Origin of the sequence: Nitrosospira multiformis (assembly GCF_900111585.1) — a bacterium.
GTDB lineage: Bacteria > Pseudomonadota > Gammaproteobacteria > Burkholderiales > Nitrosomonadaceae > Nitrosospira > Nitrosospira multiformis_B.
Genome location: NZ_FOHI01000003.1, coordinates 345,235 through 402,905, shown reverse-complemented (window position 1 = coordinate 402,905; position 57,671 = coordinate 345,235). Strand labels below are relative to the sequence as shown.

The window sequence follows — 57,671 nt, the reverse complement described above, 5'->3', positions numbered from 1 at the left end:
GAATGTTCAATGTATTCGCCGTCGCGACGAACATGACATCCGACAGATCATACTCAACCTCGACATAGTGATCGACGAACGAATTATTCTGCTCGGGATCCAGCACTTCCAGGAGTGCGGATGACGGATCACCCCGAAAATCCATGCCCATCTTGTCCACCTCGTCGAGCAGGAACAAGGGATTCTTCACACCTACTTTCGCCATGTTCTGCAGAATCTTGCCCGGCATGGAACCGATATAGGTGCGGCGATGACCACGTGCCTCCGCTTCGTCCCTAACACCGCCGAGCGACATGCGGACGAACTTCCGGTTGGTGGCCCGGGCGATCGATTGCCCCAAAGAAGTCTTTCCTACCCCGGGCGGTCCCACCAGACAGAGGATGGGCGCTTTCAACTTATCCACGCGCTGTTGTACCGCCAGATACTCGACAATCCGTTCCTTGACCTTTTCCAGGCCGTAGTGATCCTGCTCGAGCACAGCTTCCGCAACGCTGAGGTCTTTGCTTATCTTGCTTTTTTTCTTCCATGGCAGGGCCACCAGCGCATCAATATAATTACGCACCACAGTGGCTTCAGCCGACATGGGCGACATCAACCGCAGTTTTTTCAACTCCGATTCCGCCTTGGCGCGCGCCTCCTTGGACATCTGGGCGCTTTTGATCTTCTTGTCCATCTCTTCCAGATCAGCGCCTTCCTCGCCTTCACCCAGTTCCTTCTGGATGGCCTTCACCTGCTCATTGAGATAGTAATCCCGTTGGCTTTTTTCCATCTGCCGCTTTACACGGCCACGAATACGCTTTTCCACCTGCAGTATGTCAAGCTCGGTTTCCAGCAGACCAAGCAGGTGTTCCAGGCGCTTCGGCACATCGAAAATTTCCAGCACTTCCTGTTTCTGCTCAAGCTTCAAAGGCAGGTGCGCAGCGATGGTATCAGCCAGACGGCCTGCTTCGTCTATGCCGCTAAGCGAAGTCAGGATCTCCGGAGGAATCTTCTTGTTCAGCTTCACGTACTGATCGAACTGAGCCAGCATGGCGCGGCGCATCGCCTCGACCTCATGATTATCCACGGCATCGGGCGGCAGCAATGCTGCTTCGCCGGCGAAGTACGTACCGTCGTCAACCACTTTCACGATGCGCGCGCGGCGACCGCCTTCCACCAATACTTTCACGGTACCGTCGGGTAGCTTGAGCATTTGCAGCAGGTTTGCGACGCTGCACACCCCGTACAGATCTTCGGGTGCGGGCTCGTCCTTGGCTGCAAATTTCTGCGCCACAAGCAAAATGCTCTTGCCGGATTCCATCGCGATTTCCAGTGCCTTGATGGACTTGGGCCGGCCGACAAACAGGGGAATCACCATGTGCGGAAAAACCACCACATCGCGCAATGGCAACAAAGGTAATGAAATCTGATTTTGATCGTTCATGGGAGAGGACATATCGGCTCACCTATAAGAAACAAACGATAGTTATGGGGGCGCCGTAAAGAAATTCAAGGCAACGACGGCAATGTCGAAACACGAAACCCGGACTAGCAGCTCTTCGCCACTTTCGGTTTGTCCGAATAGATCAGAATGGGTTTGATATCCCCATTGACAGAACTGTGGTCAATCACCACTTTAGCAACATTCTCCAGTGACGGCAGGTCAAACATCGTATCCAGCAACGCAGCCTCAAGAATGGAGCGTAAACCTCGCGCACCGGTCTTTCGCACGAGCGCCTTGCGAGCAATCGCTTTGAGCGCCTGCTCCCGGAATTCGAGATCGATGCCCCCTTCCATATGAAACATTTTCTGATACTGCTTGATGAGCGCATTCTTGGGTTCAGTCAGGATTTGAATCAACGCGGCCTCGTCAAGTTCCTCGAGGGTTGCAACGACAGGTAATCGGCCGACGAATTCCGGAATCAGGCCATACTTCACCAGATCCTCGGGCTCGACCCCTCGCAGTACGGCGCCAAAATCCTTGCGGTTATCCTGGCTTCTTACACTGGCGCTGAAACCTATCCCGCCCTTCTCCGAGCGAGCGCGTATGATCTTCTCCAGGCCATCAAAAGCGCCCCCGCAAATGAAAAGAATATTGGTGGTATCTACCTGCACGAACTCCTGGTTGGGATGCTTTCTCCCCCCCTGCGGCGGCACGGACGCAACCGTGCCTTCGATCAGCTTGAGCAGTGCCTGCTGCACCCCCTCACCCGAGACATCGCGTGTGATGGATGGATTATCCGATTTACGCGAAATCTTGTCGATTTCGTCTATGTAGACAATACCTTGCTGCGCCTTTTCCGCGTCGTAGTTACATTTCTGAAGCAGTTTCTGGATGATGTTCTCAACATCCTCGCCGACATACCCCGCCTCGGTCAGCGTTGTCGCATCCGCCATGACAAAAGGCACATCCAGCAAACGTGCCAGCGTCTGGGCAAGCAGCGTCTTGCCTGAACCCGTGGGGCCAATCAGCAGGATGTTGCTCTTCGCCAGTTCGATCTCATCCGGGTCAGTGGATTTTGCGAGAGTTCTCAGACGCTTGTAGTGATTATAAACCGCTACCGACAGAATTTTCTTCGCCTGCTCCTGGCCGATCACGTATTGATCCAGGATCTGTCGAATTTCATGGGGAACAGGCAGATCCGACTTTGCGAGCTTGGCCGCCTCCACACCCTGTATTTCCTCACGAATGATATCGTTGCACAACTCGATACATTCGTCGCATATGAATACCGAAGGACCGGCGATCAGCTTCTTTACCTCATGCTGACTCTTACCACAAAAGGAACAATAAAGCAGTTTTTCTCCGCCAGTTTTCTCTGACATAGTTTTATCCCGCATTATCCGAGCTGAATAGCTCGTGACTGATTACAAGCTCTCCCGAAGTCAAACTTCAACCGGCACCCTCTCCCCTCGAGGTTAGCACGGCATCCACCAGACCATATTTCACCGAGTCCTCCGCCCCCAGAAAGTTATCCCGGTCGGTATCTCTTTCAATGGTTTCCATACTCTGACCGGTGTGTTTTGACAGTAGCTCATTCAATCGGTTCTTCAGATACAGGATTTCCCGGGCGTGAATCTCGATATCGGATGCCTGCCCCTGGAATCCTCCCAGCGGCTGGTGAATCATCACACGGGAGTTGGGCAGACAAAACCGCTTCCCTTTCGCTCCGGCTGCCAGAAGCAGCGATCCCATGCTGGCCGCCTGCCCTATGCAAAGGGTGCTGACGTCGGGCTTGATAAACTGCATGGTATCGTAGACCGCCATTCCGGCTGAAACCAGGCCACCGGGCGAATTTATGTAAAAATGAATATCCTTGTCCGCATTTTCCGATTCGAGAAACAGGAGTTGCGCGACAATCAGGTTGGCAGATGCTTCGGTAACAGGTCCCACAAGAAATATGACCCGCTCCCGCAGCAACCGGGAATAAATATCGTATGCGCGCTCTCCCCGCCCGCTGGTTTCAATCACCATCGGGATCAAACCCAAACCCTGCGGTTCGGGATTACGCTGCTTCCACTCGAATCGTTGCATGTTTATGATCTTCCCATCAATTCATCCAGCGGCATCGGCTTGCCGGTCACGACCGCCTTCTCCAGCACCCATGTCACCACGTTATCCTCCAGTGCCGCCGATTCAGCTTCCCTCAGCCGCTCCGGCGCGGCATAGTGCCAACTGACTACTTCGGCCGGATTCTCGTAGGCTTGCGCGAGATCTTCCACCACCGCACGCACCTGCTCCGGTTTGGGGTGCAAGCTGTGCATTTTTACCAGTTCCCCCAGAATCAGGCCCAGCTTCACCCGATGTTGCGCCCGCTCCTGGAGCATATCGTGCGGCAGGGAGAAGTTCTTTGTATTCATGCCGCGTGAAGCAAAATCATTGCGCGCATCCTCCATCAGGCGGTCCAACTCCATTTCCACCAGCGCTTTGGGAGGATCAACGTTACTGGTCGTATCGATAAGGATCTGCATTACCTGCTCCTTGAGCCTCGCATTTACGCGTTTGGCCGCTTCGCGTTCAAGATTCGCCCGGATTTCGCTGCGCATCTTTTCAATATCGCCCTCGGCAATCCCGAGTGAAGTAGCGAAATCAGCATTCACTTCCGGCAGTTTTGAAGATTCCACTCCATTGAGCTTCACTTCAAATACGGCCGTTTTTCCTGCGACCTCCTTTCCATGATAGTCTGATGGAAAGGCAACTTCAAATGTTTTACTCTGACCCGGACTCATGCCGAGCAGAGGTTCTTCGAAATCCTTGAGAAGCCTTCCTTCGCCCAGCACCAGACTGAAATTTTCAGCTTTGCCGCCCGCAAACTCGACACCATCGATCAAGCCACGATAGTCGATATTGATTCGATCGCCTGGCTGGGCTGGCCGGTCCACAGGTTCAAACTCAACCCGCTGCTTGCGCAGCATCTCCAGGGTTTTATCCACGTCGGCAGGAGTAACCTCGACTACCGGACGTTCAATATGCGCGCCTCCAAGATCGCCGAGTGCGATATCTGGATAGACCTCGAATGTCGCACTGAATTCAACCTGAGCAGTATCGCTTTCTGCCAGCTTGGGTTCGAAGCGCGGATAGCCCGCTACCCGCAGGTTATTCTCGCGCACGGCCTCGCTGAAATTCTTTTTCAGCACATCTTCCATGACTTCCTGGCGAACCTGCGGACCATATTGCTGTGCGACAATTTTCAAGGGCACCTTGCCCGGCCGAAATCCGTGAAATTTCGCTGTTCGCGCCAGTCGCTTCAAGCGGCTTTCGACTTCCGTTTCGATTTTCTCCTGGGGCACTGAAACGTTAAGGCGGCGCTCGAGCGCACCAAGGTTTTCAACATTTGTCTGCATTAAATTTCCTGAGGATTGACAACATTATTTATCATGAAGGGGCCAGGGAAACCCGATAGCGATCAACACACATCGCTCAGACCTGTTCATATCCCTGGTGCGAAAGGGGGGACTCGAACCCCCACACCTTTCGGCGCCAGAACCTAAATCTGGTGCGTCTACCAATTCCGCCACTTTCGCAGGCTTTTCATTCCGGACTTGACCACAATTATACCCGTTTCTCCCTGCGACAGCAGCCATGCGCCTTCGGGCAAGTTCGGCCGCCGTGAAGGACAGCGCCGCGAGGTGCAGCACCAGCTAGCAGAATATCGTTTTGCCACTGACCGCTTTGCTGTCAGGACCCATGAGATACAAATAGCAGGACATCAGCTCCTGCGGCTGGCGCAAACTCTGCTTGACTTCACCCGGGTGCGTTCTGGTTCGCTGTGGCGTGTGCACAGGCCCCGGAATCAAGGCATTGATACGCAGAGTGGGAAGGATTTCCCACTCCTGCGCCTGGATCTTGACCAGCGCCTCCACTCCTGCCTTGGCTACCGCAAAACCACCCCAGTAGGCGGCGGGAACATGTCCGTGCGCATCGGATGTCATGATGACGCTTGCATCAGGAGAAGCCTTCAGCAGCGGAAGGCAGGCGCGGGTCAAGGCAAACGGCGCAATGAGGTTGACGCGCAGCAGGGCGAGCCATTCTTCCAGCGTCTGGGTCTCCAGCGGTGTCAGGTTGAATAATAACGCCGCATTATGCAGAATGCCATCCAGTCTGCCTAACTGCAATTTAATGGCATGGGCAATAGCGGCAAAATCCTTGTCCCCCGCTTTTTCCAGATCCAGCGGAAAAATTGACGGCTGAGCCCCGCCTCCTGCCTCGATTTCGTCATAGACGCTTTCCAGTTTCTTCACGTTTCGCCCATGCAAGATAACCGTGGCGCCATGGGCAGCATATGTCAGCGCGGCCGTTCGACCGATACCCTGGCCCGCTCCGGTAACCAGAATCACACGATCCTTGAGCAGGTCGTTCGGTGCAATGTAGTTTTTCAAATCGTTCATAAAAGATACTTACGGCTGGAAACAAATTCCGTCAAGAGGTTGCTCCCGGTTTACAGCGATGAAGGCTCCATGGAAATGCCTTTGGGTAGCGCGGAAACAACGCTTCACCCTTTCATCCAGGTTTTCCACGCTATCCAGAGTTTACGCAGCGGCGTCAGGCTTATACGCTGCCGCATCACATGACATCCATCAGCCTTGATCTCCTTCAGCAAGGCCTGATAGATCGCGGCCATGATGATCCCGGAACGCTGGCTTTTGCGATCCTCCTCCGGCAGTGCCGCAAAAGCGCTTGCATAATAACTTTCCGCCCGGTCGATCTGAAATTCGATTAAGCGCCTGAAATTGTCCGTTTCGCGCGACTGGAGTATATCGTCATTGCTCACCCCGAAGCGCGCGAGTTCGTCCTGAGGCAGATAAATACGGTCGCGCCGGGCATCCTCGCCAACGTCGCGTATGATATTGGTAAGTTGGAATGCCAGCCCGAGATCCTGGGCATATTCGAGCGTTTTCGGATTGCGATAGCCGAATATCTCGGCGGAGCACAATCCCACTACGCTTGCCACGTGGTAACAATAGTGCCGAAGCGTATCGAAGTCCGCATAGCGGTTATAATCAAGATCCATTTCCATGCCGTCTATGATCTCGTTCAGGCGGGCTGCGGTCAGATTGAACGTGCTTGCCACGCCGGCCAATGCCTGTGCCACCGGATGGCTCGGCTGGTTCCCCTCTGCATCGAAGATCGCAGCAACTTCCTGTCGCCACCATGCAAGCTTTACTCGCGCTACTGACGCTTCCGTACACTCGTCTACGACATCGTCCACCTCTCGACAAAAAGCGTAGAGTGCAGTAATGGCACGACGCCTCTCAGGAGGCAGATAGAGAAAGCTGTAGTAGAAGCTCGAACCGCTTTGAATAGCTTTTTCCTGGCAATACTGGTCTGGGGTCATGATAAGTTATTAAAAAGGCGATAATTTGTCATCGCTGAACCACCGCTGAACCAAAAAAGCGCATTATCTCATCAATCACACTTGTCGCTGCATTCCTCTGGACAAAACCCGCTCAACCAGCCGACAATCAGCCTTATAGATTGCCCGGATAGATTTCTGCAGCAGGAATATCCATGGATGAATGCTGCCCGACGCACGGCTTCCAATAATAAAAAACCCCGCGGCTGCGGGGTTTTTTATTGCACAGCTTATTGCACAATTGGTGCAGTCGTCGGGCAAACCTTACATGTCCATGCCGCCCATGCCGCCCATTCCACCCATACCGCCCATGCCGCCACCCATACCGCCGCCGGCACCCTCTTCCTTGGGCACTTCCGCTACCAGCGCATCAGTGGTGAGCATCAGACCTGCGATGGAAGCGGCATGCTGCAACGCATAACGCGTCACTTTGGTGGGGTCGAGCACGCCCATCTGAACCATGTCACCATATTCGCTGCTGGCTGCGTTATAACCGAAGTTCTCCGTTCCTTCCAGAACCTTGTTGATGACTACGGAAGGCTCATCACCGCAATTTGCAACGATCTGACGCAGTGGCTCTTCCAGGGCACGCAGAACGATCTTGATTCCGGCATCCTGGTCATGGTTGTCGCCTTTCAGGTTCGACACCGCGGTCCGGGTCCGCAGGAGCGCGACACCGCCGCCAGGAACGATACCTTCTTCCACCGCAGCCCGGGTAGCATGCAACGCATCTTCCACCCGCGCTTTTTTCTCCTTCATCTCGACTTCGGTCGCCGCGCCCACTTTGATCAACGCCACCCCGCCGGCCAGCTTGGCCACGCGCTCCTGCAGTTTCTCCTTATCGTAATCACTGGTCGCTTCTTCGATCTGAGCGCGGATCTGCTTCACACGGCCTTCAATGTTCTGGGTATCCCCGGCGCCGTCGATGATGGTGGTTTCTTCCTTGCCGACTTCCACCCGCTTGGCTTGCCCCAGTTCCGCGAGGGTCGCCTTTTCCAGCGAGAGACCCACTTCTTCGGCAATCACCGTGCCGCCGGTGAGAATTGCGATATCCTCGAGCATGGCTTTGCGGCGGTCCCCAAACCCGGGCGCTTTCACTGCGCAGGTCTTGAGAATGCCGCGGATGTTGTTGACCACCAGCGTGGCAAGCGCCTCACCATCGACATCTTCGGCGATGATCAGCAATGGCTTGCCGGCCTTCGCCACCTGTTCCAGTACTGGCAGCAAGTCGCGGATGTTAGAGATTTTCTTGTCGTGCAGCAGGATGAACGGGCTTTCCAGCAGCGCGATCTGTCTGTCCGCATTGTTGATGAAGTAGGGTGACAGGTAGCCGCGATCGAACTGCATGCCCTCGACCACTTCCAGTTCGTTTTGCAGCCCGGAACCATCCTCCACCGTGATGACACCTTCCTTGCCAACTTTTTCCATTGCATCGGCAATGATCTTGCCGATTTCGGGATCGGAATTGGCGGAAATGCTGCCAACCTGCGCGATTTCCTTGCCGGTGGTACAGGGTTTGGAAAGTTTCTTCAGTTCCTCAACCGTAGCGACGACCGCTTTGTCGATTCCCCGCTTGAGATCCATGGGGTTCATCCCTGCGGCGACGTACTTCATGCCTTCCTTGACAATGGATTGCGCCAGAACGGTAGCCGTGGTCGTTCCGTCACCGGCAACATCGGAAGTCTTGCTGGCGACTTCCTTTACCATCTGCGCGCCCATGTTCTCGAACTTGTCTTTCAGTTCGATTTCCTTCGCTACTGAAACACCATCCTTGGTGATGGTGGGTGAGCCGTAGGAACGCTCCAGTACGACATTACGTCCCTTGGGTCCGAGAGTGACTTTTACCGCATCAGCCAGGATATTGACTCCGTTCACCATCTTGTGGCGAGCTGAATCGCTGAATTTAACCTCTTTCGCTGCCATAATCCGTTTCTCCTAATTTCCAGAAAATATTGTGCAAGACGTCTTGCGAAAATTAACCTTCAACAACGCCCATGATGTCTTCTTCGCGCATCACCAGAAGTTCTTCTCCCGATATCTTCACGGTCTGTCCGGAATATTTGCCGAACAACACTTTATCGCCGACTTTCACTTCCAGCGGACGGACATTGCCGTCATCCCCAACCTTGCCTTTGCCTACGGCGATAATTTCGCCCTGATCCGGCTTCTCCGCAGCACTGTCAGGTATGACAATACCAGATGCGGTCTTGCGCTCTTCTTCCAGCCGCTTGACTATGACGCGGTCGTGTAAGGGACGAATCTGCATGTTTTCTTCTCCTGTGTTTTAAAAAATTAAAACGAATGAAATCCTTCGAGCTTGCCCCGAATATGGCTTCCCGAGCCATTTACCGAAATTATTAGCACTCAACGCTAATGAGTGCTAATAATAGGGCCTGTCACCCGGAATATCAAGTGGATAAGCAAGATAAAAGAAGAACTCCATCTGCTTGACAAGGCGATTACTCGACCTTCCGGGGATTTTCAGCGTCACTTCGCCGGTGAATTCCTGTACTTCAGTACGATAGACAGGGCGCCGGGGACATTCCTAGAATGGGAACATATATTCAGGAGGAATGTGATAGTCCTGCGCCGTCTGCCGTTTGCCAGATGCAGTTTGCCGGGCCGCTTACTGGCTGAACATACGGTCTTTGCCATGGCTCCTCCCCCCTTGAATACACTGAATACATCGAACACATCCAACTCATCACACACAAGGATTTGCTATGTCAGCTCGAATCGACGCTCGCCAAGGGGGTAACGCAGGCAGGAGCGCATTATCAAAAATATTGCACTCCCAACGGTTCCACGTTTACAGCGGTATGCTGCTGGCAACGTTATTCGGATTCTTTGCCTGGGCGCACTTCAACAAGTATCTGGAAACAGGGGAATGGACGCTGTTGCTAGTCATCCTTTCCGAAACCCTGACCACGGGATTCTTTATCTTCCGCAGTTCCCCCCAGACGGTTTCCGTCGCGCCGTCCGACTGGCTGGTCGCGATTGCCGGTACCTTCGCGCCACTGTTGCTCCGACCTGCAACCTGGGGCGTGTTTCCTGCGGCAAGCAGCATCATTGCCCTCGGCATCCTGCTACAGATCGTCAGCCTGCTGTCCCTCAATCGTAGTTTTGCGCTCGTCGCGGCCAAACGTGAAATCAAGACCGCCTGGATGTACGGTATCGTGCGCCATCCGCTCTATGCCTGTTATTTCCTCGTGTTTGCCGGCTATGTACTGGTGCATACGACGCTCGCAAATGTGCTCATCTTTGCGGCGACAATGGGATTTCTCTGGGTGCGGATCCAGCGCGAGGAAAGACATCTTGCGCTGGACCCGGTCTACCGCACTTACATGCTCCGGGTACCTTACCGGCTCGTGCCGTTCGTGTTTTAGCTACCACGATTTTATAGGCTCTATCTACATGGCAAACCCAATCAGTGAACTGCTGGTTCGCGAAGGTCTGATCTCGTCTGCCCAGCTGGCGCAGGCGCTTGCCCGCCAGAGGCAGGACAATGGCCGCCTGGGAGATAGTCTCGCCTCGCTTGGCTTTCTCACGGCAGAGCAGTTTCGCCAGTTCTTCCAGCCTGTCCCGGAGGTCCCGCTGAAAGTGGCGGACGCCGGGCTGAGTGAAGCTTTTCTCACCGACCTGCTGCTCAAGGCCGCCTATCTTGAGGCCGGCACATTCTCCTTGCAGCAGATCTCCGATACGCTCTCTCTCCCGTTCAGTGTCGTCGATGAACTGGCGGAACTGATGAAGGCGGATCAATTGATCGCGATCCGTTCGGCCACCGGCTACAGCCGGGCCTCACATATTCTCGAGCTGACCAAGCGCGGACGGGAAAGAGCGGAAGCCGCCCTCGATACCAGCCGTTATGTGGGCGCGGCACCGGTCCCCTTGCGGGACTACAGCCGCGCCGTGGCACGGCAATGCGTCCGTCAGGTGGAAGTGGACGATAAATGGGTACGGCACTCCCTCAAGCACATGGTCATCGGCGAGAGAATGCTCAACCAGTTGGGCGCGGCATTTGGCTCAGGGCGTTCCATCTTCTTCTATGGCCCGCCGGGAACGGGAAAAACGAGCATTACCGAAATACTGGGCCGCGCACTGCCGGGGCACATCTATATCCCGCAGGCAATAGAGGTGAGCGGCCAAGTGATCCGCCTGTTCGATCCCTCGATTCACTTCAGTGTGGAAGATGAATCTTCGGAAGATCCCGGGCTTGACCTGAGCCGGAGCGTGAAGCATGACCCGCGCTGGAAGAAGTGTCGGCGTCCCGTGGTGATGGTAGGGGGGGAGCTGACCCTGGACATGCTCGACCTGCGTTATGACGCCAGCAGCAGATTCTACGAAGCTCCGATCCAGATGAAAGCCGGAAACGGCGTATTCATCCTTGACGACTTTGGCCGCCAGCAGGTGGAACCACGCCAGCTGCTCAATCGCTGGATCATCCCCCTTGAACGCGGTACCGACTTCCCCACGCTGCATACCGGCCTGAAGTTCGAGATTCCCTTCGACCAGATCACGGTTTTCTGTACCAATCTGCGCCCGGCGGATCTGGTCGACGAGGCGTTCCTGCGCCGTATTCGCCACAAGATACAGGTGCAGTACCAGACCGAAGACGAGTTCAGGGAAATCCTGCGGCGTGTGTGCGAGGGCCAGGGAATCGCTTACGATGCGGAAGCCGCGGAATATCTGCTGGATAATCATTACCGCAAGCCCGGGCGGCCGCTGACAGGCAGCCACCCGCGGGACTTGGTGGAGCATATCGTGGACCACGCGCGCTTCATGCGGCGGCTTCCGGAGTTGACACCCGAGACTGTGGACCTGGCCGCGGCCAGCTATTTCGTGGAGATGTAACGAAGCGGAAGCGCCCGTGGCAGCGCCTCCATGGCGAGGCCCCGGCGCAAAGAGCAATCGCCGCATCTGCGCCCGGCTCAGCCTCCTGCGATGCGCTACGTTCCCGATTCGCCTGCTTCATTGTCGAGCAGAAGATACTATGAATCTCGGCATTCCGGGCCTGACCCGGAATCCAGTAAACCGGAATCCCGCCCAAACCAATAACGGCGTGCCTTGAACGTCACTGAATACCGGCTTCCACCGGCATAACGTTTGTACTGTTCGCTCGCCGACTCAGTAGATTCATCCGCTTTACTCGACGGATTCCACAGTTCCTTGCGCGATCTGCACTCTGCGCGAGCTCTCCAGGTAAGCCACTTGGCTCGCAGCATCCTTGCCCAGAAGCACCCGCACATGAATGTCCCTGCGGAGGTTATAGCTCTCCACCATCGGAACCCCCGCTGGCATCAGGCGGCTGATCTCCTCGGCCACACCGGAGTGACCCGGCCGGTAGTGTATTTCCGTCAGGACCTGCTGATACGGTTGCCGGTCGGTGAGCCGGGCCCTGGCAAACCCATTCTGCTGCAGAAAATCGGACACCTGCCTGGCCATACGAGGCACGCCGTTACCGTTCGAGACCTCGATGCGGATGTCCTGGCCGGAAAACTTGCCGGAATCCTGCGGGAAAGCAGTCCTGCCAATGATTTTACCCGGGGGTATGGCTGCCACCACCTCCGTTTCGGTCATCCGGAACTCGAATACACCGGGTGTAACCTGCACCAGTCGCGCCCCGGTGCTGCACGCCAGCTTCTGCTTCTCTCCCGTTGCGACTGCCGCGGGAGGTGATACGGCAGCAGAAGCAGTACCAGCGGAAGTACCTGCAGGGATTCCAGCGGACTCAGAACGTGCCATGGTCAGCGCGGCAACCTTGTCATGCAATCCCGCCTTTATGTAAATGGCGGCGAGGTTACGGCGTGCCCGCTGGTTTTGAGGCTCAAGCAACAACGCCCGCTCGAACGCGGATGCGGCTTCAGCTTCCTGCCCGTGCACCAGGTGCGCATAACCGAGATTATTGTGCAGATGAGCCGCCAGGGGAGCCATCCCGATCGCTTTCCGGAAATACTGCAGCGCCAGCTCATGCCGATCCTGAAGGCAATGAGTGACGCCCAGGCCGTTGTGCGCCTCGACATGGCCCGGGTCTGCCTCCAGCGCCTTCTCGTAGGCTGCAATGGCTTCCGCATAGTTGACCCTGGCCTGGTAATATCGTCCAAGCTGATACATCCCGTCCGCACTGCGAATCGCATGATTGACTTCCATCACCGGCTTGATGCCGACAGTCTGCCCACCCTTGTTCTGATACCACGGATACAACGTACACCCGCTCAGGAGCGATACGCAGCCCATCGCCCATGCAATCTGCCTGACTCTGAACATGACCTGTTCTCCGCTCGTTACTGGCTTCCGAGAGTGGGAAGCAGCACACGATAGATATTGATGAAAGCCGGCCCCATCAGCACCAGCAGGAGCGACGGGAAGATAAAGAAAATCAGCGGAAAGAGCAGCTTGAGCGCGATTTTTGCCGCGGCTTCTTCCGCCCGCAGCCGGCGGGTGGTGCGCAGCGTCTCGGAATGCACGCGCAGGGAAGCGGCGACGCTGGTGCCGAAACGATCCGCCTGGACCAGCATGGAGACCAGGGCTTCGACTTCTTCAACACCGGTGCGCATGGCAAGGTTGCGCAACGCCTGCTCCCGCGTCCTGCCGGCACGCAGCTCCAGGCTTACCAGGTGAAGCTCGCTTGCCAGCGCCTTGCTCCTCAGGCGCATTTCTTCCGCCACCCGCACCATTGCCGCGTCCAGTCCCAGCCCGGCCTCGACGCACACTGTCATGAGATCGATGGCATCCGGAAAACTCTCGAACAACTCCCGCTTGCGCTGCGAAACCAGACGCGCCAGCACCAGGTTGGGGAGATAATAGCCGAGTGCGGCTAGACTCAGCAGGGCGAACAGGGCGGCATTGACATCCAGTTCCAGGCGGCCGATGCCCACGTAAAGCAGGAAAATCGCCGGTAACGCCAGCGCCAGCCCCGTCTTGGCCGCGAAATATGCCAACGGCACCGAGCGCGCATGATAGCCCGCGTGCATGAAGCGTGTGCGCAGCACGGAGGCTTCCCAGCCCTCGCTCGGCAGGGCCAGCTTGGCCAGCGGACCTGCCAGATTCACCATGGTCCGTTCCCAGCCGTCCCCGGACTTCTGCTGGGAGGTGGAATTTCCCGCGGCCACCTGATCCAGCCGGGTTTTGGTGGGACGCGGTGCCAGCGCCCGCATCACCCCGAACGCAGCCCCCGCCACGATGATGAAAATCACCGCCAGGTAGGCGATCTGCACAGGTGTCATATCTCGGCTATCCTCATTGTTGGCATTGTTAGTAAAGCTGCTTCATACCCTAATCTTGATGATGCGGGACATGACGAAGATACCGGTTACCATCATTCCCAGCGCCGTTCCCACCATCATCAATCCCACGGGGTCGGTCCACAATACACTCAGAAACCCGGGGTTGACGAGATTGATCATCAGAGCTGCGCCAAACGGCAGGCAGGAAAGAATCCAGGCCGACAATCGCCCTTCGGCCGAAAGCACGCGGATTTTTCCCAATAATGTAAGACGCGCGCGGATCAATCCGCTGATCTTGTCGAGCAACTCCGCCAGGTTGCCCCCGCTTTCGCGCTGGATCAGCACGGCGATGACAAAATAGCGCAGGTCTGTGATGGGAACGCGCGTGGCGAGATTCATGAGTGCGTCTTGCACCGAGACGCCGAAATTGATCTCGTCGAACGTCAGGCGGAACTCGTCAGCAGCCGGTTCGGGTCCATCGGTGGAGGCCATCTGCAGCGCGCCGGAAAAGGCATGGCCTGCCTTCAGCGCGCGCCCCATCAGATCGATCACTTCCGGCAGCTGCCGCTCGATTTTCTCCAGGCGCTTGCGTTTTGCGCTGAGCGTGAAAAACAGGGGCAGCGCGCTGCCCGTCACCCCGCACAGCAGGGTGACCGTAAACGGCAGGTCCAGCAATGCGGCGCTCGCCATTCCCCCGAGACCCGTCATAGCCGTGTAGCCCAGGAAATGGGTCACCATCAGGGACATGCCGGATTGCTGCAACAACCGATCGAGACTGTGGATGCGTGGAATCTGCAGCAGGAACCGTTCCAGCGCCGGCGAATTGCTCAGCAGCCGCTGCTTCATCAGCCCTGTCTCGGCGTCTCCCCAGCCCGCGGAAACGGCCTGCAGCCGCTCCTGGATGCGCTTTGCTTCCGGCCCGCGGTGCGCATGCCAGGCCAGGTAGCCCCCTTCCAGCAGCAGCACGACCGCAAGGAAGCAGAATATGAGAAACAGATAATAAAGAATGTCCATCCCCTCTCCTCCCGCTACGTATACCGCCGAGAGGGATCGAACAGCTCCTCGCGCAGCGGTATCCCATATACACGGAGGCGCTCGGCAAACTTGGGGCGGATGCCGGTGGCGCGGAAATGTCCCTGCACTGTTCCGTCCACCGCGATGTCCGTCTGCTCGAAAGTATAGATTTCCTGCATGGTGATGATGTCCCCCTCCATGCCGGTGATCTCCTGTATGCTCGTCACCTTGCGTTTGCCATCGGTCAGGCGCAAAACCTGGATCACCACCCAGATAGCCGAACTGATCTGGTGACGGACCGCCTTGATGGGCAGATTCAGCCCGGCCATGTTCACCATGTTTTCGACCCTGCCCAAGGCATCCCTCGGCGTATTCGCATGGATCGTGGCCATGGAACCTTCGTGACCGGTATTCATGGCCTGCAGCATGTCCAGCGCCTCGGCGCCGCGCACCTCCCCGATGATGACCCGGTCAGGACGCATGCGCAGACTGTTCTTCACCAGCGCCCGTTGCGAGATTTCGCCCTTGCCCTCGACGTTGGGAGGACGCGTCTCCAGTCGCACCACGTGGGGCTGCTGCAACTGCAACTCGGCTGCGTCCTCGATGGTCACGATCCGTTCGGAGGACGGAATGAAGCCGGACATGATATTGAGCAGCGTCGTCTTGCCGCTGCCGGTGCCGCCGGAGATGAGGATGCTGCACTTGCCCTTGACCAGTCCGCTGATGATCTCGCCCATTTCCGGCGTCAGCGACTTGTACGCCATGAGATCATTCATCTTGAGCGGCTTCACGGAAAAGCGCCGGATCGAAAGCATCGAGCCATCGATCGACAGGGGCGGGATGATGGCATTGACGCGTGAACCGTCGGGCAGGCGCGCATCCACCATGGGGCTGGACTCATCCACGCGCCGTCCGACACGCGACACGATCCTGTCAATGATCTTTCTCAAGTGCTTTTCGTTGGCAAAGTGGATATCGGTCAGTTCCAGGCGTCCCCGACGCTCAACGTATACCTGCCGATGGGTATTCACCAGGATATCGGAAATGGTGGGGTCCGCCAGCAAGGGCTCGAGCGGCCCTAGGCCGAGCACTTCGTTCTGGATGTCGCGGATGACGCCTTGGCGCTCCGCCTCGTTGATCGGGACGGATTCCTCGACCAGCAGCCGCTCCACTAGGCTCTTGATCTCCATCAGCAGGCGTTCGGGCGGCAGACTTTCCATGACTGCCAGATCCACCCGATCGAGCAGCTTCTGGTGGACGCGCGCCTTCAATTCCTCATAGGCCGGGATATGGTGCAGGGCCGTGACGGGCACTGGGTTCTGCTCGATCGCCCCTGTTTCTTTCACGCTTTGGAGACGTTCTCGTATCGACATGACTGGCAGTCCATAAAATCGGGTTATCTAGAATGCAAACAATTTCCTGAGCAGGCTTTCCTGGCCGGCGCCGCGGCAGAGTTCATGCGCAATCTCCTGCAGCGACTTCGCCACCGGACTGCGGGGAGCGAGCTTGGTCGCGGGAATCCCCTGATTGACTGAACCAGTGACGACGGCATAATCGTTCGGCACTACCTTGAATATCTTCAGATTCAAGGTACTTTCGATATCTTCGAGCGTAATATCGGCATTTTTCTTGTGGCGGTTCACGATCAGCCGAATCTTTTCATCCGGATAATTCAATGCGGCAAACGCGGTCGACATGCGCCTGGCATCCCGGATGGAGGGCAAGGTCTGCTGCAACACCGGAAAAATCAGATCGGCGCGATCCAGGGCCTGGATCGAAATCGCATCCAGTTCGCGCCCGACATCCAGGATCACGAAGTCATAATGTTTCATCGCGACCTGGAAGAGCGGATTGATGTGCTCCGGTCTTATCTCGGCGGCCTTTTCGGGACTTTCAGGGGCAGCCAGCATGCCGAAATTCGGCAATACCTGGATCATGCTCGAGTTGAGGAACGATCCGTCCAGCCGCTGGATCTGGCGCGCCACATCGGCAATCGAGGTGGTGGGCACGCCATCCTGCACGAACAGCGAGGCATCGCCAAACTGCAGGTTGAAATCGAACAAGGCGACCCGCTTGTTTTCCTGCGCGGCCAGAGCATAGGCGATGTTGGTCGCAAGAAACGTGGCTCCGCTGCCGCCTTTGCAGGGAATGAACGCCAGCACCTTGCACTCATGTATGGGCATTCGCGCCAGCGTCATTCTTTGCTGGAAACGCTCGACCGCGTCGATCACCACATGGCGGGTCAGCGGTGTCGGCAGTACTTCGCGAATGCCGGCGCGCATGACTTCGATGAGCAGCTCGGGAGGCTGGGCCGGGCACAGCATCACCACCCCCACATCCGGGAAACGGGAGGTAACGCGATTGAGCGCCTCCAGTTCCGCAGAGCTGAAGTATTGCCCCTCCAGCATCAGCAAATCAGGCTGTTCCTGCTCCGCCACCGCGGCGACCTGCTGCACTCCGCCGATCAGGCTGATCAGCGGATAGGGTTTGTCGGCTTCGGCCAGAAATCTCTGGATCGTGCTGGGATATTGCGAGTCTTGCGCGATTACGGCGATCTTCAATTTTTTGCCTTCCCTTGTTTTTTCCTGGTTGTTTTTCCTGGTTGTCTTTCCTGGCTGTCTTTCCTGATTTTGCATTCCGCCGGATCAGCTGCAATCCGGATTGGCCTCGCCCCCTGTATCCATGCCCATGCTTTCGCGCGGGAGGGTGGTGGCGAATGGAGGCATGTTCAGATTCAACGGCATAAACGGGATGAATGTTGCAACATTCAGTCCGGTAATGCTGACGGTGACCGATCGGCATGAACTGACGTCGCAGCCGGCCGGGGTATAGGCAATATCGATGGTGCCCGGCGTCAGGATACTGAGCATGTTGCCCATGCGGGTCTTGATGATCGCCGCGTCCTTGCCGCACACCACCGCCAGCCTCGCCCCCAGCCGCGTGGCCTCGGTCGCCGTGTTCCAGTAGAACAGAACCCGGCCCATTTCGATGATACCGAACAGCAGGATGAACAGAAGCGAGGCGATGAGCGCGAATTCGACCGCGGCGGCACCCCGTTGCCGGAACCGGCTCGCGTGCGGCGACAAGCGGCAAGGGCGGCGCGCATTCATCACAGCTGCCTCATGGTGGCGTGGATATCGCTGAACGGAATGGTATCGGCGGCGGCCCCCAGCAACCGGGCCGGATTGAAGACAAAATTGAAGACATACCCTGTGATCCTGACCTCGACCAATGTAACCGTCGTGCCCGCGGCGGTGGTCGTGGCGCTGGACGCAATCGTCACCATCCCGGTCGTCAAACCCGGCGCCAGCGCCGGCCCGCTGCAACTGGTATTGCCATATACCGCCAGGCATCGGGCTTCCTCCAGCACCGGCCCGTAGGAAGCCGGGTCTTCGGGATTGTAGTGCGACAGCAGGCGCGCCGCATCGCGCACCGTTTTGACGAGCGTGTTGTACTGGTACAGCGCGCGACCGTATTCGGCGATGCCGAACGCCAGCAGCATCAACGGGATCAGCAGCAGGGCGAATTCCACGGCGACCGCGCCGCGCATCGACATGAGTTTCGTTCCCTGCTTCGTTCCCCGGCCGGCACGCGGAGATGTCCGCGTGCTGCATGTCCCCTTGTCGTATGCCTGCTTATCCAGAGTAGTCATACCGGTAATCCTCATCGCACCAGCACCGGGACGAGCGGGCCGCCGCTCGCGGGTCCGCCGGGTACGCCGGAGGTCGCGCAGGGACTGCCCTCTTCGTCCGACCGCCCGAGGTATTCGAGATACATGCGGGTTGCGCCGGTTCCGGTGCCTCCCGCGTTGGTATTGATCGGGTGCAGCATCAGTACGCACGCCCATGACTGAACCGGTGCAACCGTCGAGCCACTGGTGAAGCCGCTGCAATCCACCACGGCGGCAGTCGCCAGCCTGCGATCCCCACCGCTTGCCTGGAGAGCGGCGGAGCCGATGACCGTTCCATTTGTGCGCAACCCGGTAGTGGTGTCACCCTGGTAGGGCGCATACACGGCCCGTTTGCTCCTGAAGTCGGCAAACGCATTGAATTTGGAAGGCCAGCTTCCCGCGGCGTCGGTATAGGCGCGACCGGTATAGTCCGGTATCGACTCCCCCTGCTTGACGCTGCCCTGATAGATGCCGAAACGGCTGTTCCAGTGGGCCGCTAGTGAAGACATGACGCCGGCTTCGCCGACCTGCGTGCCTATGGCGGGGAGATTGCACACGCCCGGACCTGTCAGGATGCCCCCCAGTTCGGACGCCCCGCCGCCGGGCGGCGTGTAATCCACCCACATGAAATTACCCGTCAGATTACCGCTTCCGCCCCCCGAGGGAGCGGGGCCTATCACGCTCTGCAGCCACGTGCCGGGCGGCGTCGAGGGCGTGATCGCGCTGCTGCAGACGCCTACCGGGACGGCGCACGAGGTTATCTGAGAGGGGGTGCGGGTGGCGACTGCGGCGGCCGCGACTGCTTGATCGCCGATCGTTACTCCCGGCAGAAGATTGAGCACCTGGATGAACCAGTTGGCAATTCCAGTCCGTCCCACCGTGCAGCGGGCGTACTGCATGAGTACGGCTTCGGTCGGGCCGACAGCGGCCTTGGCCTGGTAGACCCCATTGAGCGTCTGGCTGAATGTCACGCTGTCGTCAATGGCCAAGGCAATCATCTCATCCTGAAAGAGGACATTGTGGCGCATGCCCGCGGTCATTCCCGCCGCTTCGGCCAGAACGAGCTGATTGGTATTGGCTCCGGTAAGTTCCCGCGCTGCCGCCAGTGCGCAGGCATCGGCACTGTTCTGCAGCTCTGACTTGGCGACGTAGAGCTTGCCCAGATCCAGCGCCAGGCCGGCAAAACCCACCAGGACGACCAGCGACAGCGCCACGATGATGGCGACCACGCCCTTTTCCTGCCGCCCCCCCGGATAGTTCCGGTTTCGCCGGTTTTGCCGCAGCCTGCCTGAAACCTGTTTCATGGCCTTGTCCATTGTCTACTGTCGCACTTCCTGACTTCAAACGTGCTCGCCCCCGCGGCTGACATTACCTGCCAAACATTCCGCCACCGCCCCCGCCGCCGCTTCCGGCCCTGCCACTGCCAACGTTCACCACGCTGCCTGACAAGGCCGGGCGCGGATTCACGAACGATTCCCGGTAGCTGTCCACGGCGGCGTCACCTGCCTGCCCGTCGATTCCCCTGACCGGAGCGTTGTCGCGCGAGGCATTGGGATTGGCGATCTGCTGGGTCCGGGCGATATTCACGGCAAGGCCGGACTGCGCATCCAGCCGGGGGGTGGTGGGTATACATCCCGCCAGCGTGAAAGTGGCGCTCACAACGGCTATCAGGACGACTGCCCTGCCTAAATGCAACTTGGCTGGAGTGGGGGTTATCAGGTTTGGGTACATGCTGAATGCGTCCTTATCATCTCTCATTTCATTCTCATTTCATCTCGAAGCCGGCATCATCACGCCCAGTCTGGGGTTGGCCCTGTAGTTGTCCCTGTGATTGACCTTGTAACTGTCCTTGCGGTTGGCCCGGTAATTGCCCGTGCGGCGGATACTGCGGGGGATATTCCGATGCCGGCATGCCCTTGGGCAGCAGGCCCGCCGGCGAACCTTCCATCCTGCCGTCAAACAGGAAGTCCCCCCTGTCAGGCTGGACAAAAGCGTCGGTCGGCAGGGCGTAATCCGGCTGCAGCGGCTTGATCAGGCGCGGCGTCACCACCACCATGAGCTCGGTCTTGTTTTTCTGGAAATCGCTGCTGCGGAACAGGGCGCCGAGTATCGGAAGTTCTCCCAGCACCGGGAAACGGCTGACCGTTTCCTTGATGTTGTCCTGCAGCAGTCCGCCAATGGCAAGCGACTGGCCATCGCGCAGCTGCACTGTGGTGGATACGCGCCGCGTCGTGAAGGTTGGCACGGCCAGTATTCCTCCCAGTCCGGTAGTGGCGACGGTGTCGAATTTGACCAGTTCCGTCACTTCCGGCGATACCACCAGGTTGATACGCCCCTCCTCCAGCACGGTGGGCGTGAACCGCAAGCCCACGCCAAACTGCCGGGACTGGAGGGTAATCACACCGGCGTATTGGGGAATGGGAATCATGACTTCTCCGCCCACCAGGAAGCTCGCTTCCTGGCCGCTGATTGCCACGATGTTGGGTTCGGCCAAGATGTGGAAGAGTTCGTCCTTTTTCTCGGCATCGATCAGGAAAGCGTCACCGACATCCGGCGTGCCCCTGGACTGGAACAGCATGCCAGGCGCCCCGCCGATGATACCGGTCATGATCTGCGTCCAGGCGCTCCCGGCTTTTCTGGCCGCTCTCTGGAAATCGAAGCCGAGCTTTTCCGCGACCTTGCGATTGATTTCCGCCACCTTCACTTCGAGCATCACCTGCTGGTTGCTGCCCACCTGCAACAGATTGACGACCTGGATGCTGCCCAGCCCCTGGCCGGCGCCCTTGGGTTCGTCTCCTCCCCCGCCCTGCCCGCCGCCGCTCTGGCCCCCACCGGACGCCTCGCCGCCCGATTTGCCGCCACGCCCCCCTGCCGCGGCCCGCACATAGGCATCCGCCAGCGCCACCGCCCGGTCCGCCTTCAGCGTATCGGCTACCGTGCCGGAGAGGACCAGCGAATCTCCGGCCGCGGTTACCTTGATATCGGTTTCACCGGGCATGAGTTCCCGCAGCTTGGCTTGCAGCGCCGCCGCATCCAGGATGACCGTGACATTGATGACGGCAGTCTGGCCGCTTCCCGTTTGTCCACTGCGGGTCCACAGAATGACGTTGGTCGTCCCGATCGACTTGCCCAGCACGTAGATTTCGCTGGGGCTGATGAGCGTGACGTCGGCCACGTCCGGATTGCCCACCGATATCCGCGTGACTGGCGCCGGCAGCCTGAGCAGGGCCGATTTGCCATAGGTCACCTCCATATCGGAAGCTGCGAGCAGAACACCCGTTGGCCCTGCCGGCTTCGCTGACGCAACCACCGTCCGCCCCTTCGTCTGACTCGCTGCGGTCTGACTCGCTGCGGTTTGATTCGCGGCGGAAAGCTCGCTAGGCAGTCCCATAACCATCATCATGCCCAGTAGAGCCGGGATCAGCGACGCCTGCAACGGAGGAAGCGTGGAACCGAGGGTTCGACGGAAACCGGCAGCGCCTGATGTAATCATGGGCATCGGGATAAGGGAAAATCTGTTCGGGGAGAATTGCAACTTCATCGGGTTTCCTTTTCCGCCAGTTTTGCTTCAGTTCTTTCCATGCCCCGGATGATTTCCACACCCGGTCTGGGTGTGGCGACCGTAGCACGCCGGACAGGGGCTGGAGCGGGCCCGGAATGCAGCGTCAGCAGATCCTGCGTGCGCACCCCGGCAGTGGTGCCGGGAGTCTTGTCGATCTGGTTGCGCAGCACCAGCGACAGCGTGCCGATGCTGCGCGCGAGATCGAGTTTTTCCGCTTCCTGCGGCGTCACCTCCAGCGTGACGGCAGTGACCGCCTTCGGCTTGGTTTCATCCCGGCCCAGGTCCTGTCCCACCGCCAGCACGAGAATGCGTTCCAGCACGATCTTGGAAATGGGCTTGTCGTTTTCGTCCTTGGCGTTGACCAGGATATCCACGTTGTTGCCGGGCAGCGCAAATCCGGCGAGACCGACGATCTCGTTGACCTTCACCGTGATGGCGCGCTTGCCCTCGGTAATCACGCCCGACAGTCCTCCCGCAGCCCCCTGCGGCGCCAGCTTGGCTTCCAGCAGCGGCTCGCCGCGCACCAGGTTGACCCTGACCACACGCGCATCGAGCAGATTTACGTCCTGGAAGGATCCTTCCGGCACTGTCGCCCGTGGCCAGTCTGACGACTGCAGCAGATCCGGCGTCAGCCGGGTGCCGACGTCGATATCGCGCGAGGCGACGATCACGGTAGCTGCATCCACGCTGGCGCGGTCGATGATCCACTTGCCGGCGACCACTACCGCGGCCAATCCCAGCAGCAGCGAGATCACGATCATCCATATCGCCCTCACGTTCTTCATTCAGTCATTCCTCTTCACTGACATTCCGACTTCTGACAATTGTTTCCGGATCACCCAGGCTGCCTTCCCGTGATCCAGCCGCTCGATTCATTGATTCTGCAATATGGGGCACCGGCGACCGGATAACCCGCGAACTACCCAGAGCGCTTTTATACTTTCGCTCTTGACTTTGGTCTTTGTACTTGCGCTTTTGTACTTACTTTTCCTTACTTTGTACCTGCATTCCCGCATGCCCGTCTGGCATACGCTCTGTCAGTCGAGCCTTTCAGCCCCAGTGGGCCATGACCAGATACACCATGGTGCCGGCGGCGATTGCTACGCCATAGGGCAGTGAACCGGCAGACTCCGCAGCGAATTCCCCGGCATCTCCCGTGACACTTTCACCGGGCTCTCCGCTCACGGGCAGGCCCATCATTGGTCCACCGGCGAGTGCTCCCAGCAGCATGACATTGAGATTGCGCCACAGCAGGCGCAGCTTGCCTTCAAGCAAAGCGGCCACCAGCGCCAGTACGCCGCCCGCTAGCAGGACGCATAACAGGGCGCCGACAGTTTCCTGCGCGCCGAGGTAGGCGCCGGTCATGGCCATGAGCTTCACATCGCCCGCGCCCATGATGCGCAGCAGGTAGAGCGGCAGCAGCAGCACCAGCCCGGTGCCCCACCCAGCCAGGGAGCCGAGGATGCCCAGTGCCCCCATTTCCTGCGGTAGCAGGGCATGCAGCAGCACGCCGGCAACCGCGCCCGGAAAAACCAGAATGTTCGGTATGCGACGGCTACGAATGTCGCTCCAGGCTGCTGCCAGCAACAGCAGCAGCAAAAATCCGAAAATTGATGAATGCATGGGATGATTCACGTTTTATTCAACTGCGGACCGCCCGGCGCAAAGCCGGGCGGTGCTTGAACTCCAACTACGACTGCACAGTAAGGTTTCTTTTAACCTGCCGCCGTAGTAAGTGCGGTAGTAATAGCGGTGAATATGGTGTCTAACCCCCCCTTAAGCAAGTTCAATGATGCAATAATCCCTACCGCAACCAAGGCGGCGATCAGGCCATATTCAATGGCGGTTACACCTTCTTCGTCATTCAGGAACTGTTTCATGCCTTGCGCGATTTTGTTCATAATGTTTCCTCTTGTTCAGATCATCAATAAAATCCGCCGGATGGCGGCGTTTCTTTCTTTGTACTGCGGGTACTATTCTGAAAGCCCGCGGAGGCTGAGTCCATCGTACTGAAGTACACGTGTACCAAGGTACAGGTTGCGTGATAACCGGCACCATTATGACATTACAATAGAGGAGAGCGGTAGCCATGATCCATTGCCCACGCTCTTCTTCGCTCTTCTCCCGCCTTTATTCCTTAGGGCCTCTACCCGCTCGATCTGCTGAACCTGGGCGCCCTTATACGTTCCTAATACGCCCGTGCCCTCCCTCTCCCTTTACGCTGGTGAAATTATCCGGGCGCGGCTTGCCGGCATTGCGGGAAACAGGAGGAAAAAGACGCGTCATCTCAAAATTTGATGAACCGGATTTTGATTAATGAAGCATGGCCCTGAGCAGCACGCGGATCAGCTGCACAGGAGGTGAAATAAACGTCGTGCCGCTGGCCATTGGCAGCAGACCACATGATGTGTTTGTACTGCCTGTTCACCCGCATGTTCACCTGTCAGGTGATGCACGGTATGATGTCGCCTTCGTGTTCCATTGGTTTCACTGCTTTCCATCCCATTGTTTTCCACTATCCTTTTTCCCGATTGTTTTCCCCATGATGCCATCTGCGAATGAACGATGAATTCTTGCGGCAACGCAGCCTGAAGTCGGTCTGGCACCCCTGCACCCAGATGAAGCAGCATGAATCGCTGCCGCTCGTCACCATTTCACGCGCCGAAGGCGTGTGGCTGTACGACGGGGACGGCAAAGGGTATCTCGATGCCATCGGTTCCTGGTGGGTCAACCTGTTCGGCCACGCCAATCCGCGCATCAACTCAGCCATTTGCGAGCAGCTCGACCGTCTGGAGCATGTCATGCTGGCCGGATTCACGCATGAGGCGGTGGTGGAATTGTCCGAGCGTCTGGGCAAACTGGTATCGAACCGGCTTGGGCATTGCTTTTATGCAAGCGATGGCGCCTCCGCCACGGAAATTGCGCTGAAGATGAGTTTTCATTACTGGCACAATCTCGGCCGCTCCGAGAAGAATCGCTTCGTCAGCCTGCAGAACGACTACCACGGCGAAACGCTGGGAGCGCTTGCGGTCACGGATGTGGCGCTTTTCAGGGAAACCTATGCGCCGCTCCTGCGGCCAGGCAGTCATGTCCCCACCCCGGACTGGCGCTATGCCTCCGAAGGCGAGTCGCCCCAGGAGCATGCCCTGCGCGCCGCCGCGGCGCTCGAAACGCACCTTGTGGCGCATCATGCGGAAACTGCCGCACTCATTCTGGAACCGCTGATTCAGGGCGCGGCCGGCATGGGCATGTATCACCCTGATTATCTGAGGTGCGCGCGCGAGCTCTGCGACCGGTATCAGGTGCATTTCATCGCGGATGAAATCGCAGTCGGATTCGGCAGGACTGGGACGCTATTTGCCTGTGAGCAGGCAGGCATCCTGCCGGATTTCCTTTGCATCGGTAAGGGTTTGACGGCAGGTTATCTTCCTCTCTCGGTCGTCATGACTACGGAGGAAATCTACGCTGCCTTCTACGGCGACAACACGGCGCGTGCCTTTCTGCATTCCCATACGCATTCCGGCAATGCGCTGGCCTGCCGGGCTGCGCTCGCGACGCTGGATATTTTCGAGCAGGACAAGATCATCGAGGCGAACCGCCTCAAAGCGTACTACCTCAACGAGGTGTCAGCGCCCATCGCAAGGCATCCACTGGTGCGGAACTTCCGCAATTGCGGAATGATCTGGGCGTTCGAAGTCGAAACTTCCGATCCGTCGTTTTCGGGAAAATTTTTCCAGGCTGCGCTCAGGCAGGAACTGTCCCTGCGGCCGCTGGGAAACACCGTCTACTTCATGCCGCCGTATGTCATCAACGAACAGGAAATGGACCTGCTGGTGGCAGGCACGCTGGCGGCGCTGGACTCATGGTGAAAACTGCCCGATGAGGAAACGACCGATGCGGTGAAGTGGCTGTGCCGAATGCTGGCAAGCCTTGCATTCATTTCGTTCAGAGCGGCGTGGAATCGCTGCGCCTCAATAATATACGAGAGGGAGCTGTTATCATCTCTGCATCTCTGCAAGCGGGATGTGCGAGGGGGCAGGATCAAGTATCATCTAAAGTACAATCTGGACAGGCCGGAATGCAGCATACTCATTACCGGCTTCCAGGCGGTCGGCACGGTGGGACGCAGCTCGGTGGAGGGGGTGGATCAGTGAAGATTTTCGATGACAATATTCCCGAACGGCTGGATATCTACACCATCGGCGGGCTTTCCGCTCACGCGGACCTGCTCGCCTGGCTGAGCCACTTCCGTGCTCCTCCCAGTCTGACTTTCCGGTCAGACTTTCCTCGTTCACGGCAACCTTCGACTTGCGCTCATCTGGCCGACACCATCCGGCAGAAACCAAACTGGAATGCAAGTATCCCTGTCCAATCCGCATCCGTTGAGATATAGCATGTCCCTGTTCACACTTCTGGAAAACTGGCTGGAAAACCCGCAGAAAAACCTGACCGGAAACTCGCTCGGAAATCCATTGAGAACCTCGTATCGCGTAGCGCTATCACGCGCAATAAAGTGGGCATTATGCAGCCTGCTTGTCTTCCTGCCGCTGCCGGGTTTGGCGCTCGACTTGCCTGCCCCGGTAAAATATGCGCTCGCACAGGCGGGTATCCCCCGGTCCGCCGTCGGTATTTACGTACATGAAACCGGCGCAGGACAGCCGCTGCTCGCTATCAATGCCGGCGTCGGCATGAGCCCGGCTTCGGTGATGAAGCTTCTGACCACATTCGCCGGACTGGAACTACTGGGGCCGGGATATGCCTGGAAGACGGAGCTGTATGCTGACGGGATTGTTCGGGGTGATGCCCTTCACGGCAATCTCGTCATCAAGGGCTACGGCGATCCGAGGCTGAATCTGGAGAACTTCTGGTTGCTCACCCGACGGCTGCGCCAGACTGGATTGCGCGAGATCACCGGTGACCTGGTGCTCGACAGCAGCCATTTCGATCTCCCCGGAAGCGACTCTGCCGCATTCGACGGCAGGCCCTATCGCGCATACAACGTCCTCCCCGAGGCGCTGATGGTGAATTACCGGACGCTCGCGCTGCGGCTGCTGCCGCAGCCGGAAAGCAGGAGCGTGCGCATTGTGGTGGATCCTCTGCTGCCCTCTCTCGACCTCAAAAACAGCCTGACGCTCACCAACCGTGCATGCGATGACTGGAAGGACGACCTTGGCACGGATATTCAGTCCGGCACCGGCCTGGACGGCCGGGTGTCCGTGACGTTCAAGGGCAGCTATGCCCTGGGGTGCGGCGAAAAAACCCTGTTCCTCAGTGTTCACGACACTGCTCGCTATACCTTCGATCTATTCAGGCAGTTGTGGGAACAGCAAGGCGGTGTTCTGCGCGGGAGCGTGCGCAGGAGTGCCGCTCCGGGAGGAACTGTTCCGCTGGAAACCCACCAATCTCCTCCCTTGACGGATATCGTGCGCGATATCAACAAGTTCAGCAACAATACCGCAGCACGGCAGCTCTATCTCACCCTGGGGCTGGGCAGCGAACCACTCAGGGAACCGCAAGTAATGCCGGCTTCCTTCAGCATCGGCTACGGAAATGATCGAGCCGCCAAAAGTGGAACAATACTTTCCCTGGATGGAACCGGGGAGAATCCTGACCCGTCACGCGCAACCCTCGCCAAATCGGAAACGGCCATCCGGCAATGGCTCGCTTCCCGCCAACTGGTCTTTCCCGAGCTGATCCTGGAAAACGGGTCTGGATTGTCGCGGAATGAACGCATCAGTGCCGGCCATATGGGCAAACTGCTGCTCGCCGCATTCCAGAGTCATGTCATGCCCGAATTTGTCTCCTCCCTGCCCATTGTCGCAGTGGACGGCACCATGAAGAAAAGGCTGAGCCGCAGTGCCGTCGCCGGCCAAGCTCATATCAAGACAGGCCTGCTGGAGGGGGTAAAAACTATCGCGGGTTATGTGCGCGACAAATCAGGCAGGCGCTCGATCGTGGTTTTTTTCATCAACCACCCGCGCGCGGAGAGCGGACAAGCTGCGATGGATGCACTGCTCGATTGGGTCTATGAGGGGCGATAACGCTCTTCAATGAAAGTTGTGTTTCGAGAAGCCGGAGTAGAATACCCGGCGTGCTACAGCAGTAAGGAAACCCCTTACAGCACCGAGAGCAATGATCTTCGACTTGAAAGACTTTCCCGGATATCGTCAGATCTCAAGAATCGCCGTTCCGCCCTTCCCCGAATGGTTAACGCACTTCGCAACACAATCGATGCCGTTTTTCAAAAGAAACTGACTGCGGAAGATATCGCCTCAATCCTCGATGAACTGCAATCCAGCGGTCAGATCACAGTCAGTGAGAATAAGGTTGAATATCAATTTGCGTCCTGATGCTTCCTGGCGGTTGCAAGCATTACCTCGTGCTCTTCGCCACGCCACGTAGCGAAGTGCTCGCGTAACATCCTCACGTTCAAGCATCATGGCTAGCGTTATTTCCGGTTTTCATTCAATCCTGCTATCCAACCCGTTCTCCGCAATCTCCGCTGCGCGCAGCAGGGCCCTGGCCTTGTTTTGCGTCTCCACCCATTCGCTTTGAGGAACGGAATCGGCAACGATGCCGGCGCCCGCCTGGACATGCAACTTGCCGTCCTTGATCACTCCGGTGCGGATGGCGATAGCCAGATCCATATCCCCGTTGAATCCAAGATATCCGACTGCACCTGCATAGATTCCACGCTTCGAGACTTCCAGCTCATCGATAATTTCCATTGCCCGCACCTTCGGCGCGCCACTCACGGTCCCCGCCGGAAAGGTGGCTCGCAGCACATCCATCGCATTGAGGCCGGGCTTGAGCCGGCCTTCGACATTGGAAACAATGTGCATGACGTGCGAGTAGTGCTCGATACGCATGTTCTCTGTCACCTTTACCGTTCCGATCTGCGCCACGCGTCCTACATCATTGCGCCCCAGGTCCATCAGCATTACATGTTCCGCCCGCTCTTTCGGGTCAGCGAGCAGATCGGTGGCCAGCGCCGCGTCTTCCCCCAGAGTCTTGCCTCGCGGGCGGGTTCCTGCGATCGGGCGTACCGTAACCGTTTCACCTTCGAGTCGCACCAGGATTTCGGGCGAAGCTCCCACCACGTAAAAGCTGCCGAAGTGGTAATAAAACATGTAGGGAGAAGGATTGAGGCTGCGCAACGCGCGGTACAGCGCGAGCGGCGAGGCGCCGTACGGTTTACTGGTGCGCTGGGATAACACCACCTGCATGATATCGCCATCAAAAATATAGCGCTTGGCCCGTTCTACTGCCGAGATGAAATCCGCCTCCGAGAACTGTGACACCGGCGCACCCGATTCACACGGCGTTTCCAATGGAATCCGTAACGGTTCTCGGAGAGATCCCAGCAGTTCTTTCAACCGTTTCCGGGCGCTGGAGTATGCGCCCTCCAGAGCGGCGTCCCCATATACGATGAGATAGAGCTTGCCGGAAAGATTATCCACCACTGCCAGCTCCTCCGAAACCAGCAGCAGGATGTCCGGCGTATCCAGTGTGTCAGGCAGCAGGCGCGCGCCCGCGCCGGCGAGCCTGCGCTCGATATAACGTACCGTATCGTACGCGAAGTAGCCCGCGAGACCGCCGCAAAAACGCGGCAGGCCGGGATAAGGTGCCGTCTTGAAGCGCGTCAGATAGGATTGAACGAAAGCAAGAGGATCTTCCGACTGAAATACTTGGCTGGTGCTGCCGTCGATTACGCTGACATCGTTGCCGCGCACTTCGATTCGACTGCGGGCGGGTAAGCCGATAACTGAATAACGTCCAAAACGCTCGCCTCCCTGGACGGATTCCAGCAGATAGGAATAAGGCTCGTTTGCCAGCTTCAGATAAACTGACAGCGGTGTGTCAAGATCGGCAAAGGTTTCCAGGACGACAGGAATGTGCGTATAGCCCTTTGTCGACAGGGCATGAAATTCTGCTTCCGTCATGATTCAGACTCCAAAAAAACAGAAAATGAAAAAATACCGCAGACCGGATCAATGCTTATCGAGCCGCCAACGCCAACCCCGACAGTGCCAGTAGCACCATCCCTGGATTGCATATCTTTCCTTTCCCGTTTTTCCGTTACTCATGAGGATTTCTGGATCAGCTTTGTTGCCTCGTATAACGATGGGACGATCGCGTCGCAATCAAGCTCGTACACGTCCCGTCCTTCGTTATATCCATAGGGAACACAAAATACATGAGAACCCGCTGCGCGCGCAGCCTGGGCATCATTCAGCGAATCCCCGACCAGCAGCATCTCATGCGGCTCGATTTCGAAACGTTCACAAGCGTGCAGCAAAGGCATCGGATCCGGCTTCTTTTTCGGCAGGCTATCGCCCGAAACCACGATATCGAAGTAGTCCAGCAATTCCGCCGCACGAAGCAGCGGCAAGGTAAAAGCCTCTGCCTTGTTGGTCACGCAAGCGAGCCGGAAGCCGCCCGCACGCAAAGCGTTCAATCCCTCGCGCACGCCGGGGTAAGCGCGCGTATCGACATACAATGTTTTTTCGTAGCTGCGCTCATACAGCGGCATTGCGCGTTGCAAAAGGTCTGTGTCGGGCTCGCCATCGAGATCCCCGGTGAGCGAACGTTTCACCAGCTTTTCTATCCCTTTGCCAATATAGGATTGGATGGTTTCCAGCGGAAGCTCGGCTTTTCCCAGTTCCTTCAGCATCATATTGGCAGCGGTGGCAAGATCAGGCGCGGTATCCAGCAAGGTGCCGTCGAGATCGATCATGACTGCTTTGATCGGCAGGGGAAAATGCCTATCAGGGGCAGAAGTACGTACAAGCGGAGAGAGGCCTTTGTTCACGTCGTATTATCCATATTCATTAAAAAATAATACCGGCTCGTTCGTATAAGCGACGAAGCGACGGAGAGTTTTCCAAATGGGTCGCTCCAAACTTCGGGAGTTTACTCGCGAGCACGCTCAAACCTTCTTCAGTTCTGCTCGCAGGGCTGATAAGATGGTGTCATAACGGTGGGGATCGCTGTCCTTCCCTGCGCTGTAAATTGCGGAACCGGCAACGAAAGTATCCGCTCCAGCACGCGCAATTTCCGCAATGTTGTCCACTTTCACGCCCCCGTCGATTTCCAGCAGTATGTTTCTGCCGCTCTCATCGATACGTTTTCGCACTTCCCTTAGCTTCGGCAACGCTTCCGGAATGAATTTCTGTCCCCCGAATCCAGGATTGACCGACATGATCAGTACCAGGTCCAGCTTGTCGAGAACGTGATCAAGATAATTCAACGGTGTGGCGGGATTGAAAACAAGTCCTGCCATGCACCCCTGTTCCTTGATGAGCCCGATGGTGCGATCGATATGGCGCGTTGCCTCCGGATGAAAGGAAATGATATTGGCTCCTGCTTTCGCGAAATCCGGAACGATACGGTCAACCGGCTCGACCATCAGATGCACGTCGATAATCGCGTCGGTTACCGGTCGAATGGCTTCGCACACAAGGGGTCCGATAGTCAGGTTGGGTACATAATGATTATCCATCACATCGAAATGGATAAAATCCGCCCCGGAATTGATAACTGCGGAAACTTCCTCGCCCAGCTTGGCAAAGTTTGCAGATAAAATGCTTGGAGCAATGCGGTAATTGGCCATGAAGGGCGTCCTTGTGATGATCAAAAAAGCTCAATTTTAACCGTAAATTGTCTTGCGGCGTTAGTGGCATCGGTCTTTAAAGCTGCTGTTCCTGGTTGCGATCTCTTGCAGTCTTGAAAAATCGTTCCAATGATTTTGCGGCATGCTGCCCTTGCCCTGAGCCGGAAAATAGTGTGCAATGCCAGTATGACTGAAGGAAAAAAATACGAGATCGCGGTAAAGGTTCATACCACCTATCTTCCGGAACAATCGGACGAGGCGCTGGATCGCTATGTATTCGCCTATACGATCGTTCTTTCCAACACCGGTACTGTCACCGCTCAGCTCATCAGTCGGCACTGGGTCATCGCCGATGGCAGCGGCGGCGTCCAGGAAGTAAGAGGTCTGGGAGTGGTGGGGGAACAACCACTGCTGAAGCCGGGAGACAGCTACGAATACACGAGCGGTACGGCCATTTCGACACCGGTAGGCTCAATGAAAGGCAGCTACCAGATGGTGGCCGAGGATGGTCTGCGCTTCGACGCACCCATTCCCGAGTTCATTCTGAGCGTGCCGCGAATCCTCCATTAAGAAGTATCTTCCCCCTCGTTACCCATACTTCTTCCGCCCGTATCGTCGACGACGATGAGCCCGTTTTGCCTCGGCTTCGGTGAGCGGAGCGGGACTTTTTCCCGCGTAGGGATTGCGGCCTGTCCTGAATTCTATCCGTAACGGCGTTCCCTCCAACTCGAAGGTATCGCGAAATGTATTTTCCAGATAGCGCTGATAGGTCTGGGGCACGGCATTGAGGGCGTTGCCATGGATTATAATCAAGGGTGGATTCGAACCACCCTGATGGGCGTAGCGCAGCTTGGGACGCGATGTACCCGCACGCGGGGGAGGCTGCTTCTCCACCGCGGCCAATAACGTGCGGGTAAGCCTGGGAGTGGGCAGATGAGCCATTGCCGCCCCATAAGCGGCATCGACAGAGGGCAGCAGTCCTTTCGTGCCAGTGCCATGTAGCGCCGAGATGTAGTGAAACCGGGCGAAATTCTGCAGAAACGGCAATTTACGGTTGATATCGCGCTTGATTATGTCACGCTGGTACTCATCCAGACTGTCCCACTTGTTCACGGCCAGCACCAGTGCCCGTCCTGCTTCCAGGATGAATCCGGCAATATGCGCATCCTGATCCGAAATCTCGCTGCCAGCATCCAGCACCAGTATCACCACGTTGGCATCTTCTATCGCTTGCAGTGTTTTCACCACGGAAAACTTTTCCACGGTCTCTTGCACCTTGCCGCGGCGGCGCAAGCCGGCTGTATCGATCAGGGTATAGTTACGTCCATTCCGCTCAAAGTCGATATAAATGCTGTCACGCGTGGTACCAGGCTGATCAAACGCGATGACACGCTCTTCTCCCAGCAGAGTGTTCACGAGCGTTGATTTCCCCACGTTCGGACGACCTACGATAGCGATTTTCGGATGCTCGTCTTTTCTTTCCTGCTCCGGTTCGTCGGGAAGATCCTGAAGCGCCAGCACCACCAGTTCATTCACGTTGTCGCCATGGGCGGCGGAAATTGCACAAGGCTCGCCCAATCCCAGTTCGTGAAATTCCGCAGTAACGACGGAAACAGCCATGCCTTCGGTCTTGTTTACCGCCAGCAGGATTCGGCGACCTGATCTGCGAAGTTGCTCGGCGACAATTTTGTCCTGCGCCGTCAAACCGCTTCGACCGTCCACGATGAAGAGCACGACATCAGCCTCGTCAATTGCTTGCAGCGTCTGCTTCGCCATCTCGTGCAGGATGCCTTCCGTCGCCATCGGCTCGAAGCCTCCTGTATCGACCACGAGATACGGCCTGTCGCCCAGCTTGCCGTGTCCGTAATGACGGTCGCGGGTCAACCCCGGCATGTCAGCCACCAGCGCGTCGCGACTGCGTGTCAAACGGTTAAAAAGCGTGGACTTGCCGACGTTGGATCGCCCTACCAGTACGAGGGTGGGTTTCATGATTTCAGTTTTCGTCTAACAGGGCTCGGCTGCGGCATATGGCACGGAATTGAAGCGCTGAACAGCGAATTCCCGGATTACCGAGATGTTCCTCAGAAGGTGAATTTTCAAACACGCACCCAAGCACATGACTAGGCCCACGACTAGGCACCAAAGGCAAAAACTCCGCCTTTCCGGGTTTGTACCGCAATACCATTGGGCAAGGATATGGGACGGGCGGTAATAGCACTTTCGTCGGTTCCGGAGCGCGCAATAATGGCGCCATTATCCTTCCTGATGAAATTTACATAACCTTGAGAATCTCCTACCACGATGCGAGCGCCGTGCGCCAGCGGAGCGGATAACTTGAGTCCGTTGAGCAGATCCTGCGCCCATACGCTGGTGCCATCCCTTTTGTCGTAAGCCACTATTCCGCCCCTGTTCTCGCTCACATAAACGTAATTGTCATCCATGGCCAGACCGGCATTGCTGGATACATCCCGGGCCCAGATCTGGTTACCGGCTGTAATATCGAAGCAGGCGATACGCCCCTGGTAGGCAACAGCGCACACCTGCTGCTCATCCAGAACGGGCAAGCTGGTAACATCCGAAATTCGCTCAAGTTCGGTGGCGCCTCTCGGTCGTGATACCATTGCCTCCCAAACCAGACTGCCGTTCGAAAGATTCAGCGCCACGAGCCTGCCTCCGGCAAAACCAGCATATACTCTATCATCGGCAATCAGCGCGCCAGCGAAACTCCGTACCGTCAGTGATGGAGTAGCGCCCTGATAAACCCACTTGCGCTTGCCGCTCTCGCTATCCAACCCGTATATACGACCGTCTCCCGTACGAACGACTACCACACCCATTCCGGCATGCGGCGGGCTCAGCACTTCCGTTGAAAGATTCGCAGTCCACTTCGGTTTGCCGCTTTTCTCGTCAAAAGCCAGAACTTCGCCCTTGAAAGTGCCCACCAGCAGCATACCATCTCCCGCGCCGATTCCACCCGCGAGAGGATGCTTGGTATCGATGACGCCTGAAGCCTTGCCTGAAACTGCGTCGAAACGTACAAGACGACCATCCGGTCCCCCCGCATAGACCGCGCCATCGCCGAAAACCGGCAGAAATACAGTCGCCGGACTTTCCTCGACACCCGCCTCCCAACCGGGACGGGTGCTGGGTATCACCTCCAGCTGTGCGATCTGCTCCGGGCTCATTTGAACCTCACCTGGTCCGAAAAGATCCGTAATACCGGATACATCGATATCGGCAAGGCTGCGGCTCACATCGCGCACCATATCTACCATGCCCGCACATCCGGAAAGCGTGAAGGACGATACGAACAGCAGAACATAGCGCCAGAATGCACTATTCGCCAGGTGAAACGGACGCGATTCTCCCCGGAGTGATACTTCCTTGTGCACGCCCCTGACGTCGGCCATAGCGCTTCCCGGCACATCCGCAGGCACGGGAAACACATTCAGCAACTCATCGGCTGAAGCTTTGCTTGCGCGCATTTTCCTGTTTATGAGAAGGAGTAGTTGCGAAAAAATCAACGAGCCGATCAAGGCATATCAGGTTAAGGGAGCGGCTTCCAGAGTGGACCGGCTGCAGCAAGCCGCCAAGGGTAGCGGGCTCGCGCTGAAGTTTATCCGGTTTATATCGAAACTGTAACTATTTGGCGCTTGGCAGCGCATCCAGCTTCATCTGCACGATATCATGGTAAGTGCTGCCGGAACTTATCCTGGCAAGCGCCATTTGATAAGCCGCCCGGGCTTCCCCAGCTTTCCCGATGGCCGCCAGCACATCGCCCCGGCGATCGGCATAGAGTCCGTCGAAGGATTCCCCATGCTTGACCTCAAGCAGGCGCAGCGCCTCGTCGTATTTTTTCTCATCCAGCAATACGCCCGTCAAACGTAATCGCGCCATGTCTTTCAGCTCTTCTTCCCCGGAATTGTCGAGTACCCATTGCAGGCGGTTTTTCGTGTTCTGCAAATCTCCGGCGTTGAAGCTGGTCTGAGCCGATATCAATGCCGCACGCGACGCGTAACCGCTACTCGGAAAGCTTTCCATCACCAGACCGGCAGCGTCGCTGATTTTTTTTGCATCGCCACTCCCCTGAACCTGTAGCACGGAATCATACAATTCCAGGGCCTGCTCGGTTTTCTGCTTCTTGTAGTAGTTCCATGCCTGTGCGCCGGCGATACCCGCGATGAAAACTGCGACAATCACAACCACCAGCGTGCCGTACGTGTTCCACCAGGATTTCAGCTCGTCTATATTTTCCTGTTCTTCCGGATTATATGCTGCCATTTACCTTCCCAAGTTTGGAATTGGAATTCTTCTGATTCAAGCCTTTTTCAACAGGTCGGCAACTTCCGCAAGCTCCACCCGGACCTGCTCCGCTGCTTCCCGCAGCGGCTTGATACTTATTTCGCCGGCTTGCGCTTCATCATCTCCGATGATGATCGCAAAACGCGCTCCACTGGCATCGGCTTTTCTCATCTGCGCTTTGAAGTTGCCCTCTCCGCAATGCAGAATTGCCTGGAACCCACGATCCCGCAAGTGTCTTACCGTTTTCCAGGCAAACCCGGCCGCGACATCGCCCTTGTGAACCACGTAGACATCAGGAGGAGTCTGAGGGATGGCACTGTCCATCACCAGTGCCAGTACTCGTTCCACTCCCAGGGCGAATCCGCACGCGGGAGTAGCCTTGCCGCCGACCTGTTCTACCAGTCCGTCATAGCGTCCACCTGCGCAGACGGTTCCCTGCGCCCCCAGCTTGTCGGTGACCCACTCGAATACGGTGCGATTATAATAATCCAACCCCCGTACCAGTCGCGGGTTGATCTCGAAGTCGATCCCCTGCTCGCGCAGGATTTGCTGCAAACCTTCAAAATGAATGAGGGAGTCTTCGTCCAGGTCATCCAGTAACCGCGGAGCGCCCTCGATAATCTCTCTCATCCCGGCATTCTTGCTGTCGAGTATGCGCAAGGGATTGCTGTGCAGGCGCCTGGATGCATCCTCATCCAGCTTGCATAGATGCCGCTGCAGGTAGCCGATTAGGCGGGTACGATGCACAGAGCGTGACTCCGCGCTGCCAAGCGTCCCGATTTCGAGTCGTACCCCGGAAACGCCGAGCCGTTTCCACAAGTCGGCACCCATGATGATAAGCTCGGCATCGATATCGGGGCCGGCATATCCCAGAGCTTCGGCGCCGACCTGATGGAATTGCCGGTAACGTCCTTTTTGCGGACGCTCGTGGCGGAACATCGCACCCGAATAATATAGCCGTTGCGGGCCGGAATAGAGCAGATTATGCTCAAGAACCGCACGCACGCAGGACGCGGTTCCTTCCGGCCGCAGTGTCAGGCTCTCGCCGTTTAGATGATCCACGAAGGTGTACATCTCTTTCTCGACGATGTCTGTGACCGCCCCGATGGAACGCACAAACAGGTCGGTCTGCTCGACTATCGGCATGCGGATATTGCGGTAGCCATAAGCCGCCATCCAGTCGCGGACACTTTGCTCGAAGAACTCCCACCGGTCGATCTGATCAGGCAGGATGTCGTTCATCCCGCGTACAGCCTGAATCCCCCTAGTGGGCATCGACTGCTTTCTTGGGGTATTTCATCTGCACATATTCATCGACTATCTGGCGAAACTCTCCTGCGATATTGTCGCCTTTCAGCGTTACAGACTTCTGGCCATCCACAAATACCGGCGCCACCGGCCGTTCCCCTGAGCCTGGCAGGCTGATGCCGATATTGGCATGCTTGCTTTCGCCGGGGCCATTGACCACGCACCCCATCACAGCGAGGGTCATATTTTCCACACCCTCGTATTCCTCGCGCCATACCAGCATCTGCTCGCGCACGTAGCCCTGGATGCTTTCCGCCAGTTCCTGAAAATAGGTGCTGGTGGTACGGCCGCAACCGGGACAGGCGGCAACCAGAGGCACAAAAGCGCGCAAACCGGTGGTTTGCAGTATCTCCTGAGCCACAATCACTTCGCGCGCGCGGTCTCCCCCTGGCTCGGGCGTCAACGATATTCGTATCGTATCGCCGATACCTTCGAGAAGCAGTACCGACAGTGCTGCCGTGGAAGCAACAATCCCCTTCGAACCCATGCCCGCCTCGGTGAGCCCAAGGTGCAGCGCATAGTCGCAGCGGGACGCAAGAGCGCGATAAACGGTAATGAGATCTCTCACCCCGCTCATCTTGCATGACAATATGATTCTGTCACGACCCAGCCCGATCTCCTCCGCGCGCTCAGCGCTTTGAAGCGCAGAGGTAATCAAGGCTTCGTACATTACCGCGGAGGCATCCTTCGGGTCCCCGGAGCGGGCATTCTCGTCCATCATGCGCGCCAGCAGCTCGGGATCGAGGCTTCCCCAGTTGACCCCGATGCGCACCGGTTTTTCATACTTGCAGGCCGCTTCGATCAGAATGGAAAACTGTTCGTCACGTTTCTTTCCATGCCCGACATTACCAGGATTGATACGGTATTTCGCCAGCGCACGTGCGCAACCGGGATACTCTGTCACCAGTTTATGGCCATTGAAGTGAAAATCGCCTATCAGGGGAACGTGGCAACCCATATCATCGAGTCGAGCCCTGATACCCGGCACAGCCTTGGCAGCTTCGGCCGTATTGACGGTGATGCGCACGAGTTCGGATCCGGCACGCGCAAGCTGAGCCACTTGCACGGTGGTAGCGATTTCATCTTCCGTATCGGTATTGGTCATGGACTGCACTACGATGGGCGCGCCCCCGCCGATCCGGATCGAACCTACCTGAACGCCCACGCTGTTCCTGCGTGGGGGAAAAGCACTTTGAACCATAGACATGATGAATATGAGATGCTGCGTTGAAATTGAAATCTATTGGAGCACGAGATGTGCCATTCCACCGGGAAGTTTGGCGAAAGTCGAGAGATCGACCGGGCTGTTATTATAGACAAGCTTGACCTGACCCGGGTTTCCGATCATGAGGGAATAGGGCGGCTTACCACGCAGCACCTGCTCGCTCCCAGGAGGATTGACTCTTGAGAGAAGCAATTTACCGCTGCCATCCTTGACTTGCACCCATGACTCCCCGGCAAACGTCAGACGAATTCCAGCTTTTGCAGGAGGTGGCTTCGGAGCCACTGCGACCTGAGGTGATTTTGGAGCAACTGCGGCCTCAGGTGGCTTCGGAGCAACCGCGACTTGAGGCGGCTTCGGAACAACTGCGACCTCAGGTGGCCTCGGGGCCACTGCGCCCTGAGGGGGCTTCGAAGCAACTGCGCCCTGAGAGGGCTTCGGAGTCACTGCGACATTGGCGGACTCCCCCCCTGGAACTGCCGATGCTGTGGGACCGGTGTGCGGTGCCGGTGGCGGCGCAAGAGGCAGAGTGAAAGGCTCTCCAGCGGAAGCTTCGGTACCGCTCCCAGCGGCCTCGTCTTTATGCGCGGACGCCACGGTGTCCTGCTCTCTGCCCGTATCCGCAGAAGGTGCTGTCTCCTGAATGGCGGCAATACCCCGCTCTGACTGGGAAGCCATATCGGGAGCAAGCGCGGAAGGTGCGGGAGCTTGGGATTCCGGCGCTTCTGCGGTGGGCGCCTGCGGCGCAAACGGGAATGAAAGAGTCGGCTGCTCGGTGTCTTTCTCCGATTCCAGTGCCATGTCGGGCTGCTCGGCAACTGGAGCCTTGTCACCGCTATAGATCACGTAACCCAGCAGAGTGATCGCCAGGACAATTCCTCCGCCGATGACCGCGTTGCGTTTCAGATACTCCTGCCCGGAGGGGAAAGGGATCTCCTCACTTGGAGGTCGCCCCACCTGCGCAGTCGGAGGAGGAACCGACTGTTCAAGCAACTTCAATAACGGCGCCTCATCCAGTTGCAGCAATTTGGCATAATTGCGCACGAATCCGCGCAGGAAAGGGCCGCCGGCAAGCTTATCGTATTCATCCTCTTCGAGTGCCGTCACCTGCCGCGCTGCAAAGCGTAACTGCCGCGCAACGTCCTCAATATCCAGACCGCGCTCCAGCCGCGCAGCGCGCAGCACTTGGCCAACCTGCTCTCCGGTTTGTTTTGGTTCCTCATGCTGCTCGATGTCGCTACTTTCAGGAGCTTCCATTCCCTCACCCCATCTCATGTTACCTGACGCTTCATATCCGGTAATCGCTTTTGCGCCTTCACATCTCCAGGTGCAGTTGCCAACCGGAAAAATACGCCCGAACCTGCCTCATCCAGCCGCTTCCGCAATGCTGCGGGGCGCGCGGCGTGTCTTGTCGAGGACTTTTCCTGCGAGCTGGCCGCAGGCCGCGGCAATATCATCCCCCCGCGTCTTGCGTACCGTAGTCACCAATCCTGCCTCCATCAACACATCGCGAAAGCGGGATACGGCGTTTGCGGAAGAACGCCTGAAACCTGAATCAGGAAAAGGATTGAACGGAATCAGGTTTAACTTGCAGGGAATGTCCCTTACCAGTTGCACCAATTCACGCGCTTGCGCCACGCTGTCATTCACGCCATCCAGCATGACATATTCAAAAGTGATGAAATCTCGTGGCGCGGATTGAAGATAGCGCTCGCATGCGCCCAGCAGTTCCCTGATGGGGTATTTCCTGTTGATCGGCACCAATTGATCGCGCAACGCGTCGTTGGGAGCATGCAGGGATACCGCCAGCGCCACTGGGCAACGCTCGCGGAGACGGTCCATGGCTGGAATTATTCCCGACGTGCTCACGGTCACCCGGCGCCGTGATAAGCCATAAGCATTGTCGTCCAGCATCAGGTCGAGCGATGTCACTACATTCTCGAAATTTGTCAGCGGCTCCCCCATCCCCATCATGACTATATTGGTGATGGGACGTTCGCGTCCCGCCTCACTCGTGAACGTTTCCGTCAGCGCTTTATTCGCCCACCACAATTGGCCGATGATTTCCGCCACCGTCAGATTACGGTTGAATCCCTGCCTCCCGGTGGAACAAAATGCGCACGCGAGCGCACACCCTACCTGACTGGAAATACACAGCGTCCCCCGGCTCGTTTCCGGTATGTAAACTGTTTCGATTCCATTACCCGCGCCGACCGACAGCAGCCATTTGCGAGTACCATCGGGAGCGGTATGATCGCTGATGACTTTCGGTGGTTCTATCACCGCGGCAGCAGACAGCTTTTCCCGCAATCCTTTCGCGAGGTCGCTCATGGCATCGAAATCGGCTTCACCGGCCCGATGTATCCAGCGCAGCAGTTGGCGGGCGCGGAACGGCTTCTCACCGATTTCCGCACAGAAACTGGTAAGCCCTTTCGCATCGAAATCCAGAAGATTGATGCTCATACCTGAGCCGTGATCCCCCTTATCGCGAATAAATATTGAGTTCCGGAAAAAAATAGGCGATCTCAGCCGCCGCGGTTTCGGACGCATCCGAGCCATGCACAGCGTTCGCATCGATACTCTCGGCAAAATCTGCCCGAATCGTCCCCTTTTCGGCCTTCCTCGGATCGGTCGCCCCCATCAGATCCCGGTTTTTTCTGATGGCATCCTCACCTTCCAGTACCTGCACCATGACGGGACCGGAAATCATGAATTTCACCAGATCATTGAAGAACGGCCGTTCCCGGTGGACTGCATAAAAACCCTCAGCATCAGCCTGGGATAGACGCAGCATCCTTGATGCGACTATTTTCAGTCCGTTCCGTTCAAAGCGGGAGTAAATTTCTCCTATTATATTTTTTGCCACTGCATCCGGCTTGATGATAGACAGGGTTCGCTCGACAGCCATCAAATACTCCAAGTAATTATGTAAATCTTTATTATTCTAACAAGAACCAGCCTTAAAGTCCCTAAATTGGACCGATATGCTGGCGGTGGAGGACGCGATCCTGGTTCATTTGGAGATACCAAGGTAAAACGAAAAAAAGCCTGCCAAAGAGGAATTCGTCCACTCTCTCAATCGAGTTTCACCGCCTGTGGACGAGTAGGCCATGTGCCGCGGTTGACCGCTTTCGCGCCCTCGAACACGACGTAGCTCTGGCGGCCATAGTGCGGCAATGGCCGGGTCAACGCAGTCAGTGATTCGATGTCGCGTGCGGAAACGACCGCAAGCGTGGTACCGTCGGAAAGGCGCGTAGTCCAGGCCTGGGCCGAGCCTTTACCCTTCATATCCTCCGGCCTGTGCAACTCGTGCCGCGCGAGCCACGCATCCACCTGGTCCTGGAGGCCTATCACCAGGGTCGGCGTGGCCGGCATATTGTCCGTACCCGGGATCAGTTTTGGCGCGCGATGTTGAAGCTTGGTCGCCAGAATCTCCGCGGCATCGCGGGCAGGTCCGCTTTCGGGCAGTAAAACGGTTACTGTTGTCTTGTTCACCATCACCTGACGCAGGATCGGAGTCGCCTCCTGCGGCATCAAATGCCGGAACAAACGGAGATCGGGATCAAGTATCACTTCCAGCGGAGTGACGTCAGTCTCGATGGAAAACACTTGCTGCGTGTTCTCAAAATCGACGGTGTGAATTTTTTCGCCTTGCTGGATGCGGACGGCAATCGGTACCCGCAGCCGATACGCAGGCGCCGGTTGTTCGAGCGTGACCGAAACATGATGGCTTCCCCCCTCTGCCTTCATCCGCACCGCTTTCGTCAATCGCACGACTGGCGCACCGGGGCGAGTGAGCCATTGATCGAAGAATACGTGCAGATTCCTGCCGGAAGCAGTCTCAAAGGCACGCTGCAGATCTTCCCACGAGGCAACGCGGAAGCGCTGTTCGCGCCAGAATGTCTGGAGTGCGCGATCGAAAGTTTCCCGCCCGAGCAGGTCGCGCAGCATCAAAAACACCATGGCAGCCTTGTTGTAGCCGACGATTTGCGAAGCTCCGTGCGTGCGCGAGGTAAAGCTCCTCAGTGGCGCATACTGACTGGGCGATAGGGCGGCAAAATCGCGTAGCCAGCCCTGTCGCATTTCCCGCGCCGCTGCATCGCTCTCCCGCTCTTTATACGCATAATCGGCCATAAAGGTGGTCAATCCTTCCGACCAGTTGCCTTTTGCATAATCGGGATACACGCCGTTTCCCCACCAGTTGTGCAATACCTCGTGACCCAGGGAGGTTGCGCGAATGAAAGGCAGCCGCAGCACCTCCAAACCGAGGTAGGTGAGCGTGGGCATGCCAAAACCCGTCGGTGTCGGACTTGAGACGATGCTGAACTCCGTGAATGGATAGGCGCCGATCCAGGATTCATAAAGATCGATATATTCCTTGACCGAATCGAGGTACTCTCCTGCAAGGTCCGCGACTTCCCGATGGAAATAGGTTCTCAACACGATCGGCTTGCCCCCCGCACTGCGGCTTGTCCGGGTTTCGACAATGTAGGGGCCGCCCATGAGATCGATCCCGCCGGTGGGAGCGGGAAATTCAAAACGTGCGCGAAATCCCTGCGGCGATTCCGATTCCTCCGCAAGTCGCCCGGCGACCACCCCCCGCTGGCCGGCCGGGAACTCCATGCTCAAATCATAGCTGGCGAGTTCGCCTGCAAGATACGGGTACCAGCCGCTAGAATCGGGCAGGAACGTACCCGATTCGCCACTGACCGGCTCGTTCTGCCCCAGTGTCTGGCGGTGATCGAGCGAGGTATCCAGCGGAGACAGTTCCCCTCGCCACTCTATTTCTATACGGCGGGGAAGCTTCTCTTCCCCCGGAATACGCCAGGCCCGCATCGCTCCCACGGTCGCAGACGGGCCGATCGGCTCGTCATCCACCCGCGCCTTCAGCACTTCGAAACGGCGGCCTATCACAAGTGTCAGTTCCTCTCGGGTATTCGCGGTGATCACACTGCGACCCTTGAGAGTGCGCTCCAGCGGATCGATGTGAACGCGGATGTCATAATGGACCGGAGAATCGATGCGAGAGACCTCCTGAGCGGAACCTGATTCCGCCGCTTCCGCGGCAAATGCAGCAGGAAAAAACAAAATTGCTGTTATGCAAACAATCAGGAGCGAGCCATACAGGAGCGACACATACGAAACAGTCCTGGCAGCTTTTCCGGAATCGGGGATGCAACTGTTTCGCATCCCTTTCATTATCGGCCTCGTTGCAGACATTATTATTTGCATCATGTTCACCGTTTGGACATCGGAGAAAACTTTGCGACAGCCTCCATCGTATCACTGCCGCGCTTGAGTTTCAGCGGGAGCCATGTTCCCGGCGCCTGCCGTTTGACGATTTCCACGATATCGTTGAGCTGCTTGACAGGCAAGCCCGCGGCCTCGATGATCAAATCACTTTCACGTATATCCGCTTTCTCGGCGATGCTGCCCTTCTCCACTTGCAGCACGCGCGCGCCGCCCCCGTCCTGTGCCATCTCGAAGCGGATCCCCAGGCGCTGCCGGGGATGCTCATCCGCCGCCAGTGGCGGCAACGCCGTTCCGAATATGGCATCTGCTATGTCCGCTGTAAGGAGATCACATGAAGTACCACTGTTCCAGGGAAGCAGCATTCCCACATCCGTCACTCCCAGATGCTTCAACTGGTGTGGAACACCGTAGCCATATTTGATATGCCCCGAACCCATGATCCCCACAACCAGGGGACGCTGGGACCGGTCCAATGCGGAATGAATGCCTTGCGCCATCGCCCGATCCCACAGTTGCTGGCCTTCCACGAAGCGTCGAAAATCCGGATCGTCACGACCCGCACTGGCGCCCGCCTTTTTCTTGCCTGCGCGATCGTGCTCACCGTAGATCGGGAGCAGATAGTCGAGGTATGCGTTGCTCGGTTCAGCGGGCGCCGTTACACCTTCTCGTTCATTCTCCGGCACTCCCGCGAATCCCTTTGTCGCAACCGATCGCCTCAAACGTGTATCGATGTTCAATGCCACCATCGGCACGCGATTCATGCGCGCGAAGTGGAACAGGGGCATGTACATGGCTGCATCGGTGCTCCAGACCGTATTCCACTCGGAAGCAGCGAGAAACTGGGCCTCGGTGAGCTCGCCTGCAACCCACTGATCGAGCACCTTTTGCACCCTGCGTGGAAACATCTCGAAGCCGATCACCATGTCCGGCCGCTCTGCATGCAACGCGGCCAGCGTCTGCAACTGCCAGCGGTGGTGCTCAGGATTATCGTGCGCTTCTCCCAGCAACACCACCCCCTGCCGGACAGCTCGGCCGATAACATCGGTAATGGATATTTTCCCTGAGCCGGGAACAGTCCATACTGCGACCGGGGCGCATTCACCGCCTTTCACTTCCTTGTTTGCTTCCTTGCTCGTCTCCTTGTTGGCTCCTCCATCCTCCTTGTACTTTTCCGCGGCGGGTTTGGTCTGCGCGAAGGCAGTATCCGGGAAAACCCCCATGAATAACGTGGAAACGAGAAACACGAAAATAGGCGCAACCGGTACAGCCTTAAAAATTTTCAACAGATACTCCTTATCAGATATCGATCCCGCAGCCCCCACGTGTGCCGCCGTGGCTGCGCTACAGGCACTGCCCATCCGGGCAAAGGAATCCGGATTAAGAACCGGGAATCCTACGGGTTAATCTACCCATTTGCGCGCATTGCGGAACATTCTCATCCACGGCGCATCCTCGCGCCAGCCGGGATGCCATGACTGCTGCACTGCCCGAAACCCGCGCTCCGGATGCGGCATGAGAACGCTGAATCTTCCATCGGCAGTTGTCATGCCAGCGATACCTTGTGGAGAGCCATTGGGATTCAAGGGATAGAGCTCGGTCGGCTTACCCCGATGATCCACATAACGCAATGCGACCAGGGATGAAACTATTGAGGCAGTATTCTCATCCGCAAATTCTGCATAGCCTTCTCCATGTGCAACAGCGATGGGCATGCGGCTGCCCGCCATGCCATCGAAAAACAGCGATGGACTGTGCTGCGCTTCGACCATGACAAACCGTGCCTCGAATTGCTCCGATTTGTTTCTCACAAATCTGGGCCAATGCTCGGCGCCCGGAATAATCTGACGCAGGTTGCTCATCATCTGGCAGCCATTGCATACACCAAGGGCAAAGGTATCAGCACGCGCAAAAAAAGCCTCAAACTCATCGCGGGCGCGCGCATTGAACAGGATCGAATTGGCCCATCCTTCCCCTGCTCCGAGCACATCCCCATAAGAAAACCCTCCACACGCGGTGAAGCCTTTGTAATCCCTGAGGGTGACACCCCCCTCGATGATATCGCTCATATGCACGTCAACCACGGCAAATCCTGCGCGATCGAAAGCGGCTGCCATTTCCACGTGACCATTCACGCCCTGTTCGCGCAGCACCGCTATTTTTGGTTTCGCCCCTGCCTGAATGTAAGGTGCGCAGATGTCCTTATCCACATCGAAGGTGAGCTCCGCATGCAGTCCCGGATCATGCAGATCGAGAATGCGGTCATACTCCTGCTGCGCGCATTCCGGATTGTCGCGGAGCTTCTGCATCTGATAGGTGGTCTCCGACCAGGCGCGATGCAGGTCGACACGCTTTTCCGCGAATACCGCCTTATTATTGCGCAGAAACCGGATCTCATCCCCGTCATTGACGCTGCCGATGACAAAACTCGCCTCGCCCAGGCCCGCATCCGCTAAAACATTCAGCACTTCCCGGCGGTGCCCTGTTCTTGTCTGAATGACAGCCCCCAGCTCTTCATTGAACAGGACTGACATGAGGCTGGCCGTGAACCTTCCACCCAGCGCTTCAGGCTGCATCTCGCTGCCATCGATATCGTTAGCAATCGAATCAAAGCACAACTGATCCAGGTTGATGGTCATGCCGGCATGCCCGGCAAAGGCCATTTCGCACAGCGTGGCAAACATTCCCCCGTCGGAGCGATCGTGGTAGGCAATGATCCTGCCTTCGCGGTTCAGGCGCTGTATGGCGGCAAAGAAACCCTTGAGCCGCACCGAACCCTCAACGCCTGCTATATCGGGTGCGGCATCCCCTACCTGCTTGTAAACCTGAGCAAGGGCAGAACCGCCCAGACGATTGCGTCCCTCTCCCAGATCGATCAGGATGAGTTCTGTCTCGCCCCAGTCTGTGCGCAGCTGAGGCGTCAGCGTCCTGCGCACGTCCGTTACTCTCGCAAACGCGGAGACAATCAAGGAGAGGGGCGCAATCACTTCTTTTCGTATCGATCGGCCAAGCCCGGCCTCGCCTTCCCAGACAGTCTTCATCGACATCGAATCCTTCCCCACGGGGATGCTGATTCCCAGTTGAGGGCAGAATTCCATTCCCACGGCTTGCACTGCATCATAAAGAGCAGCATCCTCCCCAGGATGTCCTGCTGCTGCCATCCAGTTGGCGGAAAGCTTGATTTCTCCTAGGTGCTCGATCTGCGCCGCGGCAATGTTGGTAATGGCTTCGCCCACTGCCATGCGTGCTGAAGCGGCCGAGTCGATCAATGCCAGGGGTGTACGTTCGCCCACCGCGAAAGCTTCGCCCAGATAGGTGTGGTAACCCATCACGGTAACTGCCACATCCGCTACCGGCACCTGCCAGGGTCCCGCCATCTGGTCACGTGCAGTCATGCCGCCGACGGTACGGTCTCCGATACTGATCAGAAAAGTCTTGTCCGCCACCGCAGGCAGCCGCAGCACGCGGTATGCCGCTTCCCGGAGATTCACTTCCGCCGTATCGAACGACGGCAGCGCTTTCCTGATATGCGTAACATCGCGCGTCATCTTCGGCGGCTTGCCCAGCAGTACCGAAAGATCCATGGCGACCGGCTGATTGCCGAACAACGGATCGGCGACAACAAGCTGTTCTTCCACGGTCGCCGTGCCGACTACGGCGAAGGGGCAGCGCTCACGCTCGCAAATGGCGCGGAACAACTCTAGCGAATCCGGCCTGATCGCAAGAACATAGCGCTCCTGCGCCTCATTGCTCCAGATCTGCATGGGCGACATGCCCGGCTCCTCCGACGGAATCGCCCGCAGATCGATACGTCCACCGCGACCGGAACCATGCAACAGTTCAGGCAGGGCGTTCGATAAGCCACCTGCGCCGACGTCGTGAATCGAGAGGATCGGGTTGGGTTCGCCGCGCCTTTCCATCTGCCAGCAACAATCGATGACCTCCTGCGCGCGCCGCTCCATTTCGGGGTTGCCGCGCTGGACGGAATCAAAATCGAGCGCCTCCGCGTTTATTCCCGTATCCATGCTGGAGGCGGCGCCTCCCCCAAGCCCGATCAGCATTCCCGGTCCGCCCAGTTGAACCAGCAGGGTGTCCGATGCAAATTCCTGCTTGAACGCATGCCGGCCGCTGATGTGGCCTATCCCCCCCGCCAGCATGATGGGCTTGTGGTAGCCACGCATTTCACCTGCCACACGTTCTTCAAAGGTGCGGAAATAGCCGGCCAGGTTTGGACGCCCGAATTCATTGTTGAATGCAGCGCCGCCGATGGGTCCTTCCAGCATGATCTGCAGGGCGGATGCGATGCGCTCCGGTTTACCGTAGGTTTGTTCCTCCGATGCAGGCCCTTGCAATTCCCAAGGTTGAATAAATTCCGGAATATTCAGATTGGAAACGGAGAAACCGCTAAGGCCCGCTCTCGGTTTAGCCCCCCGGCCAGTAGCTCCCTCATCCCGAATTTCGCCCCCCACACCGGTCGCTGCGCCCGGATAGGGTGAGATCGCAGTCGGATGATTATGGGTCTCCACTTTCATCAGGATATGGGTCTGCTCCTGCGCGTAATCGTACCGATTGTCTTTACCGGGATAGAAGCGGGCAATTTCAGCGCCCTCGATGATGGCGGAATTATCAGCGTAAGCGACCACAGTTCCGCCCGGATGCTGCCAATGGGTATTACGTATCATCGAAAACAGGGAAGCTTCCCGGGGCACACCATCAATGACCCAGTCCGCGTTGAAAATCTTGTGACGGCAATGCTCCGAATTTGCCTGCGCAAACATCATCAGTTCGACATCTGTCGGGTTACGCCCCATCCGCAGGAAGTAGTCCGCAAAATAGTCGATTTCCTCCGGCGACAGTGCAAGCCCCATTTCATTGTTCGCCTTCAGCAACGCGTCCCGCCCCCCTTCCAGCACATCCACTATATTGAATGGCAGGGGTTCGAAATGCCTGAACAACCGGTCCGCGTCGTCGAGTGAATTGAATACCGCCTCGGTCATGCGGTCGTGTATCAGCCCAAGCAATGACTGCCTAGCGGTGTCGGAAACCTTTTCTCTGGTTTCGACGTAATAAACCACTCCTCGTTCCAGTCGCGCCACGGCATCCAGTCCGCAGTTATGAGCGATATCGGTCGCCTTTGTGGACCATGGGGAGATGGTGCCCGGTCTTGGCACGACCAGAAACAATTCGCCTTGCGATGAGGCCGCACGCATCCGGCTCGAACCGATACTTGTACCACTCAATGAGATATCTTCGGGTACCGCCTTGAGCAGCCTAGCCAGAATGGAGATTTCGTTTTCCTGCAACGCGCGCACCGCCGAGCAAAAATACCAATACTCGGCGCAAATATGGGAAACTTGAGGAACTGAAACCTTAAGAGCGGCGGTCAGTTTTTTCTGCCGGAAAGAAGAAAGCGCACTGCCGCCACGAAGTCTAAACATCCGGAAGATAAAGATGATGATGGGAAAGAACGTGATTTTACACGAGAAGCCCCGCTGCCCCCAGCCCGGCAAGACGGTATAGGCGGATTGCATGAGCACGCTCAGGAACAATCTGTCCACCGCCATTTACTCCACGGCTGAGATCAGAGAAATCGAGCACCTGGCGGCTGCCCTGCCGGATCGTCCTCAATTGATGGAAGCAGCCGGTCTGGCTGCCGCTGAAACTGCCCGTGACCGGCTGCTCTCCACCCATAAACCCCGCGTGCTGGTACTGGCCGGCCCCGGAAACAACGGGGGGGATGCCTTTGTCGCGGCGCGCCACCTGCGGGAGTGGCGGTTCAAAGTGACACTGGTGTTTACCGGCGAGCAGACAAAGTTATCGGAGGATGCGCGGCGGGCGCTGGATGCCTGGGTTGCCACCGGTGCTGAGATGCTCTCCGAAATTCCGGAAAATGAAACATGGGATGCCGTGATCGACGGCTTGTTCGGTATTGGCCTGGACCAGCAAGGCGGACGGGAACTGGGCGGCAAATATCTGGCTATGGTGAATACCGTTAACGCCATGAAGTTGCCGGTGCTGTCCATTGATATTCCCAGCGGTCTGGGCAGCGATGCAGGTGCTGTGTGCGGCGCGGCTGTCATCGCGACCATGACGGCAACGTTCATTGGCCTGAAACCTGGCCTCTTCACGAATGACGGCCCCGATTATTGCGGGGAAGTTTTTTTGCATGACCTCGATCTCAACGTCTCATCCCTGAGGAAGCCCGATTCGTGGCTGATGGACCAGGTTCACATCCGGCGGCTCCTGCCACCTCCCCGGCGTGCCAACAGTCATAAGGGCATGTTCGGCAGTATCGGGGTAATCGGGGGGTCAGCCGGCATGGTCGGGGCCGCGCTTCTGGCTGGTACCGCGGCGCTGAAACTGGGTGCCGGTCGCGTTTACCTGGGATTGATGGCGCCGGACGCGCCAGGGGTCGACACCTTCCAGCCGGAACTGATGCTGCGCCCTATCCAGGATCTGTTCAAGCTCAAGCAGCTGAACTGTCTGGTGGTTGGTCCGGGTTTGGGAACAGAAACCGCTGCATGCTTCTGGCTCAAGTGCGCGCTGCAAACGACTCTGCCACTGGTTCTCGATGCAGATGGCTTGAATCTTGTTGCCTCGCATTCCGAAATAGCGGAATTGCTGCGGGAACGGTTGCGCGAACGCAATGCGCCTTCCATTCTCACTCCTCATCCGGCCGAAGCTGCGCGCCTGCTGCAAAGCACCACGACTTCCGTGCAACAGGACCGGATGGCAGCCGCTGCGGAGCTGGCGCAGCGTTTTAACTGCTGGATCGTGTTGAAAGGCGCAGGCAGCGTGTGCGCGATGCCGGACGGCAGACGCTTCATCAACACAAGTGGAAATCCCGGCTTAAGCAGTGCAGGAACGGGCGACATCCTCTCCGGGATGATTGGCGCCTTTCTGGCACAGCAATCGAGCCCGGAAAATGCGCTGCTCGCTGCTGTATATCTGCACGGAGCGGCTGCCGACGTATTGCAGAAGCAGTATGGCGGCTGCATTGGAATGACCGCGTCCGAAATTCCCAACGCCGCCCGGAACCTGTTGAACCAATGGATTGCCGTTACTTCTGTTCCGACGCTTCACCAGGAAGAGGGCTGAATGCACCAAAGAATCACCAAAAAATCCCAAAACGCCCCCGATTCAAGGTGCCTTTCCGGCCACATTGCGAAAGCCGCAATGCCTCGGCCTGCCGACTCTTCAGTTGTCAGTGCTATTCGCCACGGTCTCAGGCGTAGTACCTGGCGCAAATGCGCTATGGCATTTCGCTGATGGTCCAATATGCATCGATTGATCTTATGACCTCGACGAATTGCCAGTAGTCAACCGGCTTTGCCATATATCCAGCTACGCCGAAATCGAAACTGTTTACCTTGTCCTGCTGTTCATCCGATGTCGTCAGAACCACTACCGGAATACGCCTAAACCTGTCATCGCTCTTTACCGCTTCTAGGAATTCGATGCCGTTCATGATGGGCATGTTCAAATCCAGCAGAATGATGCAAGGTTTATCATTGGTTTCGTCCTCGAGGTAGTTCAATCCATCCTCGCCGTTCTCCCGGTACACGATCTTATTGCTAACGTGAATCTGCTTGAGAGCGCGGGTTACGGACATCATGTCCACCTGGTCATCTTCGACCAGGAGAATTGGCTTGTTGGTTACCTTCATGACAGTTTTCCTGGTTTTATCCCCTGGTTTTATCCATGAGATCTTCTCTCAGTTAATGGAAACTGAGCCACTTGGGTATGATTTATTACTCATTCCCCGTTCCGTTCTGTTCGTTTTCCCACATAGGCACCCTGAAGCAGTCAAAGCAGGGTAAGAATGAAAGTTAAAGGCTGGGGTAATAAACAAAAACCCAAAGCAGGTTTGAGAGGCCGCTGCCTGGAAAATTGACTTAAAGCTTATCTACCGATCCCTTACAGCTTTCCCGGCGTCTCCATATTTCTCATATTCCCCATATTCCATATTCCTTTTGGATTTTGTCGGAAACTTGCTTGCCCCAGCACTTAGCCTCTGGCTCTTCACTTCCTATTGTCCCCCGGCTTTTCCCTGAACTTTTCGGACGCTTGCATAATTAATGAGCTTGAGCAACAGAAATCAGGGCCTCGCCCTTGTGCACCGGGACGGGGCTTCGGAGTGTACTTCAGTCCAATGGAGAAAAGTGCGAAAAAAGAAATAATATGCCCCATGCTCATTTCTCCCCTGCACCACCCCAGCCAGAACCATCTCCTCGCCGCTTTGCCGGCAAGGGAACTTGGCGATCTAATACCGTATCTGGAGCTGATCCATATGCTGCCTGGAGAGACTCTCTGCGAAGCAGGAGATCAGCTTCCTTACGTCTACTTTCCCGCTTCAGCCATTATTTCCCTCCATTACATTCTGGAAAATGGCGCCTCGTTGGAAATCGCAAACGTAGGAAGGGAAGGCATGCTTGGAGTCTCGTTGTTCATGGGAGGCGAAACCACCAGCAGCCGGGCAACAGTTCAAATCCCAGGCTTTGCCTACCGCCTGAAGGCCGCATTTCTGCTACAGGAACTCAACAGGGGAGGATTGCTACAATGGATATTGCTGCGTTACAGTCAGGCGCTTATTACACAGATCGCCCAGATCGGGGTGTGTAATCGATATCATACAATCCAGCAGCAGCTATGCCGGTGGTTCCTGTTAACGTTGGATCGCCTTGACTCCAGCGAAATGAGCATGACTCAGGAATTGATCGCCAATGCTCTTGGGGTAAGCCGGAAAAGCGTTGCAGGAGTTGCGGGAAAATTACAACGAAGGGGAATTATTCGCTACCATCGGGGCCATATTACGGTACTTAACCGGGCCGGGCTGGAAACAGGGGCATGCGAATGCTATGAAACAATAAAGAAGGAATTTGACCAGGCGCTTGATGACATGCGGAAGCCGGAATCAAGTCAAGGCAATCGGTCACCCAGAAAGACACTGCCACTTCTGTAGTATCACCCCCCATATTTGACTGGTTCCGCTCTGTACATTTCAACAGAAATTGAAAGTTTAATGGATGCAAGTCTGTCTTCCTGCCCTGGTGTAATGAATCACCCAATCCCAGCCATCACAATCTGCCATAAGAGGGAGAATTTGCCATGTATGCGGGCTGCCGCACAGAAAGAAAATTGAAACAGAGCTATAAAGGTCGTGTTGATCCCGATCGATAAGGGGATAGAGGCGATCAGATCAGTGCCTGGATAGAAATGGAATTTATAGGCAACACTGTCTCGTTAGCCGGATTGGCCTCTGTCTTTCAATTTCGGGTCTTTCTTTTTTGCCGCAGCGCCTCATCGTTCTTCCTATCTACTACTGCTGTTCTGTTTCCCTCCTCAAAAGCAGAAGCAACAGCAGGAAGGTGGCATGTCCAGGGTGCAACGAAATGTGGCGGAAGATGTGGCAGTTTTCATGATTCATGATGAATAAGGAGATTCAAGATGGCAGTGCTTGTTACACACCCTGCACCCGACTTCACCAAACCTGCTGTTCTAGCAGATGGCACCTTCAATGACAACTTCAACTTTCATGCGCAAATTGCTGGCAAATATGCCGTATTGTTCTTTTATCCCCTGGATTTCACCTTTGTCTGTCCCTCCGAAATCATCGCGCACTCGCATCGCGCAGAGGAGTTTCACAAGCGCAATGTGGAAGTGATTGGAGTCTCGGTGGATTCCCAGTTCACCCACTACGCCTGGCGCAACACCCCTGTCGACAAAGGCGGCATTGGTCCGGTGGGAATCACGCTGGTATCCGACGTAGGGGGAGACATCATGCATGCTTACGGCATTGCTCACCCGGACCACGTTGCCCTGCGCGCCTCTTTCCTGATAGATAAAAACGGCATCGTGCGTCATGAAGTCGTTAATGACCTGCCCCTGGGGCGTGATGTGGACGAAATGCTGCGCATGGTCGATGCCCTGCAATTTCACGAAAGCCATGGAGAGGTGTGTCCGGCTGGGTGGAAAGCAGGTGAACCGGGAATGAAAGCCAGCCCCGAGGGTGTGGCGGAATATCTGGAAAGCCATGGCGAAGCGCTCTGACGCAACAAACCTGTACCTCCTTGAACTCCTGTAACCATAAAGGTGAAACACATGGATTTCGATAAAGACAAGGCGATCGCGCTGCTGAACCGAATCATGGAGCTCGAGCTTGCCGGAGTAGTGCGATACACGCATTATTCATTGATGGTCTTCGGCTACAACCGGATTCCAGTGGTGGAATGGCTCAAGAAGCAGGCTGAAGAAGGATTGCTCCACGCGCATAGAGCCGGAGAACTCGTCACGTTACTGGGAGGCTATCCTTCGCTTGGGATCGGATCTCTGCTGGAAACGCACGTGCATGACATCGGCGATATTCTGCGGGAATCGCTGGAGCATGAGAACCAGTCGCTCACCGCCTACTACGAACTGCTGGAGCTGACCCAGGGCAAGTCAGTGCTGCTGGAGGATTATGCGCGTGGCCTTGTCGTCGAAGAGGAAATGCATGCGGACGAAGTCAACAAGATGTTGCGGAGAACGGGAAAAACAGGCGTGTACGAAACGCCCAAGAGTTAGGTACGCAGGAATTGATTCCTCCTGGAATCATTCCCGGTTAAAAGCGATGCAGATTGCCTTACTCCTCGCCTTTCTCAGGGCTGTAAACCATTCCGCTTAGCTGAATCATCAGGTCAATTTCACTTTCGTCCTCATCCAGGTCCTGATCGCCTTGATCGAATTGGTAGAATTCGGTCAATGAAGAAAGGGGATCTTGCTCCGCCACATCGGCGGATGTCAGGGAAAGGAATGGTTGCAATATTACATCAGCCAGACTCATACACTCCTCCTGGATCCGGATAGACGTGTAAACACAGGGAGCACCGGAGCTTCAAAGCTGGGCAAGGTAGCCGAAACACCGGTATCAGCATACTCTGCCCCTCCGGTGGGAGTTATATCAGCAGCAGAACCTTCACCGATCGGTTGGGCAATTCCCTGCCGAACAAAATTCATGATGACCGCGCTTGGCGGTGAGATTGCGTTCACTAATGCAGGTAGCCGGGATTTCATGATTTGCCTCCTTTGAGCAATCCAGCCAATATCATTTGAAACCTTTGTCAGCTTGTACAGGCTACCTGCGACTGATGGCAGTACGATGAAAGTTTTATGAACTATTAAATTCCTCGAAAGCCTTCGCCTCCTTTCCTCGTTCTATTGATAGTCCAGCCGCATTTCATCCCCTTCCCGAATACTCAAACGTAACCGGCTCGAATGGGGGCCGCTGGCAATCCTCGCGCACCAAGGCAGCAGTTTCTCCCAAGGCGATTTCACGCAATCTACAGCGCATGTTCAGGACGCCATTACCCGACTCGAATACACCGCAGGTATGCATCGTGCTGCAAGCCGATTCATTCTCGGAAGCCTCGTCTGGTCCGACGTTATTCATGACCGCTACCGGCAAATGAGGATAGCGCCGTCTGGCTTCCCGCACCCATTGCACCAGGTTCACCTGCTGGGTGCAATCGTCTACTGCGCCGTCGACCAGAACCATGTCATAGGCCTCCAGGTCCGGCTCCGGGAAGCTGTCCAGCGTTTTTCGCTCCAGCCTGTGCTTGGATTTTTCAAGCAGCAGCTGCAGGAGCTGCCGCGTATCTTGTCTCTCTCCAACCAGTAGAATATTCATGCGGCCTTCCTTTGTGCGTTTTCCGGGAGCATCCCAAAAAGGGCGAATTCGGTGATTGCATCGATTTCGATATAGCATGCGACCGTCAAAACCCGACCGATTTTGATCGGTGCGCCCAACCTGGAAACGTTCACGCCAAGCTTGCGTATCAGTCTCTCCACAGCGACGGTGGTAACGGTTACATAGCGCTTTATCTTGTTATGGCGTGCGAAGAGAAACAAGGTCTGCATCATTTTTACCGGAATCTCGCTAAAACCGAAACCGGCACTCTCATATTTGGGGACCATGACGGCAAAACGGCTCAATTCCCAGACATCCGATTGCTGCGGCGCAGGCTGCCCGTGCAGAAGTTGCGGAAAAGTATCCTTCAACATGTAGGGTCCTTGGGTGGGAAGCAATCGCCAGCAACCGAGCACCTCGTCTTCATCTCCCTCATCCCCTTTTGCCAGAACATATACGGGATCTGCAAGATCGAACTCGTCATGCTCCATCCCGTTATCCGTGGTTACTTCCCAGCCGAGCCTGTCGTGAAAAACTTCGTGCCTCAGCCGATACATTCCCATTGCGGCCCGTTTATCGAGAGAACCATTGCCATGTTGTGCAAGCATAATCTGTCCCATTTTTTCACTCGTCGTTGGTTGATGACGACGTTATGAAACAACGGAACCGGACCTCCGAATAGCTGTAAAATCTTACAGGACCGAACGAGGTATACTGGCTGTAATCCTTTCCTGATGCGGGTTTCGGCGGATAGGAGAGGATGCGTGCAAGGTGGTTTTTTTACGGAAAAACGAGCGGGAAATGCAGCATTCTGTCGAGGTGGCCGTTCGAACCCACTACAACCTGATGACGGGGCCGCACAATGACGAAATCATAAAACGAAACTTTGCGCAGTCGCAAAGACTGTTCCTCAGCAGGGAAGCAAGAAAAATGGGTATAGGGAGGACGACAGAGGATGGTTCTCCCATCTTTCCATCGGTCCGGAGACTGGATTAGCTGTTACAGGAGTACTAGGAGACCCATGCCGATGGCACGCGCGAACGCTCAAGCCGCTGGGTACAGCGAGGTCTCTCAGAACCTCGGACCACATGTCCGCTCACATCCTCGGCACGTTGTGGTAAACAGGATGAGACGAGGTGATCTCAGGCTCTGGAGTGAGAATGCGGCCGTGCTGGCGAGCCCTCACCAGAAGTAAGGGAAGGGCTGACTGAACGGGTTTTTATAGAAGCATGTCCAAGCGAAAAGAGGTTTTCTCCCCAGCAAGGATGATTCCCTGCAGGGGAGCTGAACCTCTCCTACCATCAGTTGAAATCAGTTGAAATTGAATCGGATGGAACCGAAGGCGCTGAGAGGATTTCCAGGCAATGCCCCTGCAAATGTCGGATTGGTATAGTAGGTTTTATCCGTGAGGTTCTTTATGTTGACTGCGAGATCAACTTTTTTGATGCGATAAGATGCCGCCGCGTCAAACACGACATAAGACGGCACCTTGAGAAGATTCAGCGAGTCGGCATACGAATTTCCTTTATAGGTGACCCCGAACCCGAACATCAATCCGCGGGCAAGGCCGCTCTGTATCTCGTACGTCGTCCACAGATTGCCCATGGTGGTCGCGACTCCTACAGGCCGAGTTCCAAAGACACTTCTCGTAATGCCAAGTACGGAGTTGGTGGCAACATTGCCTGCCCGTGTTTCCGGATCCATCACCACGCCGTTACCGATGATGCTCCATCCGGCAATTGGGCGAAAGCCAAGCGATACCTCTACTCCCCGCGTGCGATCCTTCCCATCCGGAGTCGGGATGTTGCCGGAACCGGGCAAGGTGACGAAATAATTATTGCGGCTGGATTGAAACAGGGCCACGTTGAGATCAGCCTTTCCGTCGAAAAGCATCATTTTTGTACCCACTTCGATCTGATCCGAGGTTTCGGGTGCCGTGGAGAGCGCTTGCGGTTCGGTCGACAGATTGATGAAGGCACCGGTGCTGTAACCTGCGTAAAACGCGAGAT

At 56.7% G+C, this 57,671-nt stretch carries 52 protein-coding genes and 1 tRNA gene (2 of these 53 only partly in view); 11 read left to right on the top strand and 42 right to left on the bottom strand.

Annotated features, from left to right (window positions below):
- The 9 genes from lon to groES all read right to left on the bottom strand — a co-directional run.
- Window positions 1-1,435, bottom strand: partial view of an endopeptidase La gene (gene lon, locus BMW46_RS07235; RefSeq protein WP_074706533.1) — the 5' portion only. 977 nt of this gene lie to the left of the window's left edge; only the first 1,435 of its 2,412 coding nucleotides appear in the window; it begins with the start codon at window positions 1,433-1,435; its stop codon lies beyond the left edge, outside the window.
- Between the two features lie 92 nt (window positions 1,436-1,527).
- Window positions 1,528-2,805: an ATP-dependent Clp protease ATP-binding subunit ClpX gene (gene clpX / locus BMW46_RS07230; protein ID WP_074706531.1), complete on the bottom strand. Its 1,278-nt coding sequence runs from the start codon at window positions 2,803-2,805 to the stop codon at window positions 1,528-1,530.
- A gap of 67 nt (window positions 2,806-2,872) precedes the next feature.
- The gene (gene clpP / locus BMW46_RS07225; protein ID WP_074706528.1) at window positions 2,873-3,514 is read right to left on the bottom strand and encodes an ATP-dependent Clp endopeptidase proteolytic subunit ClpP; all 642 of its coding nucleotides are present in this window, start codon (window positions 3,512-3,514) and stop codon (window positions 2,873-2,875) included.
- A 2-nt stretch (window positions 3,515-3,516) separates the two neighbouring features.
- Entirely contained in the window at window positions 3,517-4,824 is a 1,308-nt protein-coding gene (gene tig / locus BMW46_RS07220; protein WP_074706526.1) for a trigger factor, read from the bottom strand.
- Window positions 4,825-4,919: 95 nt separating this feature from the next.
- Window positions 4,920-5,004 (bottom strand) — tRNA-Leu (locus BMW46_RS07215).
- A 117-nt stretch (window positions 5,005-5,121) separates the two neighbouring features.
- Entirely contained in the window at window positions 5,122-5,868 is a 747-nt protein-coding gene (locus tag BMW46_RS07210; protein ID WP_177171051.1) for a YciK family oxidoreductase, read from the bottom strand.
- Between the two features lie 104 nt (window positions 5,869-5,972).
- Window positions 5,973-6,815: a presqualene diphosphate synthase HpnD gene (gene hpnD, locus BMW46_RS07205; RefSeq protein ID WP_074706523.1), complete on the bottom strand. Its 843-nt coding sequence runs from the start codon at window positions 6,813-6,815 to the stop codon at window positions 5,973-5,975.
- A gap of 282 nt (window positions 6,816-7,097) precedes the next feature.
- The gene (groL, locus tag BMW46_RS07200) at window positions 7,098-8,756 is read right to left on the bottom strand and encodes a chaperonin GroEL (protein ID WP_074706520.1); all 1,659 of its coding nucleotides are present in this window, start codon (window positions 8,754-8,756) and stop codon (window positions 7,098-7,100) included.
- Between the two features lie 52 nt (window positions 8,757-8,808).
- A complete protein-coding gene (groES, locus tag BMW46_RS07195) occupies window positions 8,809-9,099 on the bottom strand; it encodes a co-chaperone GroES (RefSeq protein WP_011381639.1) in 291 nt (96 codons plus the stop codon).
- A gap of 457 nt (window positions 9,100-9,556) precedes the next feature.
- Between groES and BMW46_RS07190 the strand changes: the two genes are divergently transcribed.
- On the top strand, window positions 9,557-10,219 hold the full coding sequence (locus BMW46_RS07190) for a methyltransferase family protein (protein WP_074706518.1): 663 nt from the start codon (window positions 9,557-9,559) through the stop codon (window positions 10,217-10,219).
- 28 nt (window positions 10,220-10,247) lie between these two features.
- The gene (locus tag BMW46_RS07185) at window positions 10,248-11,684 is read left to right on the top strand and encodes a cyclic di-GMP-binding domain-containing protein, MshE-related (RefSeq protein ID WP_074706515.1); all 1,437 of its coding nucleotides are present in this window, start codon (window positions 10,248-10,250) and stop codon (window positions 11,682-11,684) included.
- Window positions 11,685-11,975: 291 nt separating this feature from the next.
- Here the strand turns inward: BMW46_RS07185 and BMW46_RS07180 are convergent, their stop codons facing one another.
- From BMW46_RS07180 to BMW46_RS07120, 13 genes are all read right to left on the bottom strand, one after another.
- Window positions 11,976-13,097, bottom strand: a complete 1,122-nt coding sequence (locus BMW46_RS07180; protein ID WP_074706513.1) for a LytR C-terminal domain-containing protein — start codon at window positions 13,095-13,097, stop codon at window positions 11,976-11,978.
- A gap of 17 nt (window positions 13,098-13,114) precedes the next feature.
- Window positions 13,115-14,056, bottom strand: coding sequence for a type II secretion system F family protein (locus BMW46_RS07175; protein ID WP_074706510.1), 942 nt, complete (start codon window positions 14,054-14,056; stop codon window positions 13,115-13,117).
- A 42-nt stretch (window positions 14,057-14,098) separates the two neighbouring features.
- The gene (locus BMW46_RS07170) at window positions 14,099-15,070 is read right to left on the bottom strand and encodes a type II secretion system F family protein (protein ID WP_074706509.1); all 972 of its coding nucleotides are present in this window, start codon (window positions 15,068-15,070) and stop codon (window positions 14,099-14,101) included.
- Window positions 15,071-15,084: 14 nt separating this feature from the next.
- Window positions 15,085-16,416: a TadA family conjugal transfer-associated ATPase gene (locus BMW46_RS07165; RefSeq protein ID WP_256376990.1), complete on the bottom strand. Its 1,332-nt coding sequence runs from the start codon at window positions 16,414-16,416 to the stop codon at window positions 15,085-15,087.
- Window positions 16,417-16,470: 54 nt separating this feature from the next.
- Window positions 16,471-17,706 (bottom strand): CpaE/TadZ family protein, encoded by a 1,236-nt coding sequence (locus BMW46_RS07160; protein ID WP_081355717.1) that lies wholly within the window; start codon window positions 17,704-17,706, stop codon window positions 16,471-16,473.
- A 9-nt stretch (window positions 17,707-17,715) separates the two neighbouring features.
- On the bottom strand, window positions 17,716-18,180 hold the full coding sequence (locus tag BMW46_RS07155) for a TadE/TadG family type IV pilus assembly protein (RefSeq protein WP_074706503.1): 465 nt from the start codon (window positions 18,178-18,180) through the stop codon (window positions 17,716-17,718).
- Entirely contained in the window at window positions 18,180-18,626 is a 447-nt protein-coding gene (locus BMW46_RS07150) for a TadE/TadG family type IV pilus assembly protein (protein ID WP_074706685.1), read from the bottom strand. Before BMW46_RS07150 ends, BMW46_RS07155 begins: the two co-directional genes overlap by 1 nt.
- Window positions 18,627-18,733: 107 nt before the next feature.
- Window positions 18,734-20,044, bottom strand: a complete 1,311-nt coding sequence (locus BMW46_RS07145; protein WP_074706683.1) for a pilus assembly protein TadG-related protein — start codon at window positions 20,042-20,044, stop codon at window positions 18,734-18,736.
- Window positions 20,045-20,108: 64 nt separating this feature from the next.
- A complete protein-coding gene (locus BMW46_RS07140; RefSeq protein ID WP_081355714.1) occupies window positions 20,109-20,498 on the bottom strand; it encodes a tRNA dimethylallyltransferase in 390 nt (129 codons plus the stop codon).
- A gap of 7 nt (window positions 20,499-20,505) precedes the next feature.
- On the bottom strand, window positions 20,506-22,281 hold the full coding sequence (locus tag BMW46_RS07135) for a type II and III secretion system protein family protein (RefSeq protein ID WP_074706501.1): 1,776 nt from the start codon (window positions 22,279-22,281) through the stop codon (window positions 20,506-20,508).
- The gene (gene cpaB / locus BMW46_RS07130; protein WP_074706498.1) at window positions 22,278-23,087 is read right to left on the bottom strand and encodes a Flp pilus assembly protein CpaB; all 810 of its coding nucleotides are present in this window, start codon (window positions 23,085-23,087) and stop codon (window positions 22,278-22,280) included. Before cpaB ends, BMW46_RS07135 begins: the two co-directional genes overlap by 4 nt.
- Before the next feature lie 265 nt (window positions 23,088-23,352).
- Window positions 23,353-23,925 (bottom strand): A24 family peptidase, encoded by a 573-nt coding sequence (locus BMW46_RS07125; protein WP_074706495.1) that lies wholly within the window; start codon window positions 23,923-23,925, stop codon window positions 23,353-23,355.
- Between the two features lie 92 nt (window positions 23,926-24,017).
- Window positions 24,018-24,203: a Flp family type IVb pilin gene (locus BMW46_RS07120; RefSeq protein ID WP_074706492.1), complete on the bottom strand. Its 186-nt coding sequence runs from the start codon at window positions 24,201-24,203 to the stop codon at window positions 24,018-24,020.
- A 657-nt stretch (window positions 24,204-24,860) separates the two neighbouring features.
- Between BMW46_RS07120 and bioA the strand changes: the two genes are divergently transcribed.
- The 4 genes from bioA to dacB are packed head-to-tail and all read left to right on the top strand — an operon-like array spanning window position 24,861 to window position 28,343.
- Window positions 24,861-26,171: an adenosylmethionine--8-amino-7-oxononanoate transaminase gene (gene bioA, locus BMW46_RS07115; RefSeq protein WP_074706490.1), complete on the top strand. Its 1,311-nt coding sequence runs from the start codon at window positions 24,861-24,863 to the stop codon at window positions 26,169-26,171.
- A gap of 48 nt (window positions 26,172-26,219) precedes the next feature.
- Window positions 26,220-26,456, top strand: a complete 237-nt coding sequence (locus BMW46_RS15945; RefSeq protein ID WP_074706487.1) for a hypothetical protein — start codon at window positions 26,220-26,222, stop codon at window positions 26,454-26,456.
- The gene (locus tag BMW46_RS07105; protein ID WP_218141770.1) at window positions 26,381-26,695 is read left to right on the top strand and encodes a hypothetical protein; all 315 of its coding nucleotides are present in this window, start codon (window positions 26,381-26,383) and stop codon (window positions 26,693-26,695) included. The genes BMW46_RS15945 and BMW46_RS07105 overlap by 76 nt, the downstream gene beginning before the upstream one ends.
- A 1-nt stretch (window position 26,696) precedes the next feature.
- Entirely contained in the window at window positions 26,697-28,343 is a 1,647-nt protein-coding gene (dacB, locus tag BMW46_RS07100; RefSeq protein ID WP_074706482.1) for a D-alanyl-D-alanine carboxypeptidase/D-alanyl-D-alanine endopeptidase, read from the top strand.
- A gap of 231 nt (window positions 28,344-28,574) precedes the next feature.
- Here the strand turns inward: dacB and BMW46_RS15340 are convergent, their stop codons facing one another.
- The 4 genes from BMW46_RS15340 to rpe form a co-directional block, all read right to left on the bottom strand.
- A complete protein-coding gene (locus BMW46_RS15340; protein WP_177171049.1) occupies window positions 28,575-28,742 on the bottom strand; it encodes a hypothetical protein in 168 nt (55 codons plus the stop codon).
- A 21-nt stretch (window positions 28,743-28,763) separates the two neighbouring features.
- Window positions 28,764-30,245, bottom strand: coding sequence for an anthranilate synthase component I (gene trpE, locus BMW46_RS07090; protein ID WP_074706480.1), 1,482 nt, complete (start codon window positions 30,243-30,245; stop codon window positions 28,764-28,766).
- 140 nt (window positions 30,246-30,385) lie between these two features.
- Window positions 30,386-31,114 carry a phosphoglycolate phosphatase gene (locus BMW46_RS07085; RefSeq protein ID WP_256376989.1) on the bottom strand — a complete coding sequence of 243 codons (729 nt, stop codon included), beginning with the start codon at window positions 31,112-31,114 and terminating at the stop codon, window positions 30,386-30,388.
- 117 nt (window positions 31,115-31,231) lie between these two features.
- Window positions 31,232-31,915, bottom strand: coding sequence for a ribulose-phosphate 3-epimerase (gene rpe / locus BMW46_RS07080; protein WP_074706477.1), 684 nt, complete (start codon window positions 31,913-31,915; stop codon window positions 31,232-31,234).
- Window positions 31,916-32,101: 186 nt separating this feature from the next.
- Here rpe and apaG point away from each other — a divergent pair, with 186 nt between their 5' ends.
- Window positions 32,102-32,485, top strand: coding sequence for a Co2+/Mg2+ efflux protein ApaG (gene apaG, locus BMW46_RS07075; protein ID WP_074706676.1), 384 nt, complete (start codon window positions 32,102-32,104; stop codon window positions 32,483-32,485).
- Between the two features lie 18 nt (window positions 32,486-32,503).
- Here the strand turns inward: apaG and der are convergent, their stop codons facing one another.
- The 11 genes from der to purL form a co-directional block, all read right to left on the bottom strand.
- Window positions 32,504-33,904, bottom strand: a complete 1,401-nt coding sequence (der, locus tag BMW46_RS07070) for a ribosome biogenesis GTPase Der (RefSeq protein WP_074706475.1) — start codon at window positions 33,902-33,904, stop codon at window positions 32,504-32,506.
- 143 nt (window positions 33,905-34,047) lie between these two features.
- On the bottom strand, window positions 34,048-35,400 hold the full coding sequence (bamB, locus tag BMW46_RS07065) for an outer membrane protein assembly factor BamB (RefSeq protein WP_081355713.1): 1,353 nt from the start codon (window positions 35,398-35,400) through the stop codon (window positions 34,048-34,050).
- A 157-nt stretch (window positions 35,401-35,557) separates the two neighbouring features.
- A complete protein-coding gene (locus BMW46_RS07060; RefSeq protein WP_074706472.1) occupies window positions 35,558-36,196 on the bottom strand; it encodes a tetratricopeptide repeat protein in 639 nt (212 codons plus the stop codon).
- A gap of 36 nt (window positions 36,197-36,232) precedes the next feature.
- Window positions 36,233-37,492: a histidine--tRNA ligase gene (gene hisS / locus BMW46_RS07055; protein WP_074706471.1), complete on the bottom strand. Its 1,260-nt coding sequence runs from the start codon at window positions 37,490-37,492 to the stop codon at window positions 36,233-36,235.
- Window positions 37,482-38,732 carry a flavodoxin-dependent (E)-4-hydroxy-3-methylbut-2-enyl-diphosphate synthase gene (gene ispG, locus BMW46_RS07050; RefSeq protein ID WP_074706468.1) on the bottom strand — a complete coding sequence of 417 codons (1,251 nt, stop codon included), beginning with the start codon at window positions 38,730-38,732 and terminating at the stop codon, window positions 37,482-37,484. The genes hisS and ispG overlap by 11 nt, the downstream gene beginning before the upstream one ends.
- Before the next feature lie 33 nt (window positions 38,733-38,765).
- Window positions 38,766-40,004 carry a RodZ domain-containing protein gene (locus BMW46_RS07045; RefSeq protein ID WP_074706465.1) on the bottom strand — a complete coding sequence of 413 codons (1,239 nt, stop codon included), beginning with the start codon at window positions 40,002-40,004 and terminating at the stop codon, window positions 38,766-38,768.
- A 108-nt stretch (window positions 40,005-40,112) separates the two neighbouring features.
- On the bottom strand, window positions 40,113-41,210 hold the full coding sequence (gene rlmN / locus BMW46_RS07040) for a dual-specificity RNA methyltransferase RlmN (RefSeq protein ID WP_074706463.1): 1,098 nt from the start codon (window positions 41,208-41,210) through the stop codon (window positions 40,113-40,115).
- A gap of 19 nt (window positions 41,211-41,229) precedes the next feature.
- Complete coding sequence (ndk, locus tag BMW46_RS07035) at window positions 41,230-41,655, bottom strand: nucleoside-diphosphate kinase (protein WP_074706461.1); 426 nt, start codon at window positions 41,653-41,655, stop codon at window positions 41,230-41,232.
- Window positions 41,656-41,822: 167 nt separating this feature from the next.
- Entirely contained in the window at window positions 41,823-43,946 is a 2,124-nt protein-coding gene (locus tag BMW46_RS07030) for a M1 family metallopeptidase (RefSeq protein ID WP_074706458.1), read from the bottom strand.
- Window positions 43,947-43,984: 38 nt separating this feature from the next.
- On the bottom strand, window positions 43,985-45,283 hold the full coding sequence (locus BMW46_RS07025; RefSeq protein ID WP_074706671.1) for a ChaN family lipoprotein: 1,299 nt from the start codon (window positions 45,281-45,283) through the stop codon (window positions 43,985-43,987).
- A gap of 117 nt (window positions 45,284-45,400) precedes the next feature.
- A complete protein-coding gene (gene purL, locus BMW46_RS07020) occupies window positions 45,401-49,435 on the bottom strand; it encodes a phosphoribosylformylglycinamidine synthase (RefSeq protein WP_074706668.1) in 4,035 nt (1,344 codons plus the stop codon).
- A gap of 91 nt (window positions 49,436-49,526) precedes the next feature.
- Between purL and BMW46_RS07015 the strand changes: the two genes are divergently transcribed.
- Window positions 49,527-51,095, top strand: a complete 1,569-nt coding sequence (locus BMW46_RS07015; RefSeq protein WP_074706455.1) for a bifunctional ADP-dependent NAD(P)H-hydrate dehydratase/NAD(P)H-hydrate epimerase — start codon at window positions 49,527-49,529, stop codon at window positions 51,093-51,095.
- Window positions 51,096-51,249: 154 nt separating this feature from the next.
- Here BMW46_RS07015 and BMW46_RS07010 read toward each other — a convergent pair whose 3' ends face one another.
- Window positions 51,250-51,663 carry a response regulator gene (locus BMW46_RS07010; RefSeq protein WP_074706452.1) on the bottom strand — a complete coding sequence of 138 codons (414 nt, stop codon included), beginning with the start codon at window positions 51,661-51,663 and terminating at the stop codon, window positions 51,250-51,252.
- 522 nt (window positions 51,664-52,185) lie between these two features.
- On the opposite strand from BMW46_RS07010, the gene BMW46_RS07005 reads away from it, so the two are divergent.
- From BMW46_RS07005 to BMW46_RS06995, 3 genes are all read left to right on the top strand, one after another.
- Window positions 52,186-52,959, top strand: a complete 774-nt coding sequence (locus BMW46_RS07005; RefSeq protein WP_074706666.1) for a Crp/Fnr family transcriptional regulator — start codon at window positions 52,186-52,188, stop codon at window positions 52,957-52,959.
- Window positions 52,960-53,444: 485 nt separating this feature from the next.
- Window positions 53,445-54,047 (top strand): peroxiredoxin, encoded by a 603-nt coding sequence (locus BMW46_RS07000; RefSeq protein WP_074706450.1) that lies wholly within the window; start codon window positions 53,445-53,447, stop codon window positions 54,045-54,047.
- A gap of 51 nt (window positions 54,048-54,098) precedes the next feature.
- A complete protein-coding gene (locus BMW46_RS06995; RefSeq protein ID WP_074706448.1) occupies window positions 54,099-54,560 on the top strand; it encodes a ferritin-like domain-containing protein in 462 nt (153 codons plus the stop codon).
- Window positions 54,561-54,618: 58 nt separating this feature from the next.
- Here BMW46_RS06995 and BMW46_RS06990 read toward each other — a convergent pair whose 3' ends face one another.
- The 4 genes from BMW46_RS06990 to BMW46_RS06965 form a co-directional block, all read right to left on the bottom strand.
- Complete coding sequence (locus BMW46_RS06990; protein WP_074706445.1) at window positions 54,619-54,819, bottom strand: hypothetical protein; 201 nt, start codon at window positions 54,817-54,819, stop codon at window positions 54,619-54,621.
- 393 nt (window positions 54,820-55,212) lie between these two features.
- A complete protein-coding gene (locus BMW46_RS06980) occupies window positions 55,213-55,662 on the bottom strand; it encodes a hypothetical protein (RefSeq protein WP_074706440.1) in 450 nt (149 codons plus the stop codon).
- Window positions 55,659-56,282 (bottom strand): acyl-homoserine-lactone synthase, encoded by a 624-nt coding sequence (locus tag BMW46_RS06975; RefSeq protein WP_256376988.1) that lies wholly within the window; start codon window positions 56,280-56,282, stop codon window positions 55,659-55,661. Before BMW46_RS06975 ends, BMW46_RS06980 begins: the two co-directional genes overlap by 4 nt.
- Before the next feature lie 691 nt (window positions 56,283-56,973).
- On the bottom strand, window positions 56,974-57,671 hold the 3' portion of the coding sequence (locus BMW46_RS06965; RefSeq protein WP_256376987.1) for a TonB-dependent receptor. It continues 1,411 nt past the right edge of the window; 698 of the gene's 2,109 nt are visible here — the last part of the coding sequence; the start codon falls outside the window, past its right edge; its stop codon occupies window positions 56,974-56,976.

Bases quoted from the DNA above. Each gene is read 5' to 3' on its own strand.
- clpX (WP_074706531.1), bottom strand. From the start codon at position 2,805: ATGTCAGAGAAAACTGGCGGAGAAAAACTGCTTTATTGTTCCTTTTGT.
- clpP (WP_074706528.1), bottom strand. From the start codon at position 3,514: ATGCAACGATTCGAGTGGAAGCAGCGTAATCCCGAACCGCAGGGTTTG.
- tig (WP_074706526.1), bottom strand. From the start codon at position 4,824: ATGCAGACAAATGTTGAAAACCTTGGTGCGCTCGAGCGCCGCCTTAAC.
- BMW46_RS07210 (WP_177171051.1), bottom strand. From the start codon at position 5,868: ATGAACGATTTGAAAAACTACATTGCACCGAACGACCTGCTCAAGGAT.
- hpnD (WP_074706523.1), bottom strand. From the start codon at position 6,815: ATGACCCCAGACCAGTATTGCCAGGAAAAAGCTATTCAAAGCGGTTCG.
- groL (WP_074706520.1), bottom strand. From the start codon at position 8,756: ATGGCAGCGAAAGAGGTTAAATTCAGCGATTCAGCTCGCCACAAGATG.
- groES (WP_011381639.1), bottom strand. From the start codon at position 9,099: ATGCAGATTCGTCCCTTACACGACCGCGTCATAGTCAAGCGGCTGGAA.
- BMW46_RS07190 (WP_074706518.1), top strand. From the start codon at position 9,557: ATGTCAGCTCGAATCGACGCTCGCCAAGGGGGTAACGCAGGCAGGAGC.
- BMW46_RS07185 (WP_074706515.1), top strand. From the start codon at position 10,248: ATGGCAAACCCAATCAGTGAACTGCTGGTTCGCGAAGGTCTGATCTCG.
- BMW46_RS07180 (WP_074706513.1), bottom strand. From the start codon at position 13,097: ATGTTCAGAGTCAGGCAGATTGCATGGGCGATGGGCTGCGTATCGCTC.
- BMW46_RS07175 (WP_074706510.1), bottom strand. From the start codon at position 14,056: ATGACACCTGTGCAGATCGCCTACCTGGCGGTGATTTTCATCATCGTG.
- BMW46_RS07170 (WP_074706509.1), bottom strand. From the start codon at position 15,070: ATGGACATTCTTTATTATCTGTTTCTCATATTCTGCTTCCTTGCGGTC.
- BMW46_RS07160 (WP_081355717.1), bottom strand. From the start codon at position 17,706: ATGCAAAATCAGGAAAGACAGCCAGGAAAGACAACCAGGAAAAACAAC.
- BMW46_RS07155 (WP_074706503.1), bottom strand. From the start codon at position 18,180: ATGAATGCGCGCCGCCCTTGCCGCTTGTCGCCGCACGCGAGCCGGTTC.
- BMW46_RS07150 (WP_074706685.1), bottom strand. From the start codon at position 18,626: ATGTCGATGCGCGGCGCGGTCGCCGTGGAATTCGCCCTGCTGCTGATC.
- BMW46_RS07145 (WP_074706683.1), bottom strand. From the start codon at position 20,044: ATGAAACAGGTTTCAGGCAGGCTGCGGCAAAACCGGCGAAACCGGAAC.
- BMW46_RS07140 (WP_081355714.1), bottom strand. From the start codon at position 20,498: ATGAGAGATGATAAGGACGCATTCAGCATGTACCCAAACCTGATAACC.
- BMW46_RS07135 (WP_074706501.1), bottom strand. From the start codon at position 22,281: ATGAAGTTGCAATTCTCCCCGAACAGATTTTCCCTTATCCCGATGCCC.
- cpaB (WP_074706498.1), bottom strand. From the start codon at position 23,087: ATGAAGAACGTGAGGGCGATATGGATGATCGTGATCTCGCTGCTGCTG.
- BMW46_RS07125 (WP_074706495.1), bottom strand. From the start codon at position 23,925: ATGCATTCATCAATTTTCGGATTTTTGCTGCTGCTGTTGCTGGCAGCA.
- BMW46_RS07120 (WP_074706492.1), bottom strand. From the start codon at position 24,203: ATGAACAAAATCGCGCAAGGCATGAAACAGTTCCTGAATGACGAAGAA.
- bioA (WP_074706490.1), top strand. From the start codon at position 24,861: ATGAACGATGAATTCTTGCGGCAACGCAGCCTGAAGTCGGTCTGGCAC.
- BMW46_RS15945 (WP_074706487.1), top strand. From the start codon at position 26,220: ATGCTGGCAAGCCTTGCATTCATTTCGTTCAGAGCGGCGTGGAATCGC.
- BMW46_RS07105 (WP_218141770.1), top strand. From the start codon at position 26,381: ATGCAGCATACTCATTACCGGCTTCCAGGCGGTCGGCACGGTGGGACG.
- dacB (WP_074706482.1), top strand. From the start codon at position 26,697: ATGTCCCTGTTCACACTTCTGGAAAACTGGCTGGAAAACCCGCAGAAA.
- BMW46_RS15340 (WP_177171049.1), bottom strand. From the start codon at position 28,742: ATGATGCTTGAACGTGAGGATGTTACGCGAGCACTTCGCTACGTGGCG.
- trpE (WP_074706480.1), bottom strand. From the start codon at position 30,245: ATGACGGAAGCAGAATTTCATGCCCTGTCGACAAAGGGCTATACGCAC.
- rpe (WP_074706477.1), bottom strand. From the start codon at position 31,915: ATGGCCAATTACCGCATTGCTCCAAGCATTTTATCTGCAAACTTTGCC.
- apaG (WP_074706676.1), top strand. From the start codon at position 32,102: ATGACTGAAGGAAAAAAATACGAGATCGCGGTAAAGGTTCATACCACC.
- der (WP_074706475.1), bottom strand. From the start codon at position 33,904: ATGAAACCCACCCTCGTACTGGTAGGGCGATCCAACGTCGGCAAGTCC.
- bamB (WP_081355713.1), bottom strand. From the start codon at position 35,400: ATGCGCGCAAGCAAAGCTTCAGCCGATGAGTTGCTGAATGTGTTTCCC.
- BMW46_RS07060 (WP_074706472.1), bottom strand. From the start codon at position 36,196: ATGGCAGCATATAATCCGGAAGAACAGGAAAATATAGACGAGCTGAAA.
- hisS (WP_074706471.1), bottom strand. From the start codon at position 37,492: ATGCCCACTAGGGGGATTCAGGCTGTACGCGGGATGAACGACATCCTG.
- ispG (WP_074706468.1), bottom strand. From the start codon at position 38,732: ATGTCTATGGTTCAAAGTGCTTTTCCCCCACGCAGGAACAGCGTGGGC.
- BMW46_RS07045 (WP_074706465.1), bottom strand. From the start codon at position 40,004: ATGGAAGCTCCTGAAAGTAGCGACATCGAGCAGCATGAGGAACCAAAA.
- rlmN (WP_074706463.1), bottom strand. From the start codon at position 41,210: ATGAGCATCAATCTTCTGGATTTCGATGCGAAAGGGCTTACCAGTTTC.
- ndk (WP_074706461.1), bottom strand. From the start codon at position 41,655: ATGGCTGTCGAGCGAACCCTGTCTATCATCAAGCCGGATGCAGTGGCA.
- BMW46_RS07030 (WP_074706458.1), bottom strand. From the start codon at position 43,946: ATGAAAGGGATGCGAAACAGTTGCATCCCCGATTCCGGAAAAGCTGCC.
- purL (WP_074706668.1), bottom strand. From the start codon at position 49,435: ATGTTTAGACTTCGTGGCGGCAGTGCGCTTTCTTCTTTCCGGCAGAAA.
- BMW46_RS07015 (WP_074706455.1), top strand. From the start codon at position 49,527: ATGAGCACGCTCAGGAACAATCTGTCCACCGCCATTTACTCCACGGCT.
- BMW46_RS07010 (WP_074706452.1), bottom strand. From the start codon at position 51,663: ATGAAGGTAACCAACAAGCCAATTCTCCTGGTCGAAGATGACCAGGTG.
- BMW46_RS07005 (WP_074706666.1), top strand. From the start codon at position 52,186: ATGCTCATTTCTCCCCTGCACCACCCCAGCCAGAACCATCTCCTCGCC.
- BMW46_RS07000 (WP_074706450.1), top strand. From the start codon at position 53,445: ATGGCAGTGCTTGTTACACACCCTGCACCCGACTTCACCAAACCTGCT.
- BMW46_RS06995 (WP_074706448.1), top strand. From the start codon at position 54,099: ATGGATTTCGATAAAGACAAGGCGATCGCGCTGCTGAACCGAATCATG.
- BMW46_RS06990 (WP_074706445.1), bottom strand. From the start codon at position 54,819: ATGAGTCTGGCTGATGTAATATTGCAACCATTCCTTTCCCTGACATCC.
- BMW46_RS06980 (WP_074706440.1), bottom strand. From the start codon at position 55,662: ATGAATATTCTACTGGTTGGAGAGAGACAAGATACGCGGCAGCTCCTG.
- BMW46_RS06975 (WP_256376988.1), bottom strand. From the start codon at position 56,282: ATGGGACAGATTATGCTTGCACAACATGGCAATGGTTCTCTCGATAAA.